At 66.7% G+C, this 56954-nt stretch carries 47 protein-coding genes (2 of these 47 running past the window's edge); 21 read left to right on the forward strand and 26 right to left on the reverse strand.

All coding sequences use genetic code 11. The features are described 5' to 3' along the window. From ehuD to AC1RHV_RS07390, 4 genes are all read right to left on the reverse strand, one after another. Positions 1-50, reverse strand: the start of a protein-coding gene (gene ehuD / locus AC1RHV_RS07375; protein ID WP_054455981.1) for an ectoine/hydroxyectoine ABC transporter permease subunit EhuD. It extends 622 nt beyond the left edge of the window; the window shows 50 of its 672 coding nt (coding positions 1-50); its start codon is at positions 48-50; its stop codon lies beyond the left edge, outside the window. Continuing rightward, on the reverse strand, positions 47-700 hold the full coding sequence (ehuC, locus tag AC1RHV_RS07380; RefSeq protein ID WP_054455979.1) for an ectoine/hydroxyectoine ABC transporter permease subunit EhuC: 654 nt from the start codon (positions 698-700) through the stop codon (positions 47-49). The genes ehuD and ehuC overlap by 4 nt, the downstream gene beginning before the upstream one ends. Before the next feature lie 10 nt (positions 701-710). Beyond that, complete coding sequence (gene ehuB / locus AC1RHV_RS07385; protein WP_492300294.1) at positions 711-1619, reverse strand: ectoine/hydroxyectoine ABC transporter substrate-binding protein EhuB; 909 nt, start codon at positions 1617-1619, stop codon at positions 711-713. A 175-nt stretch (positions 1620-1794) separates the two neighbouring features. Then, on the reverse strand, positions 1795-2949 hold the full coding sequence (locus tag AC1RHV_RS07390; protein WP_119449321.1) for an ABC transporter substrate-binding protein: 1155 nt from the start codon (positions 2947-2949) through the stop codon (positions 1795-1797). Between the two features lie 264 nt (positions 2950-3213). On the opposite strand from AC1RHV_RS07390, the gene AC1RHV_RS07395 reads away from it, so the two are divergent. Both AC1RHV_RS07395 and AC1RHV_RS07400 read left to right on the forward strand, forming a co-directional pair. After that, the gene (locus AC1RHV_RS07395) at positions 3214-3639 is read left to right on the forward strand and encodes an OsmC family protein (protein WP_054455974.1); all 426 of its coding nucleotides are present in this window, start codon (positions 3214-3216) and stop codon (positions 3637-3639) included. A 130-nt stretch (positions 3640-3769) separates the two neighbouring features. Then, complete coding sequence (locus tag AC1RHV_RS07400) at positions 3770-5059, forward strand: Nramp family divalent metal transporter (protein WP_175162986.1); 1290 nt, start codon at positions 3770-3772, stop codon at positions 5057-5059. 69 nt (positions 5060-5128) lie between these two features. Here AC1RHV_RS07400 and AC1RHV_RS07405 read toward each other — a convergent pair whose 3' ends face one another. Together AC1RHV_RS07405 and AC1RHV_RS07410 are read right to left on the reverse strand one after the other, a co-directional pair. Then, complete coding sequence (locus AC1RHV_RS07405; RefSeq protein WP_054455972.1) at positions 5129-5350, reverse strand: hypothetical protein; 222 nt, start codon at positions 5348-5350, stop codon at positions 5129-5131. A 184-nt stretch (positions 5351-5534) separates the two neighbouring features. Next, a complete protein-coding gene (locus AC1RHV_RS07410; RefSeq protein WP_054455971.1) occupies positions 5535-6143 on the reverse strand; it encodes a TetR/AcrR family transcriptional regulator in 609 nt (202 codons plus the stop codon). Between the two features lie 102 nt (positions 6144-6245). On the opposite strand from AC1RHV_RS07410, the gene AC1RHV_RS07415 reads away from it, so the two are divergent. Then, positions 6246-7529 carry an MFS transporter gene (locus AC1RHV_RS07415; protein ID WP_192328571.1) on the forward strand — a complete coding sequence of 428 codons (1284 nt, stop codon included), beginning with the start codon at positions 6246-6248 and terminating at the stop codon, positions 7527-7529. A gap of 58 nt (positions 7530-7587) precedes the next feature. Here AC1RHV_RS07415 and AC1RHV_RS07420 read toward each other — a convergent pair whose 3' ends face one another. Further along, positions 7588-8286, reverse strand: coding sequence for a GntR family transcriptional regulator (locus AC1RHV_RS07420; RefSeq protein ID WP_225588757.1), 699 nt, complete (start codon positions 8284-8286; stop codon positions 7588-7590). A gap of 129 nt (positions 8287-8415) precedes the next feature. Here AC1RHV_RS07420 and AC1RHV_RS07425 point away from each other — a divergent pair, with 129 nt between their 5' ends. Genes AC1RHV_RS07425 through AC1RHV_RS07435 form a run of 3 tightly spaced genes read left to right on the forward strand, consistent with a single transcriptional unit; the run spans position 8416 to position 11522 of the window. After that, on the forward strand, positions 8416-9411 hold the full coding sequence (locus AC1RHV_RS07425; RefSeq protein ID WP_054455963.1) for a Bug family tripartite tricarboxylate transporter substrate binding protein: 996 nt from the start codon (positions 8416-8418) through the stop codon (positions 9409-9411). Between the two features lie 51 nt (positions 9412-9462). Beyond that, positions 9463-10263: an enoyl-CoA hydratase/isomerase family protein gene (locus AC1RHV_RS07430; RefSeq protein WP_125470024.1), complete on the forward strand. Its 801-nt coding sequence runs from the start codon at positions 9463-9465 to the stop codon at positions 10261-10263. Positions 10264-10283: 20 nt separating this feature from the next. Further along, positions 10284-11522: a CaiB/BaiF CoA transferase family protein gene (locus AC1RHV_RS07435; protein ID WP_175213711.1), complete on the forward strand. Its 1239-nt coding sequence runs from the start codon at positions 10284-10286 to the stop codon at positions 11520-11522. Between the two features lie 625 nt (positions 11523-12147). Here the strand turns inward: AC1RHV_RS07435 and AC1RHV_RS07440 are convergent. The 13 genes from AC1RHV_RS07440 to clpS form a co-directional block, all read right to left on the reverse strand. Beyond that, complete coding sequence (locus AC1RHV_RS07440; protein ID WP_054452351.1) at positions 12148-12879, reverse strand: ABC transporter ATP-binding protein; 732 nt, start codon at positions 12877-12879, stop codon at positions 12148-12150. Then, positions 12876-13676: an ABC transporter ATP-binding protein gene (locus AC1RHV_RS07445; protein WP_054452353.1), complete on the reverse strand. Its 801-nt coding sequence runs from the start codon at positions 13674-13676 to the stop codon at positions 12876-12878. Before AC1RHV_RS07445 ends, AC1RHV_RS07440 begins: the two co-directional genes overlap by 4 nt. Continuing rightward, positions 13673-14761 (reverse strand): ABC transporter permease subunit, encoded by a 1089-nt coding sequence (locus AC1RHV_RS07450; protein WP_054452355.1) that lies wholly within the window; start codon positions 14759-14761, stop codon positions 13673-13675. The genes AC1RHV_RS07445 and AC1RHV_RS07450 overlap by 4 nt, the downstream gene beginning before the upstream one ends. Further along, a complete protein-coding gene (locus AC1RHV_RS07455; protein ID WP_013394754.1) occupies positions 14758-15687 on the reverse strand; it encodes a branched-chain amino acid ABC transporter permease in 930 nt (309 codons plus the stop codon). The genes AC1RHV_RS07450 and AC1RHV_RS07455 overlap by 4 nt, the downstream gene beginning before the upstream one ends. 158 nt (positions 15688-15845) lie before the next feature. Continuing rightward, positions 15846-16991 carry a branched-chain amino acid ABC transporter substrate-binding protein gene (locus tag AC1RHV_RS07460; protein WP_013394755.1) on the reverse strand — a complete coding sequence of 382 codons (1146 nt, stop codon included), beginning with the start codon at positions 16989-16991 and terminating at the stop codon, positions 15846-15848. A gap of 238 nt (positions 16992-17229) precedes the next feature. Beyond that, on the reverse strand, positions 17230-21051 hold the full coding sequence (putA, locus tag AC1RHV_RS07465) for a trifunctional transcriptional regulator/proline dehydrogenase/L-glutamate gamma-semialdehyde dehydrogenase (protein WP_492300300.1): 3822 nt from the start codon (positions 21049-21051) through the stop codon (positions 17230-17232). A gap of 157 nt (positions 21052-21208) precedes the next feature. Next, positions 21209-21925 (reverse strand): PqiC family protein, encoded by a 717-nt coding sequence (locus AC1RHV_RS07470; protein WP_492300804.1) that lies wholly within the window; start codon positions 21923-21925, stop codon positions 21209-21211. A gap of 8 nt (positions 21926-21933) precedes the next feature. Continuing rightward, positions 21934-23598, reverse strand: a complete 1665-nt coding sequence (locus AC1RHV_RS07475) for a PqiB family protein (protein ID WP_054452359.1) — start codon at positions 23596-23598, stop codon at positions 21934-21936. Between the two features lie 39 nt (positions 23599-23637). After that, positions 23638-24954, reverse strand: a complete 1317-nt coding sequence (locus AC1RHV_RS07480; RefSeq protein ID WP_054452361.1) for a paraquat-inducible protein A — start codon at positions 24952-24954, stop codon at positions 23638-23640. Positions 24955-24962: 8 nt separating this feature from the next. Next, positions 24963-27275: an ATP-dependent Clp protease ATP-binding subunit ClpA gene (gene clpA, locus AC1RHV_RS07485; RefSeq protein ID WP_054453626.1), complete on the reverse strand. Its 2313-nt coding sequence runs from the start codon at positions 27273-27275 to the stop codon at positions 24963-24965. Between the two features lie 55 nt (positions 27276-27330). Further along, the gene (pbpC, locus tag AC1RHV_RS07490; RefSeq protein ID WP_119449311.1) at positions 27331-29553 is read right to left on the reverse strand and encodes a penicillin-binding protein 1C; all 2223 of its coding nucleotides are present in this window, start codon (positions 29551-29553) and stop codon (positions 27331-27333) included. Further along, positions 29550-34745, reverse strand: a complete 5196-nt coding sequence (locus AC1RHV_RS07495; RefSeq protein ID WP_492300303.1) for an alpha-2-macroglobulin family protein — start codon at positions 34743-34745, stop codon at positions 29550-29552. The genes pbpC and AC1RHV_RS07495 overlap by 4 nt, the downstream gene beginning before the upstream one ends. A gap of 164 nt (positions 34746-34909) precedes the next feature. Beyond that, positions 34910-35224 (reverse strand): ATP-dependent Clp protease adapter ClpS, encoded by a 315-nt coding sequence (clpS, locus tag AC1RHV_RS07500; RefSeq protein WP_006383989.1) that lies wholly within the window; start codon positions 35222-35224, stop codon positions 34910-34912. A 225-nt stretch (positions 35225-35449) separates the two neighbouring features. Here clpS and AC1RHV_RS07505 point away from each other — a divergent pair, with 225 nt between their 5' ends. Together AC1RHV_RS07505 and AC1RHV_RS07510 are read left to right on the forward strand one after the other, a co-directional pair. After that, a complete protein-coding gene (locus AC1RHV_RS07505) occupies positions 35450-35695 on the forward strand; it encodes a cold-shock protein (RefSeq protein ID WP_006220277.1) in 246 nt (81 codons plus the stop codon). A 188-nt stretch (positions 35696-35883) separates the two neighbouring features. Then, positions 35884-36291 carry a DUF192 domain-containing protein gene (locus tag AC1RHV_RS07510; protein WP_119449368.1) on the forward strand — a complete coding sequence of 136 codons (408 nt, stop codon included), beginning with the start codon at positions 35884-35886 and terminating at the stop codon, positions 36289-36291. Between the two features lie 85 nt (positions 36292-36376). Here AC1RHV_RS07510 and pcaF read toward each other — a convergent pair whose 3' ends face one another. The 5 genes from pcaF to xseA form a co-directional block, all read right to left on the reverse strand. Continuing rightward, positions 36377-37582 carry a 3-oxoadipyl-CoA thiolase gene (gene pcaF / locus AC1RHV_RS07515; RefSeq protein WP_492300305.1) on the reverse strand — a complete coding sequence of 402 codons (1206 nt, stop codon included), beginning with the start codon at positions 37580-37582 and terminating at the stop codon, positions 36377-36379. A gap of 174 nt (positions 37583-37756) precedes the next feature. Further along, a complete protein-coding gene (locus AC1RHV_RS07520) occupies positions 37757-39148 on the reverse strand; it encodes a chloride channel protein (protein WP_054452367.1) in 1392 nt (463 codons plus the stop codon). A 72-nt stretch (positions 39149-39220) separates the two neighbouring features. Next, on the reverse strand, positions 39221-40912 hold the full coding sequence (locus AC1RHV_RS07525; protein ID WP_175162969.1) for a methyl-accepting chemotaxis protein: 1692 nt from the start codon (positions 40910-40912) through the stop codon (positions 39221-39223). A 282-nt stretch (positions 40913-41194) separates the two neighbouring features. Further along, positions 41195-41773 (reverse strand): superoxide dismutase [Fe], encoded by a 579-nt coding sequence (sodB, locus tag AC1RHV_RS07530; protein ID WP_013394768.1) that lies wholly within the window; start codon positions 41771-41773, stop codon positions 41195-41197. Between the two features lie 166 nt (positions 41774-41939). Then, positions 41940-43307 carry an exodeoxyribonuclease VII large subunit gene (gene xseA / locus AC1RHV_RS07535; protein WP_492300308.1) on the reverse strand — a complete coding sequence of 456 codons (1368 nt, stop codon included), beginning with the start codon at positions 43305-43307 and terminating at the stop codon, positions 41940-41942. A gap of 349 nt (positions 43308-43656) precedes the next feature. Between xseA and AC1RHV_RS07540 the strand changes: the two genes are divergently transcribed. The 10 genes from AC1RHV_RS07540 to rpsT all read left to right on the forward strand — a co-directional run bounded on the left by AC1RHV_RS07540 (position 43657) and on the right by rpsT (position 51814). Continuing rightward, a complete protein-coding gene (locus AC1RHV_RS07540) occupies positions 43657-44280 on the forward strand; it encodes a MotA/TolQ/ExbB proton channel family protein (RefSeq protein ID WP_054452372.1) in 624 nt (207 codons plus the stop codon). After that, on the forward strand, positions 44277-44690 hold the full coding sequence (locus AC1RHV_RS07545) for an ExbD/TolR family protein (protein WP_054452373.1): 414 nt from the start codon (positions 44277-44279) through the stop codon (positions 44688-44690). The genes AC1RHV_RS07540 and AC1RHV_RS07545 overlap by 4 nt, the downstream gene beginning before the upstream one ends. After that, positions 44687-45727: a tetraacyldisaccharide 4'-kinase gene (gene lpxK, locus AC1RHV_RS07550; RefSeq protein ID WP_054452375.1), complete on the forward strand. Its 1041-nt coding sequence runs from the start codon at positions 44687-44689 to the stop codon at positions 45725-45727. The genes AC1RHV_RS07545 and lpxK overlap by 4 nt, the downstream gene beginning before the upstream one ends. Positions 45728-45791: 64 nt before the next feature. Further along, positions 45792-45974 carry a Trm112 family protein gene (locus tag AC1RHV_RS07555; RefSeq protein ID WP_054452377.1) on the forward strand — a complete coding sequence of 61 codons (183 nt, stop codon included), beginning with the start codon at positions 45792-45794 and terminating at the stop codon, positions 45972-45974. A gap of 10 nt (positions 45975-45984) precedes the next feature. Then, entirely contained in the window at positions 45985-46749 is a 765-nt protein-coding gene (gene kdsB, locus AC1RHV_RS07560) for a 3-deoxy-manno-octulosonate cytidylyltransferase (RefSeq protein WP_054452378.1), read from the forward strand. Positions 46750-46840: 91 nt separating this feature from the next. Beyond that, entirely contained in the window at positions 46841-47497 is a 657-nt protein-coding gene (gene adk, locus AC1RHV_RS07565) for an adenylate kinase (protein ID WP_054452380.1), read from the forward strand. A 132-nt stretch (positions 47498-47629) separates the two neighbouring features. Then, entirely contained in the window at positions 47630-48388 is a 759-nt protein-coding gene (locus AC1RHV_RS07570; protein WP_054452382.1) for a 3-hydroxyacyl-CoA dehydrogenase, read from the forward strand. A 182-nt stretch (positions 48389-48570) separates the two neighbouring features. Then, positions 48571-50130, forward strand: coding sequence for a murein biosynthesis integral membrane protein MurJ (murJ, locus tag AC1RHV_RS07575; RefSeq protein ID WP_054452384.1), 1560 nt, complete (start codon positions 48571-48573; stop codon positions 50128-50130). Positions 50131-50322: 192 nt separating this feature from the next. Next, the gene (locus tag AC1RHV_RS07580; protein ID WP_175163563.1) at positions 50323-51291 is read left to right on the forward strand and encodes a FecR domain-containing protein; all 969 of its coding nucleotides are present in this window, start codon (positions 50323-50325) and stop codon (positions 51289-51291) included. A gap of 259 nt (positions 51292-51550) precedes the next feature. Then, entirely contained in the window at positions 51551-51814 is a 264-nt protein-coding gene (gene rpsT / locus AC1RHV_RS07585) for a 30S ribosomal protein S20 (RefSeq protein ID WP_006396042.1), read from the forward strand. Between the two features lie 150 nt (positions 51815-51964). On the opposite strand, the gene AC1RHV_RS07590 is transcribed toward rpsT, so the two are convergent. Further along, the gene (locus AC1RHV_RS07590; protein WP_192354915.1) at positions 51965-52873 is read right to left on the reverse strand and encodes a LysR family transcriptional regulator; all 909 of its coding nucleotides are present in this window, start codon (positions 52871-52873) and stop codon (positions 51965-51967) included. Positions 52874-53044: 171 nt separating this feature from the next. Between AC1RHV_RS07590 and AC1RHV_RS07595 the strand changes: the two genes are divergently transcribed. The 3 genes in view from AC1RHV_RS07595 to AC1RHV_RS07605 are tightly spaced (at most 42 nt apart) and all read left to right on the forward strand, a layout consistent with a single transcriptional unit that may run on beyond the window. Next, positions 53045-54616 (forward strand): GMC family oxidoreductase, encoded by a 1572-nt coding sequence (locus AC1RHV_RS07595; RefSeq protein WP_492300312.1) that lies wholly within the window; start codon positions 53045-53047, stop codon positions 54614-54616. Beyond that, positions 54613-56085 (forward strand): aldehyde dehydrogenase family protein, encoded by a 1473-nt coding sequence (locus tag AC1RHV_RS07600; RefSeq protein ID WP_492300314.1) that lies wholly within the window; start codon positions 54613-54615, stop codon positions 56083-56085. The genes AC1RHV_RS07595 and AC1RHV_RS07600 overlap by 4 nt, the downstream gene beginning before the upstream one ends. A 42-nt stretch (positions 56086-56127) precedes the next feature. Next, positions 56128-56954: the 5' portion of a catalase gene (locus tag AC1RHV_RS07605; protein WP_492300316.1), read on the forward strand. Its footprint extends 73 nt past the window's final position; the window shows 827 of its 900 coding nt (coding positions 1-827); it begins with the start codon at positions 56128-56130; its stop codon lies beyond the right edge, outside the window.

Raw genomic sequence — 56954 nt, forward strand, 5'->3', positions numbered from 1 at the left:
AGCGTGGGCAGGATCTCCAGGGCGAAGGACCAATCGAATACCGGCTTCATCGCACGCGCACCTTGCGTTCCAGCAGACGCACGCCGGCCGTGATCAGCAGCGCCACGGCGAAGTACATCAGCAGCATCAGGGTGAAGATCTCGGTGGTGCGCAGGGTCTCGCTGCGCAGCAGCTGGCCGCGGAAGGTCAGGTCCGTGATGGTGATGAGGGACACCAGCGCGGTGTTCTTCAACAGCTCGATCAACAGGTTGCCCGCAGGCGGCAGCATCGCCGGCACGGCCTGCGGCACCACGATGCGGCGCATGATCTGGCCGCGCGTCAGGTTCAGCGCGATGCCGGCTTCGCGCTGGCCCGGCGGCACCGCGCGGATGGCGCCGCGCACCACTTCCGCGCCATAGGCGCCGGCGTTCAGCGCCAGCACCACGATGCCCACCAGCATGGCCGGCAGTTGCACGCCGAACAGCGGCAGCACGAAGTAGAACCAGAAGAGCTGCACCAGGGCCGAAGTGCCGCGAAACACCTCGACGTAGACCGCCGCGATCCAACGCAGCGGGCGCACGGACGACAGGCGCCCGATGCCCGCAGCCAGTGCCAGCGGAACTGCCAGCACCACGGCGCCTGCCATGATCTCCAGGGTCACCGCCAGCCCCTGCAGGAGCGGCGGCGCCAGCTCGGCGAAATGCTCGGATATCAGCCGCATGCGCGCCCCCTTACTGGCCGGCGCACAGCTTGGCGGCCGTGACCCCCTTGGGCAGTTCCTCTGCTGTGAAGCCAAAAGGCGCCACGAGTTTCTGGTGTTCTTCGGTGCCGATGAACTTTCCCAGCTCAGCGTTGAAGGCGTCGGCAAAGGCCTTGTCGTCGCTGCGGAAGGCATAGGCGCCGTAGCCGCGCACGTCCTTGCCGTCGATGACGGGATCCTTGAACGGATCGGCCTTCTCCAGGCCGCTGGCCGCGCTGGTCTTGCCCATCAGGTCGTTGACCGTGAGCGCCGTGGCCGCATAGGCGTCGGCACGGCCCGCCTGCACGCCGGACAGCGCGCTGACCGCATCCGGGAACACCACCACCTGGGCAGGCGGCACCTTGATCTTGGAGGCGTACTCCGCTTCGATCGCGCCGACCACCACGCCGAGCTTGGCGTCGGGATTCTTCATCACGTCTTCATAGCTGTGCAGATTCTTGGGATTGCCTTGCTTGACCAGGAAGGACTGGCCCACCCCATAAGTGGGGTCCGAGAACGCCACCTGCTGGCAGCGTTCGGGCGTGACGTACATGCCCGCGGCGATGATGTCGAAGCGCTTGGCCTGCAGGCCCGGAATGAGCGAGCCGAACTCGGTCAGGACACCCTCCACTTCGTTGATGCCCATGCGTTTGAGCACCACCCGGGCGATCTCCACGGATTCGCCCGTGACCTTGGCTTCCTTGCTGTCCATGAAGGCGAACGGCGCTTCGTTGGCGTAGCCGATGCGTATCTTGCCGGCGGCCTTGGCGGCTTCCAGGGTGGACGCCGCGGCGGGCGCATTCGCTGCCGGAGCAGCCTTGTCGGATCCCGAGTCGGAACATGCCGCCAGCACCCCCAGGCTCAAGGCGGCCAGCATACGTCTGGATCGGATCAGGCTCATGGCAGTTTCTCCTGTATTTATTTCGAGGTATATGGATTCACTAAAAATAATACGCTATTAAATGATTTCGACACGAATCATATGCCCGAAAAAAAGCAGGCCGCAGCCTGCTTTTTGCTTCGCCGCCCTATGGGCGTCAGGACAAGTTACGAATCGTAGACTTATATGTCCCCACTTATTCCGCGTAGGAAAAACGGCCGTTCCGGACGATGCCCATGACGCGGGCGCGCTCGTCGAAACCCTGGTGGTTGTCCTTGGTGATGTTGAGCACGCCATTGGGCACGACCAGGTCGCGCGTGTTTTCCAGGGCATCCCGCAGCGCCGCGCGGAATTCCGGCGTGCCGGGCTTGGCCCCGGTCTTGAGCGCCCGCGCCACCGCCGAGTCCAGCAGCATCCAGGCGCCATAGGCGTCGCCCGCGAACTGGGTCAGCGTGTTGGCGCCGTAGCGCGCTTCGTACTTGTCGGCAAAGGCCACCGCCACCTTCTTGACCGGGTTGTCGTCGGGCAGCTCGCGCGCCACCACGCCAGGGCCGGTGGGGAACAGGGTTCCCTCCACGTCCGCGCCGCCGACCTGCAGGAATTCCAGCGTGCCTATGCCGTGCGTCTGGTAGATGGCGCCGGTGTAGCCGCGCTCCAGCAGCGTCTTCTGCGGCAAGGCAGACGGGGTGCCGGCGCCGGCGATCAGCACGGCGTCCGGCTTGGCGGCGATGACCTTCAGCACTTGTCCGACCACCGACGCGTCGGTGCGCTGGAAGCGCTCCTGCGCCACGATCTTCAGGTCGGTCCCGGCAGCGGCGGTGAACTCCTTCCACCAGCTGTCGCCGTAGGAGTCCGCGAAGCCGATGAAAGCCACGTTCTTCAGACCCTTCTTCTTCATGTCCGCGACCAGCGCGGTGGCCATCAACGAATCGTTCTGCGGCATCTTGAAGGCCCAGGCGCGCTTCGGATCGGACAGCGGCTCGACGATGACGCTGGAGGCGGCCAGCGCAATCATGGGCGTGCCGGTTTCGGCCAGCACGTCCAGGCCGGCCAGCGCGGCGGCCGTGGTGTTGGGGCCGACGATGGCGTCGACCTTGTCTTCCGAGGTCAGCTTGCGCATGTTCTTCACCGCGCGGCTGACGTCGGTACCGTCGTCCAGCACCACGTAGCGGGCCGGCTCGCCGCCCAGCGTGGCCGGCCACAAGCGGATCGCGTTATTGGTCTGGATGCCGATGGCCGCGGCCGGACCGGTGGTGGACACGTCCACGCCGATGACGATTTCAGCCTGGGCGGACAAGGCGGGGACGGCCAGCGCAATGGCGCAGGCGTAGCGGACGAGCTTGTAAGACATGACAGCAGTTCTCGGCGAGGTGTGAGCAGATGCCTGTATTTTGCCTGATGGCCGCGTGCCGCCTTGCGACGCGCATCAAGAAAGCCGGTCTGCGGTTACATAGGCTTGCCGTTGCGCGCAGACGCTTTCCGCGCCTGGCGCCCGCAGCCGCCTTATCATCGTTCATGCCATTCCAGGCAGCGCGCCCCGCCCCCAGCGGGCGGCCCGCGCCCTCCCACACCGGCCGCGCGCGCGACGGGCGCGGTCCTTCTACAGGAGTCACGCATGAAGAAAACCGCAACCGCCCACTGGTCGGGCGACCTGAAGACCGGCAAGGGCACGATCTCCACGCAGAGCGGCGCGCTCAAGGAACAGGCCTACGGCTTCAACACCCGCTTCGGCGACACCCCGGGCACCAATCCCGAGGAATTGCTGGGCGCGGCTCACGCCGGCTGCTTCACCATGGCCCTGTCCAACATCCTGTCCGAAGCAGGCATGGTCGCGCAAAGCCTGGACACCAAGGCCGAGGTCACGCTGGACAAGGTGGATGACGGCTTTGCCATCACCGCTGTCCATCTGACGGTGGAAGCCGTCATCCCCGGCGCCAGCGCCCAGGCCTTCGAGGACGCGGCCCGCAAGGCGGAAAAAGGATGCCCCGTGTCCAAGGTGCTGAACGCCAAGATCTCCATGGACGCCAAGCTCAAGTCCTGATCCCCGGTGCAGCCCATGGCCCGTCCGCGAAGGATGGCGCCATTGGGCCGCCCTATCCCCTGCTTGCCAAAAATCAATTTGACGATGCCGTCCCTCAAGAGGATGATGAGAATCATTCTCAGGAGCGAGCATGGGCCAATTCATCTACGCGATATCCGGCGGCAGGACCGCGCTGGCGCAGGACGTCCAAGTATCGGCGGGCCTGCGCCGCATCGCCGGCCCTGGCATCCTGGTGGCCGTGGGCTATATCGATCCGGGCAACTGGGCCACCGACATCGCGGGCGGCAGCGGCTTCGGCTACGGGTTGCTGCTGGTCGTCATCACCTCGGCGCTGCTGGCGCTGGGCTTCCAGATCCTGGTGTCGCGCCTGGCGCTGGCAACGGGGCAGGACCTGGCCACGCTGACGGCCCGCCACCTGTCGCCGCGCCTGGCCAAGGCCGCCTGGCTCGCGGGCGAGGCGGCGATCCTGGCGACTGCCCTGGCCGAACTCATCGGCGGCGCAATCGCCCTGCGCCTGCTCTTCGGGCTGCCGCTGATCGCGGGCGTTGCGGTGACCGGCGTCGGCACGTTTGCCGTGCTGGCGCTGACGCGCGGCAACGCCGACAAGCACGAGCGCTTCATTGCCCTGCTGCTGTCGGTGGTCGCCATGTCCTTCGTGTTCCTGCTGTTCAAGGCCAACCCGGCCTGGACGGAAGTGGCGCACGGCGTCACGCAGACCGGCCGCGCGCTGCGCGACCCGCAGGGCTTCCTGATCGCGCTGGGGATACTTGGCGCGACCCTGATGCCGCACAACCTGTACCTGCATTCCGGATCGCTCGCGCAGCGTGCGCAGCAATTGCCGCCCAGCGCCCGCGACCTGGCCATGCGCGTGGCGCGCAACGACACCGTCGTGTCGCTGGGCCTGGCCATGCTGATCAACGCCGCCATCATGATCGTCGCCGCCGCCTCGCTGTCGGGCTCGGGCATCATCGTGTCCAGCCTGGACGACGCGCATGCCGTGATCGGCCAGACCCTGGGCATCGGCGCGGCCATCGTGTTCGCCGTGGCGCTGTATGCCGCGGGCCAAAGCTCCACCATCACTGGCGTGCTGGCCGGACGCATCCTGTCCCAGGGCTTCCAGGTGGGCAGCGGCTGGTCGGACCGCCGCCGCGCGCTGGCGACGCGGCTGGTGGCGGGCGCCGCGGCGGTCGGCCTGCTGGCCTTCACCGGCGGCCAGGATCCGGACGGCCTGCTGGTGCTGAGCCAGGTCATCCTGAGCCTGGCCCTGCCCTTCGCGCTGGGGCCGCTGGTGCTGCTGGCTTGCCGCAAGAGCCTGATGGGCAAGTACGTGTTGCGCGGCGCCTGGGCCTGGGCCGCGGTTGCGGCCACGGTCGGCATCCTGCTGCTGGATGGCTATCTGGTGGCGGACATGCTGGTCTGAGCCCCAGGGATAGCCTGGAATAAAAAAACGCCAGCGATGCTGGCGTTTTTCTCGTACCCGCTATCGGGCTCAGTGGTAGGCGGAGACCACGGGGTGCTGGCGGCGGCCGGCGTCCATGTCATGCAACACCTCGCCCACGGCGCCGCCGAAGGCGGCCAGGCGCACTTTCAGGCGCAGCCAGCGCGAGCCGGAAGCGTGGCCGGACAGGCTTTCCGCGATGATCGCGTCATGGATCAGGGTACGTTCCAGCTCATCCGACATGCGGGCATTCTTCAGCGCGGTATCGCTCATGGTTCTCTCCTTGAGAAAGCGATGTGGAACAACACGAGTCCATCTTAGACCTGTGCTTGCTGCGCCGCAATAAATTTCTTAACCATTTTTTTGTGCGTTGCGCAATGGGTACAAACACCAAAAATGGTGCACATGTGCACTGCTGCCTGCACCTTTCTTGTGCTGCCCCTTCCGAAGACGCCCGTCAGGGCTGTGCGAGATGCGCCTGGATCAGCATGTCCGCCATCTGCGCGACCCGGCCGGCTGGCCCGCCTTCGCCAAATAGCTGGCTGGAGACGAAGGCCCCTTCGAACAACAGCAACAGGCCATCGCCCAGCGCGTCGGGATCGGCCGCCCCCATTTCCGCCGCCATGGCGGCCAGGCGCCGCCGCAGCTCGGCCTTGTGTTCCACCGCCACGGCGCGGGCGGGATGACCGGCCTCGGGGTATTCCACCGCCGCGTTCGTCAGTCCGCAGCCCCGGTAGCCGCTCTGCACCGCGCGCACGCCCAGGCCGGTCAGGTAGGCCAGGATCTGGGCCCGGGGATCGCCCGGATGCGCCGCGCAGGCCGCGTCGAAACGCGCCCAGAATTCAGCGTCATAGTCGCGCAGATAGGCCGCCGCAAGCTCGTCCTTGGACGAAAAGCTGCGGTACAGGCTGGGTTTGGTCACGCCCGCTTCGCTGACGATGGCGTCCACGCCCACCGCCCGGATGCCGTCCCGGTAGAACATTTCGCGCGCGGTCTTGCGGATGCGCTCGGCCGCCAGCGGCGGCTTGGATGCGGGCCGATCGGCGCTCGAGGTTTTACTGGCCATGGATGGGCTCCTTTCCGGATGACGGATCGACTAAAAATCGCTTGACGATGTTACTGACCGGTACGTACTATTCGCAAACCCCAATACGTACCGGTCAGTAACATGAGTATAGCCCACCCTCCCGTCCCTTTCCGGCGCGCCGGCCAGAAGTACGCTTTTGTCGTCGTCGCGGTGATTTTCCTGTCCCTGCTGGTATCCGCCGGCCTGCGTTCCTCGCCCAGCGTGTTGCTGGTGCCTCTGGAAGAAACCTTTGGCTGGAGCCGCAGCACCATCTCGCTGGCCGCCGCGGTCGGCATCTTCCTGTATGGCATGGTGGGACCGTTCGCGGCCGCCGCGATGGAGCGCTTTGGCTTGCGGCGCGTGCTGATCGGCGCGCTGATGCTGATGGCTGCGTCCAGCGCAGCCAGCGCCTTCATGACCCAGTCCTGGCATCTGCTGCTGACCTGGGGGGTGTTCTCGGGCCTGGGGTCCGGCGCGGTCGCCGTGGTGCTGGGCGCCACCGTCGTCAACCGCTGGTTCACCAAGCACCGCGGCGTGATGATGGGCCTGCTGACCGCCAGTTCCGCCACCGGCACGCTGGTGTTCCTGCCGGTGCTGGCCGCGCTGGCCTCGTCGGGCGACTGGACGCGCGTGGTGTGGACGGTCGCGGCTGCTGCTGCGGCGCTGGTACCGCTGGCCTGGTGGCTGGTGCCGGACCGGCCTGCCAGCGTCGGGCTGGTCCCCTATGGCAGCGATCCGCATGCCCCGCCCCCGCCCGCCGCGCCGCGCACCGGCATGCTGGCGGCCACCTTCGGCGCGCTGGCCCGGGCCTCGCGCACCCGCACGTTCTGGTTCCTGTTCGCGACCTTCTTCGTGTGCGGATTCACCACCAACGGCCTGGTCGGCACGCACCTGATCGCGCTTTGCGGCGACCACGGCATGCCCGAGGTGCAGGCCGCGGGCCTCCTGGCGTTGATGGGCATCTTCGACCTGATCGGCACCACGGCGTCCGGCTGGCTCACCGACCGCTACGACCCACGCAAGCTGCTGTTCGTCTACTACGGCCTGCGCGGACTGTCGCTGATCTACCTGCCCTATTCCGACTTCTCGTTCTACAGCCTGTCGATCTTCGCCATCTTCTTCGGCCTGGACTGGATCGCCACGGTGCCGCCCACGCTGCGCCTGACGACCGAAGCCTTCGGCGAGCGCGACGCGTCCATCGTGTTCGGCTGGATCGTCGCCGGCCACCAACTGGGCGCCGCCAGCGCCGCCTGGATGGCGGGCGCCGTGCGCGAAGCCCAGGGCAGCTATCTGATGGCCTTCGTCATCTCCGGCATGACGGGCCTGATCGCCGCCGTCATTGCGCTGATGATAGGCAGGAAGCGCGTGGTGGCGCAGCCGGCCTGAGCGCGCCAGCGGGCGGACGGCCGAGCCCTGGGCCCGCGCCGTCCGCGCCGATGACAGCTCACTTCAAGCCTTGGGCCCCGCGCCCGCGCAGGTTGTAGGTCTTCTTGCTGCCCACATGCCTGCGGATGAGCGACTCCGCAAGCTCGCCGTCGCGCTGCATCAGCGCCTGCACGAAGGCCTCGTGGTCGGCCACCGCCGCCGTCCATTCGTCGATATCGAAGTTCGACTTGTAGCGCAACGCCTGCACCTGCAGGTTCAAGCGGTCATACGAATGCGTCAGCGCCGGGTTGTGGGCCGCCCGGTTGATGGCGATATGCGTGCCCATGCTGGCCGCGAAATACGCGCGGATGTCGCGCTGTTCATACCCTTGCAGCATCTGCGCGTGCAATTGTGCGATATGCGCCAGTTCCGCGTCCGTGGCGCGTTCGGCGGCACTGCGCACCGCCAGCCCCTCCAGCACCGACAGCACATCGAAGATGTTCTCGACATCGTCGGCCGACAACTCGATCACCATCGCGCCGCGCTTGGGCTGCAGAGTCACCAGGCCGTCGGAAGCCAGCATGCGATAGGCCTCGCGCAGCGGCGTGCGTGAAATCTTCAACTGGTCGCACAGGTCCCGCTCGTTCAGCCAGGTGCCCGGCTTGAAGGTGCCGTCGATGATGAGCTGCCGCAATTTTTCCGCCACCACGGCCGGCAGCGTGGGGTGATGAATGGCCAAATCGGGGACGGACTGGTCCATAACTTCAGGGTTAGCCATGAGTTGTTGCCACTCGCTATTTCGACTATTTTTGTATCTGGTATACCAAACACCAAAGGCATACCAACCTGACCCCATCATAGATCAAGCAACACGCGGGCAGGCTGACAACCACCAAAGGAGACCCACATGCACAAGCACGCTCGCGCCTGGGCCGGCGCCCTGGCGTTGACCGCCGGCCTGGCCGCCGCCAGTCCCGCCCTGGCGCAGGACGCATCCAAATGGCCGGAACGGCCGGTACGCCTGATCGTCGGTTTCGTGCCCGGCGGCGGCACCGACGTATCGGCGCGCATCCTGTCCGCGCGCCTGTCGGCGCTGCTCGGCCAGCAGGTCGTGGTCGAGAACAAGCCCGGCGCTTCCGGCCTGATCGCGGCCGACTTCGTGGCCAAGGCCGATCCGGACGGCTACACGCTGCTGCTGGCCAATATGCAGTCCACCGTCGCCGCGCCCTATGTGGTGCAGTCCAGCGTCGACCCGATCAAGGACTTCACGCCGGTGCGCTACATCGGGTCGGTGCCCAACGTGCTGGTGGTCAATCCGGCCAAGCACAGCTACGCCAGCGTGCAGAACCTGGTGGACGACGCCCGCGCCAAACCCAAGCAGCTGACCTACGCCTCCTCCGGCATGGGCAGCCCGCAACACCTGAGCGCCGCGCGCTTCTCTCAGATCGCGGGCGTCAGCATGGAGCACGTGCCGTACAAGGGCAGCGGCCAGGCCATGACCGACCTGCTGGGCGGCAGCGTGGACATGAACTTCGACACCCTGCCCGGCGCCATCAACCAGATCCAGGCCGGCAAGTTGCGGCCGCTGGCTGTGACCAGCACCGAACGCAGCAAGCGCCTGCCCGACGTGCCGACGCTGGCCGAGTCCGGCATCAAGGGTCTGGACATCGTGCAGTGGTATGCGGTGCTGGCCCCGGCCAAGCTGCCCAAGCCGGTGCTGGACAAGCTCGACCAAGCGCTCAGCCAGACGCTGGCCGATCCCGAGATCAAGGCCAAGCTGGCCGACCAGGGCATGGAACTGGGCGGCGGTCCGGCCACCCCCGCGGCCTTCGCCAGCTACGTCCAGGACGAATGGAGCAAGTACGGCAAGCTCACCGCCAGCCTGGGCCTCACCAAGCAGTAAGCCGGCAGCAACCCGGCGGGGGGTGCGCCCCCGCCCACGCAAAGGAACACCATGAGCGCTACCCCCACTTCCGACACCTCCCCCATCCTGTGCCAGCGCGACGGCGACATCGCGACCGTGGTGCTGAACCGCCCGGAAAAGCTCAACGCCTTCACCATAGACAGCTGGCGGCTGCTGGGCGACGCCTTCCTGGAGCTGGACGCCGACGACAGCGTGCGCTGCGTGCTGCTGCGCGGCGCGGGCGAAAAGGCCTTCTCCCCGGGCAATGACATCAGCGAATTCGAGACCGCGCGCAGCAACAAGCGCCAGGCCATCGAGTACGGCGCCGTGATGCGCCGGACCATAGAAGCCATCGGCAACTGCCGCCATCCGGTGGTAGCGCAGATACACGGCATCTGCGTGGGCGGCGGGCTGGAGATCGCCAGCCTGGCCGACATCCGCATCTGCGGCCAGAGTTCGCGCTTCGGCGTGCCCATCAAGAACCTGGGGCTGGTGATGTCGTACTCGGAACTGGCGCCGCTGGTGCGCCTGGTGGGCCCGACCGCCGCGCTGCAGGTGCTGCTGGAAGGCACCATCTTCGACGCGCAGGAAGCGCTGCGCCTGGGCGTGGTCACGCGCGTGGCGCCCGACGATCAGGTCGCCTCCGAAGCCCAGGCCGCCGCCCGCCGCATCGCCGACGGCGCGCCGCTGGTCGCGCGCTGGCACAAGAAGTTCATCCGCAATCTGGTGCAGGGCAAAGCCCTGACCGACGCCGACCGCGACGAAGCCTTCGACTGCTTCGACACCGAGGATTTCCGCACGGGCTACCAGGCCTTCCTGGCCAAGGCCAAGCCGCAATTCAACGCCCGCTGAACCCCATGCAAGGAGGACTCATGCATAACGATACCCAGCGCCCCGCCGGCGCCCTTTCCGGCATGCGCGTGATCGAGCTGTCGCAGATCATGGCCGGCCCGACCTGCGGCATGATGCTGGCCGACATGGGCGCCGACGTCATCAAGGTCGAGAAGATCGACGGCGGCGACGATTCGCGCCAGTACCGGGACCCGCAGATCAACGGCATCTCGGCGCCCTATCTCATGCTCAACCGCAACAAGCGCGCCATCGCGCTGGACTTGAAGCATCCGGAGGGCAAGAAGGTCCTGCTGCGCATGATCCGCGACGCCGACGTGGTGACCGAGAACTTCCGCAAGGGCACGATGGAAAAGCTGGGCCTGGGCTACGACCGGCTGCGCCAGGAAAACCCGGGCCTGATCTATTGCGCGGTGTCGGGCTATGGCACCACCGGCCCCTATGCCGACAAGGGCGGCTTCGACCTGGTGGCGCAGGGCTTCTCCGGCCTGATGGCGATCACCGGGGAACCTGGCGGGCCGCCGCTGCGCACCGGCAACTCCGTCGCGGACATCAACGCCGGCTTGCTGGCGGCTTTCGGCGTGCTGGCGGCCTACCAGCACAAGCAGCGCACGGGCGAAGGCCAGATCGTGGAAACGTCATTGCTGGAAGCCAGCCTGCAGCAGCTGTACTGGCACGCCGCCATCTACTTCGGCAGCGGCGTGTCCCCCGGCCCCACGGGTTCGGCGCACGTGCTGAGCGCGCCCTACCAGGCCTTCCCCACCGCGACCGACTGGATCATCATCGGCGGCGCCAACGAGAAGAACTGGCAGCGCATCACCCAGGCGCTGGGCAAGCCGGAATGGGCCGAGGATGCCCGCTACGCCCGCAATCGCGACCGCATGCAGAACCGCGATCAACTGGTAGAGGATATGTCCGCCATCCTCAAGACGCGCAGCGCGGAGGAGTGGCTGGACGTATTCGACACGGCCGGCGTGCCTGCGGGCCCTGTGCACTCCATCGCCCAGGCGCTATCGCATCCGCAGACGCTGGCGCGCGGCATGGTGGTGGAACAGGAGCACCCGGTCGCGGGCACGGTGCGCACGGTAGGCATGCCGGTGAAGCTGTCGGCCACGCCCGCGCAATACCACCGCGCGGCGCCGCGGCTGGGCGAGGACAGCATCGCGATTCTGGGAGAGTTCGGCTACGACGCCAAGGAAATCGAAGCGCTGATCGATGCGGGCGTGGTCGCGGCCGTGGACCGTGAACGCGCGCCGGCTTAGGACGTTTTTGGCTGAATTGCTGACGTTCGGTTTTGTACGGCTGGGGTTCTTGAGCCGCCGGCGTCCGGACTGCGGGATTCCGATGCTCGCCCCGGTGGGGCTGCGCTTCGGATCCCTCCGTCCGGTCACCGGCTCACGGCATCTGCCCACGAACGGGTCCGAAACCAACGCATTAGGCGACTGCCAGCCGAGGCGGCCCGGAGCCATCCGAAGCGCAGCCCCATTGGGGCGAGCATCGGAATGGCGCAGGGCAGCCTCGGCGGCTAAAGAACCCTGACATCCGCAAGCTCGAAGCCCTGCCGCTTCGGCTTTGTGAGGCTGGGTTCTTTTGTGCGGCAGGGTTCTTGAGCCGCCGGCGTCCGGACTGCGGGATTCCGATGCTCGCCCCGGTGGGGCTGCGCTTCGGATCCCTCCGTCCGGCCACCGGCTCACGATGTCTGCCCATGAACGGGGTCCAAAGCCAGCGCATTAAGCGACTGCCAGCCGAGGACCCCGGAGTCATCCGAAGCGCAGCCCCGCCGGGGCGAGCATCGGAATGACGCAGGGCAGCCTCGGCGGCTCAAGAACCCTGGCGTCGGCAAGCTCGAAGCCCTGCCGCGCCCGCTCCAAAGATCCCGGCCGCGCCCTACTCGGACTCGCCCAGATAGGCCGCCCGCACCTTGGGATCGTGCAACATGTCGCCGGCCGGACCAGACAGGATGATCTCGCCCGATTCCATCACGTAGCCGCGATGGCTGTTTTCCAGCGCCAGGCGCGCATTCTGCTCGATCAGCAGGATGGTGACGCCTTCGCTGGCGATGGTGCGTACCACCTCGAAGACCTTCTCCACCATCAGCGGCGCCAAGCCCATCGAAGGCTCGTCCAGCAACAGCAGCTTCGGGCGCGCGATCATCGCGCGGCCCATCGCCACCATCTGCTGCTCGCCCCCGGACAGCGTGCCGGCCGCCTGCTTGCGGCGCTCCGCCAGGCGCGGGAACAGCGTGAAGACGCGGTCGGTGTCCTGGCGGATCTGGGCCGCATCGCGACGGATATAGGCCCCCATCGCCAGGTTTTCCTCGATCGTGAGCTGGCCGAAGATGCCGCGCCCTTCCGGCACCATCACCAGACCGCGGCGCACCAGCTCATGCGACTTCTGGCCGCCGACGGACTGGCCGCCGTAGACCACTTCACCGCCCGCCAGCGGCACCAGTCCGCAGATGGCGCGCAGCGTCGTGCTCTTGCCGGCGCCATTGGCGCCGATCAGGCAAACCAGTTCGCCCTGATCCACGCGCAGGTCGATGCCGCGCACCGCGCGGATGCCGCCATAAGAGACCTGCAGGCCCCGCAATTCCAGTAGGGGTTGGGATGCTGCCGTCATGCCGGGCGCTCCTGATGAATCTGCGGATCCTGCGCGGCGCCTGCGCCCAGATACGCTTCAATGACCTTGGGATCGCGCTGCACCTGGGCGGGTTTGCCCATGGCCAGCACCTTGCCGTATTCGAGCACCAGCACGCGGTCGCACAGGCCCATGACGAGCTTCATGTCGTGCTCGATCAGCAGCACGGTGATGCCGTCGGCGCGGATCTTCTCGACCAATTTGCGCAGCACCACGGTTTCCGATGCGTTCATGCCGGCCGCCGGTTCGTCCAGCGCCAGCAGCTTGGGATCGGTGGCCAGCGCCCGCGCGATCTCCAGGCGCCGCTGGTCGCCGTAGGGCAAGGAACGCGCCACGTCGTTGGCGCGATGGCCGATGCCTACGTAGTCCAGCAGTTCCTGCGCCCGCGCTTCGGTGGCGGCCTCTTCGGCCCGCGTGCCGCGCGTGCGCAACACGGCGCCCAATACGCCCGACTTGGTGCGCATGTGGCGGCCGATCATCACGTTCTCGATCGCGCTCAGGTTGGCGAACAGGCGGATGTTCTGGAAGGTGCGCGCCAGGCCCGCATAGGCGACTTCATGCGGCTTCTTGCCGGACATGGACTCGCCGTTGAACGTGCAGCTGCCCTCTTCCGGGATGTACAGGCCGGTGAGCACATTGAACAGCGTGGTCTTGCCCGCGCCGTTCGGGCCGATCAGGCCGTAGATCTCGCCTTGCTCGATGTCGAAGCTGACGTCCGACAGCGCCTGCAGGCCGCCGAAGCGCTTGCCCAGTCCCTGGGCTTGCAGCAGTTTGCTCATGCTCCGCCTCCCTGGGTCTTGGTTGCAAGTTCACGCTTGCGCACCGCCGACGGCCACAGGCCGGCCGGACGGAACAGCATCACGCACACCATGGCCAGGCCGAACAGCAGCATGCGTATGCCCTCGGGGTCCAGCACCACGGCGCCGAACAGCATGTGCTGCACCGGTTCGACCACCGCGCGCAGGAACTCGGGCAGCGCGGCCAGGATCAACGCGCCCAGGATCACGCCCGGGATGTGGCCCATGCCGCCCAGCACCACCATGCACAGGATCGAGATGGATTCCATCAGCGAAAAGCTCTCGGGGCTGACGAAGCCCTGCATCGAGGCGAACAAGGCGCCCGCCACGCCGCCGAAGGACGCGCCCATCGCGAACGCCAGCAGCTTGATGTTGCGGGTATTGATGCCCATGGCCTTGGCCGCGATCTCGTCTTCGCGGATCGCTTCCCAGGCGCGGCCGATGCGCGAATTCTGCAGGCGCACGCAGACCACGATGATGATCAGCGTCACCGCGAGCAGCAGGTAGTAATACTTTTCGGGTCCCGTCACGCGCAGGCCCAGCAGGCTTTCCGTGCGGCCGAAGGCGAACTCGCCGACCTTGAAGGTGTCGATGCGGTTGATGCCCTGCGGTCCGTTGGTGATGTTGACCGGCGCGTTCAGGTTGTTCAGGAAGATGCGGATGATCTCGCCGAAGCCCAGCGTCACGATGGCCAGATAGTCCCCTCGAAGCTTGAGCGTGGGCGCGCCCAGCAGCACGCCGAACAGGCAGGCCACCGCCAGCGCGATCGGCAGGATCGCCCAGAACGGCAGGTGCAGGCCGAAATGCGGCGATGCCAGCAACGCCCAGGTGTAGGCGCCCACCGCGTAGAACGCGATGTAGCCCAGGTCCAGCAGGCCCGCGAAGCCCACCACGATGTTCAGGCCCAGCGACAGCATCACATACAGCAGCGCGAAGTTCAGGATGCGGACCCAGCTCTGGCCGGCCATGCCGATCACGAAGGGCAGCACCGCCAGCACCACGCCGATCAGCGCGATGCCGATCAGGTTGCGGGTGGAGAACCCGCTGCTTTTCAGGGTTGCGTTCATGCCCGGTCTCCCACGCGCTCGCCCAGCAGGCCGGACGGACGGAAGATCAGCACCAGCACCAGCACGAAGAACGCGAACACGTCCTGATAGTGACTGCCGAGGAAGCCCCCGGTCAGGTCCCCGATGTACCCGGCGCCCAGCGATTCGATGATGCCCAGCAACAGGCCGCCCGCCATGGCGCCTACCAGATTGCCGATGCCGCCCAGCACCGCGGCCGTGAAGGCCTTCAGGCCCAGCATGAAGCCCATGGTGTATTGCGACACGCCGTAGTAGGTGGCGACCATCATGCCGGCCACCGCGGCCAGCGCCGAGCCGATCAGGAACGCCGCCGAAATGACCGTGTTGATATTCACGCCCATCAGCCCGGCCACTTCGCGGTTCTGCGCGGTGGCGCGCATCGCCGTGCCCAGGCGGGTCTTGTGCACCACGGCCAGCAGTCCGCCCATGATCAGCGCCGCGATCACCACGATGGCAATCTGCAGCGAGCTCATGCGCGCGCCAGCAATCTCGAATACCTGCGGCGACAGCACCTGCGGGAAGTTCAGGTAGTTGCGGCCCCAGCCCATCATCGCCACGTTCTGCAGGATGATGGACACGCCGATCGCGGTGATCAGGGCAGCCAGGCGCGGCGCGCGCCGCAACGGCCGGTAGGCCACGCGCTCGGCGGTCCAGCCCACGGCCATGCACAGCGGCACGGACACCAGCAGGCCGACGCCCAGCACCACGAAGGCGGACGTGGAAGGATCGCCGCCCACCAGCGAGATGGCGATGGTGGTCGCCGCCATCGCGCCGATCATGACGACGTCGCCATGGGCGAAGTTGATCAGCCCGATGATGCCGTACACCATGGTGTAGCCCAGGGCGACCAGGGCGTACACGCTGCCTAGCGTGACGCCGTTAATCAGTTGTTGAATGAAGATATCCATAGGGGCCGCTGAATAAGCCTGGAAAAATCGCGCGGACCTTGCGGTGACGGCCCTCGGGCCTGCCACGGCGCCGCGCGTGGCGCGCGCCTGACGGCGCGCACGCTGCAATACAGGCGGGACGCGGCGCTCAGCCGCCTCCCCGCCCCGGTCCAGCCGCCTTAGTTGGCTTGGCTGACCATCGTCTCAACCATCTCCCACTTGCCGTTCTTGACTTCGTAGATGGTGACCGAGATTTCCTTCAGGTCGCCCTTGGCGTCGTAGGAAATGTGCTCGCTGGTGGCGCCCTTGCGGTTCAGCTTGGCCAGGGCCGGCAGGTACTTCTCGGGCTTGGCCGAGCCGGCCTGCTCGATGGCGGCGATCATGTTCCAGGCGCCGTCATAGGCGTAGGGAGCGTAGACGCCGGGGGCCTTCTTGAAGCGGGCCTGGTAGCGCTGCTCGAAGTCCTTGCCCGCGGCCATCTTGTCCAGCGGCACGCCGGCCAGCGAGGCGTAGGTGCCGTCGGCGGCGTCGCCGGCCAGCTTGATGAAGGTGTCGCTGCGCGTCATTTCGCCCGAAACCAGCGGCGCCTTCAGGCCCAGGGTAGCCAGTTGGCGCTTCATCGGACCGGATTGCGCGTCCAGGCCGCCGTAGAAGATGGCGTCGGGCGCCGACCCCTTGATGTTGGTCAGGATGGCGGTGAAGTCGTTGGCCTTGTCGGTGGTGTACTCGCGGCGCACGACCTGGCCGCCAGCGGCCTTGACCGCCTTCTCGACCTCGTCGGCCAGGCCCTGGCCGTAGGCGGTGCGGTCGTCGATGATGGCGACCTTCTTGGCCTTCAGGCTTTCCACCATGAACTTGCCGACCGCGGCGCCCTGCTGGGTGTCGCTGGTCATCATGCGGAAGGTGGTTTCGTAGCCTTGCTTGGTGTACTCCGGCGAGGTCGCCATGGCGATCTGGGGCAGACCGGCTTCATGGTAGACGCGCGAAGCGGGGATGGTCGTACCCGAGTTGAAGTGGCCCAGGATGCCGACCACGTCCTGGTCGACCAGCTGCTGGGCAACCTGCACGCCGACGCGCGGATCGGCCTGGTCATCGCGCGACACCAGCACGAACTTGGCGGTTTCGCCGTCGACCTTGATGCCCTTCTTGTTGGCTTCTTCCAGGGCCAGGTTCAGGCCGTTCTGCATGTCCTCGCCATAGTGCGATTGCGGACCGGTGAGCGGCGCGGCAAAACCGAACTTGACGTCGGCAGCCTGCGCGGAGGCGGCCATGCCGGCGGCGGCGATGCTGGCGGCGAGAAGCTTCAAAGTGGTGCGGAACTTCATGGGTATCCTCCGAGTGTCGGACTTAAGACCTTGTTATACCTGAGCTTTTAACCAGGCTTTTGGTTTTTCACTACTAGCAAGTCCGATATGGCGGAAGCTTGCGTGTGCATGTTCTGCAAAATCCGGAAGCCGGGTTGCGACTTCCGGATTTGAGGTGCGACCGAATTTTCGTGCCAGTGCAACCTTTGCCGATATTGGAGATAACCCTTGGATACCCAAGGGTTGTCCTATACCAGGCTCAACCTATGGTCATGAGGCTGGCGTTGCCGCCCGCCGCCGCCGTATTGACGCTGACGGAGCGCTCCGCCAACAGGCGCTCCGGCACGTAGCCGGCGCCCGCCGCGATCGCGTCGGGGGTCAGCCCATGGACCGACAGGATGGCGCCCGGACGCTGCGCGATGCGCTGGTTCAGCGCCTGCAGCGCGTCGCCATCACCCTCGAACAGCACGGCCTGGTAGTCCGCCTGGTCGACCTCGCCGTCGGCCAGGATGCCCGCCTGTTCCTGCTGGCCGGCGTCCAGCGAGGCCAGCAGCGCCTGCGCCGCGGGCGTGTCCGCGAACCAGGCGTGGTTGCCGGTCAGCTTGGCGACGGACCACTGCGCCCGCGCCCCGGCCTCGGTGGCGGCCACGCAATATACGGCGCCGCGCGGCTCGACCACATAGGTATTGGTCTCGCCGGTCGGCCCCGGCAGCGCAATGCGCTGCGGCAGCGCCGCCGCCGCGTCCAGCGCCGGCGGCAGGCCCGCCGGACGCGTGCCCAGCAGGCGATACATGTAGAGCGGACCGCCGGCCTTGGGGCCGGTACCGGACAAGCCTTCGCCGCCGAAGGGCTGCACGCCCACCACCGCACCCACGATATTGCGGTTGACGTAGACGTTGCCCGCATGGACCTGGCCGGTCACGTGCGCGATGGTCTCGTCGATGCGGGTATGCACGCCGAAAGTCAGGCCGTAGCCGGTGCCGTTGATGGCATCCAGCAAGGCGTCCAGTTCGTCGCGCTGGTAGCGCACCACGTGCAGCACGGGCCCGAACACTTCGCGCGTCAGCTCGCTGACGTTGTCGATTTCGATGATGGTCGGCGGCACGAAGGTGCCGTGGCGGCATTCGCCGTTGAGTTCCACCTGGTCCACGCGATGGCCCGCCGTGCGCATCGTTTCGATGTGCCGCTGGATGCCGTTGCGCGCTTCCGTATCGATCACCGGGCCCACGTCCACCGACAGGCGGTCGGGGTTGCCCACGCTCAGTTCGCGCATCGCGCCGCGCAGCATGGTCAGCACGTGGTCGGCATTGTCTTCCTGCACGCACAGCACGCGCAGCGCCGAACAGCGCTGGCCCGCCGAGTCGAAGGCGGAGGTCAGCACGTCGAACACGACCTGTTCGGACAGGGCCGAGGAATCCACCACCATGGCGTTCTGGCCGCCCGTCTCGGCGATCAGCGGAATGGTGTGGCCGGCGTCATCCAGGCGATCCGCCAGCGTGCGCGCGATGATGCGTGCCACGTCGGTGGAGCCGGTGAACATCACGCCGCGCACGCCAGGGCTTGCGACCAGTTGCGCGCCCACGGTTTCGCCGCGGCCCGGCAGCAGCTGTACGGCGCCGGCAGGCACGCCGGCAGCGCGCAGGATGGCCACGGCTTGCGCGGCGATCAGCGGCGTCTGTTCGGCGGGCTTGGCCACCACCGTGTTGCCGGCGGCCAGCGCGGCCGCGACCTGCCCGGTGAAGATGGCCAGCGGGAAGTTCCAGGGGCTGATGCACAGCACCGTGCCCAACGGACGATGCGTGTCGTTGCTGAATTCCGATTCGGCCTGGTCCGCGTAATAGCGCAGGAAGTCCACGGCCTCGCGCACCTCGGCGATGGCGTTGGGCAGCGACTTGCCGGCTTCGCGCACGATCAGGCCCAGCAGGGTCTGCATCTGCTCTTCCAGCAGTTGCGCGGCGCGGCGCAGGCACTGCGCGCGTTCGGCCACCGGCGTGGATTGCCAGATGGGAGCGGCATTGGCGGCGGCGCGCAGCGCGGTCTCGGCCTCGTCTGCCTGCGCTTCGACCACGTGGCCCACCACGTCGCGCAGATTGGCGGGGTTGCGGACTTCCATGGCGCGCGAGGCGTCCCAGGCGCCGTCGCCCTCGCCCAGCATGGGGCCGGCGCGCCACGGCATGGCGGCGCTGGCCAGCAGGGCCGCGGACAGCGAACCCAGCCGATGTTCGTTGCTCAGGTCCAGGCCCGCCGAGTTGGCGCGGGCGCCCTCCTGCGGGTCGCCATAAAGTTCACGCGGCAGCGGAATCTTCTCGTGCGGCGCGCCCAGCGGCGTGATGCGCGCAGCGGCTTCCACCGGGTCGGCCACCAGTTGCTCGACCGGAATGCTGTCGTCGCCGATCAGGTTCACGAACGAGGTGTTGGCGCCGTTTTCCAGCAGGCGGCGCACCAGGTAGGCCAGCAGCGTCTCATGCGTGCCGACCGGCGCGTAGATGCGGCACGGACGGTTGAGCTTGCCCTGCGACAGCGCGCCCACGACTTCGTCGTACAGCGGCTCGCCCATGCCGTGCAGGCATTGGAATTCGTACTGGCCCGGGTAGTAGTTCTGGCCCGCCAGCTGGTAGATCGCGGACAGGGTGTAGGCATTGTGCGTGGCAAACTGCGGGAACACCGCTTCCGGCGCGCCCAGCAGCTTGCGGGCGCAGGCCAGGTAGGCCACGTCCGTGTAGACCTTGCGGGTATAGACCGGATAGCCTTCCAGGCCGTCGACCTGGGCGCGCTTGATCTCGCTGTCCCAGTACGCGCCCTTGACCAGGCGCACCATCACGCGATGGCGGCTGCGGCGGGCCAGGTCGATCACGTAGTCGATCACGAAGGGAGCCCGCTTCTGGTACGCCTGGATGACGAAGCCGATGCCGTTCCAGCCGTCCAGCTCGGGCTCGAAACAGAGCGCTTCCAGCAAATCCAGCGAAATTTCCAGGCGGTCGGCTTCCTCGGCGTCGATGTTCAGGCCGATGTCGTAGCTGCGCGCCAGCACGGTCAGCGCCTTCACGCGCGGCAGCAGCTCGGCCATGACGCGTTCGCGCTGGGCGCGCGAATAACGCGGATGCAGCGCCGACAGCTTGATCGAGATGCCCGGTCCCTCATAGATGCCGCGGCCGGCCGCGGCCTTGCCGATGGCGTGGATGGCCTGCTCGTACGAGGCGTAATAGCGGTCGGCGTCCTCGGCCGTGGTCGCGGCCTCGCCCAGCATGTCGTAGGAATAGCGGAAGCCCCGTGCTTCCATCTTGCGGTTGTTGGCCAGAGCTTCGGAAATGGTCTGGCCCGACACGAACTGTTCGCCCATCATGCGCATGGCCATGTTCACGCCCTTGCGCACCAAAGGTTCGCCGCCCTTGCCGATCAGGCGGGTCAGCGCCTTGGACAGCGACTGCTCGCTGCTCACGGCCACCAGCTTGCCGGTGATCATCAGCCCCCAGGTGGCGGCGTTGACGAACAGGGATTGCGAGCCGCCCATGTGCGACTTCCAGTCGCCGCGGGCCACCTTGTCGCGGATCAGCGCGTCGCGCGTGGCGCGGTCGGGAATGCGCAGCAGCGCTTCGGCCAGGCACATCAGCGCCACGCCTTCCTGGCTGGACAGCGAGAACTCCTGGATCAGCCCTTCCACCCCGCCGCCGCTGCGCTTGCCGCGCAGCTTCCGGACCAGGTCGGCGGCCATGGCGTGGATCTTTTCCAGATTGGGCATGCGGGCCTGGCCCAGCAGCAGCGGCACGCACTCGGGCTCGGGGCGGCGGTAGGCGGCGGTAATGGCCGCGCGCAACACCGACTGCGGCTGCACGTCCTGACCGAACTCGTAGAACGGCGGCGTCGGCGCGGAATGGCCTTCGCCCGCCTCGTCCTCGCCGCCCGCGTCCATGCCCAGGTGCGACATCTCGGCGGGCAGGTGGCCGCGCTCGATCTTGTCCAGGTAGGAAAGGATCGCTTGCTTGTGCAGCCAGTGCGGCGTGCAGTTGAGCTTTTGCGCGGCGGCCTTCAGCCGGTCGCGGAGCGCGTCGTCGACTTTAACGCCTAGGGTCGTGCTGGCCATAAGAGATTGCTTCCTGTCGCATGGCAAAGGTAGTACCGGGCCCCGACGGGACCCGGCATGGGTAGGACCGTATGCTAGACAGGTTGCAACTTGGTTTGCACTATGGTTAACCCTAGGTTAACCATTTGAGATCAGGCGGAATTTTGGCCCAGGGCTATCAATCCTTGAGCGCCGCGCAGCCCAGCATCTGCACCGAGGCCGATCCCGCCGGGGTCTGCCCCCGTATGGCCGAGGCCATGGCGCCGGCCAGACTGACCACTGCGCGCTGCTGGGCAGCGATCATGGCGGGCACGCCCTCTTCCGCCACCGGTTCCGTCACCACGCTGCGGCACAGCAGGCCGGAACCCTTCATGTTGACCGGCCGCACGCGCCAGGTCGCATCCAGCTGGGCCATGCGGCCCGGCTCCAGCTCGAAACGCTGTACGTCGGTCTGCACCCGCCAGACCGCAGCGCCGGGGCCTGGCTTGACCAGTTGCACATCCAGCGCGCCCAGTTCCCGCTTCAGCGCGTCCGACAGCGCGCCCCGCAACTCGTCGCCCAGCGGTGAGCTCCAACGCTCGGAATACAACGCGGACAGACTGCCTTCGCCGGTGCGCACCATCAGTTGGGGCTGATCCGCCTGCGTCGAGATATTGACCGGTTGCACCTCGATCAGGAAGCTGGCCGGCGCCACCGCACCGCCCGGAGCCTGGGCCGCCGGCGACTGCAAGGTGTGATAGTGCACGGGCGAGGACGCCCCGCAGCCGGCCAGCGCCGCCGACAAGGCCAGCAAGGACAGGACCGGGCGCAGACGGGGCGTCAGCCTGCCCGCGGACCGGGGCTGCTCGGAACTCGGGGCCGCCTGGCGGGCGTGGGGGGACGGGCGTCTATTCATCATGGGATTCAGTTCCTGACAGGACCGGCGCCGGGGATCGGGTCTGGGCCGCGGCCGCGCAACAAGGCCTCGGGATTGGCTTGCAGGAAATCGGCCAGGGCGCGCAGCGAACGGGCCGCGCGGCCCAGCTCTTGCATCGCCTTTTCCGTATTGACCGGCAAGGAAGCATCGGATGCCAGCAGCGCGTTGACCTGCGCCATGGACTCCTTGGCCTGCTTGAGCATGTTCTGCGCTTCAGGCGCGACCTGCTTGTCCAGGCGGTTCATCAGCTTGGAGGTGCTGGCCAAGGTGGTGCGCAGGTCCTCGCCGATCTTGTCGAACGGAATCTTCTCGATCTTGGCGACGATGTTGCTGATCTGCTGCTGCAACTGATCCAGGTTGCCTGGCACCGTCGGGATCAGCGCCGGATCCGAGGGTTTGAATTCAACCGGCTTGGCGTTCGGGAAGTCGTCCAGCGCCACGTACAGCTGGCCGGTCAGCAGGTTGGCGGTGCGCAGCTGCGCGCGCAGGCCGTGCTTGATCATGCCGCCCAACAAGCGGTTGCCGGCAACGTCGCCGTCCTTGGTGGCGCGATCGCGCACTTCGTCGAACACGCGGCCCAGGCGTTCCGGATACAGGGTTGCATCCACCATCGAGTAGAAACGCTTGGCGACCGGATCGAAGTCCATGTTGATCTGCGTGACGTTGCCCAGCGTGATGCCGCTGAAGTCGATCGGCGCGCCCACCGTCAGGCCGCGGATCGACTGGTCAAAGCGCATGCGGATCGGGAAGGCCTCGCCGTCCGGATTGGCCTTGGCTGCGGCCTCGGTCGCGTACAGGTCAAATTGCGCGTCGGCCTGCGCCTGCTTGCCGGCATCGCGCGCGCTGATGACCGGCTCGAAGGCCACGCCGCCCACCGCCATCGACACCAGCGATTGCGTGCGCACCTTGAGGCCGTCCGCATTGACGCTGAAGTCGACGCCGCTGGCATTCCAGAAGCGCGTGCCCTGGGTCACGAACTTGTCGTTGGGCGCGTCCACGAACACCTCGACGTTCACGGCCTTGCCGGTTTCATCCAGCGCGTAGCCGATCACGCGGCCCACGTTGATGCGGCGGAAGTACACGGGAGAACCGATATCCAGGGAACCCAGGTCGGACGCCTTGAGCTTGAAGCGCTTGCCGGCGCGGTCATGCGTGACCGCGGGCGGCACTTCCAGCCCTTCGAAATGCAGTTTGGTGGCCTTCTTGGAACTGTCCTTGCCTTCGGCCGCGTCCACGCCGATATAGGCGCCCGACAACAGCGTGCCCAGGCCGGACACGCCGCTCACGTCCAGACGCGGGCGCACCACCCAGAAGTTGGTGCCTTCGCGCGCCAGATCGGAAACATCCTTGGACAGTTCGGCCTGCACCACCACCTTGGTGCGGTCTTCGTTGAAGCCGATCGACTTCACGGTGCCGATGTTGACGTCCTTGTAGCGCAGCTGGGTCTTGCCGACTTCCAGCCCTTCTGCGGTATTGAACGAAATGGAGATGTCGGGCCCCGCCTGCATCCAGGTTCGCACGACCAGCGACAAGCCCATCAGGGCCGCCACGATGGGCACCAGCCAGATCCATGAAATCCGGCTCTTCTTCTTGCGCGAGATCGCGGGTGACGCAAACTTCTCTTCACCGGATCCGGGTGCTTGCTCGGACATCTACTCTTCCTTGTTCGTGGACGGAAGCCGCGGCGCTTCCTAGCCCATTTCCTTGCCGGCGAGAGACGCCGGCTGGCGCCCGCCTCCCACTGGCGGCGATTCTATTTCACTTTGTCCTTCCAGATCCCAACTGCGGCGCAGGTCGAAACTCATGGCCGACAACATGGTCAGGATCACTGTCAGCCCGAACGCCGCCGCACCCGCGCCGGCGCTGATTTCCATCAAGCCCTGGAAATCCGCCAACGCCGCCAGCAATATAACGACAAAAACATCCAGCATCGACCATTGGCCGATGAACTCGACCATTTGATACAGGCGCGTGCGCGGACGCAGGTTGGTGGTGCTGCGCCATTGTTCGGTCAACAGCAACAGCATGAGCGCCAGCAGCTTGGTCAACGGCACCGCCACGCTGGCAATGAAGACGATCAGCGCGATATCCCAGGAACCCATTTCCCAGAGTTCGACCACGCCGCCCAGAATGGTGTGGGCGCTGTCCCCCAGCACCGACCTGACCTGCATCACTGGTAGCACGTTGGCGGGGATGTAGAACACCACGGCCGCCAGCAACAGCGCCCAGGTGCGCGCCAGATGATCGGGCTTGCGGAAATGCACCAGGGCGTCGCAACGCACACAGTGGTGGTGCTCTTCCGGATCGGCCGCGCGGGGCAACGCCTGCACCTGCCCACAGACATGGCATCCGGTCAGAACCGTGTCCGGCGCAGCCTGGGGGATATGCACCGGCACCACGCCCACGCTCTCGGCGTAGCGCCACAGCACATGCGGCGACAGCCGCCCCAGCATCGTCAACAGGATGGTCAGGATGCCGAATGCCGCCAACCCGATACCCGGAGTCACGGCGGCCATGCCCGCCAGCTTCACCACCGCCACCAGCACGCCCAGGAGGAACACCGGAACCATGCACCAGGGCCGCAGAATGCCCAACAAACGCATCGCAGTACGAAAGCCCAGGGGTTCCCGGCCGCGCGACAGCGGCCCCAACACCCACAGCAACACCGACAGCTGCAGCATCGGCAGCGCAAAGCCGGCCATGCCGGTCATGATGGCGACGACCCAATGGTCCTGGCGCCAGGTGATGGCAATAGCGTCCAGCAAGGATGCCTGCTGCACCATGCCCTGCACGGACATGGAAGCGACGGGATAGGCATTGGCCACCCCGAACACGATCAGGGCGGAAATGGCGAGCGCCAGCCAATTGGACAAAGTAAGCCCGCTGTAACGCCACAGAGTGGCGCCGCAGCGGGCGCAATTGGCGGTCTCTCCAGGTTCAAGCTGATGCCGGCGATAGATGCTCGCGCAGTGTTCGCACTCGATCAGCGGCTGGCGGTCCGCGGTCATTGAGAGCCTTAATCGACCAGTTCGACTTCCTGCTTGTCAGGCGCATCCGACGAGGGCGGCTTGCCGTTGTCGTCGAAGTCCAGCTTGACCTTGCCCTCCTCGTCCAGGTCGACCGTAACCGTGCCGCCATCGACCAGCTTGCCGAACAGCAGCTCGTCGGCCAGCGCGCGGCGGATGGTGTCCTGGATGAGACGCTGCATGGGGCGTGCGCCCATGAGCGGATCGAACCCTTCCTTGGCGAGATGCTCGCGCAGCCCCGTGGTGAAGATGGCTTCCACGCGACGCTCGTGCAGTTGGTCTTCCAGCTGCATGAGGAACTTGTCCACCACGCGCAGGATGATTTCGCGGTCCAGCGGCGCGAACGGGATGATCGCGTCCAGGCGGTTGCGGAACTCGGGCGTGAACATGCGGCGGATTTCCGCCATTTCGTCGCCCACCACGCGCGAATTCGCGAAACCGATCGACGGACGGTTCAAGGTTTCAGCGCCCGCGTTGGTCGTCATGATGAGGATGACGTTGCGGAAGTCCGCCTTGCGGCCGTTGTTGTCGGTCAGCGTGCCGTGGTCCATGACCTGCAGCAGGATGTTGAACACATCCGGGTGCGCCTTTTCGATTTCATCGAGCAGCAGCACGCAGTGCGGCTGCTTGGTGATGGCCTCGGTCAGCAGGCCGCCCTGGTCGAAACCGACGTAGCCCGGAGGCGCGCCGATCAGGCGCGACACCGCATGCCGCTCCATGTATTCGGACATGTCGAAACGCAGCAGCTCCACGCCCAGCGTGAACGCCAACTGGCGCGCGACCTCGGTCTTGCCCACGCCGGTGGGGCCGGAGAACAGGAAGGCGCCGATCGGCTTTTCCGGCTTGCCCAGGCCCGAGCGCGCCATCTTGATGGCGGCGGACAAGGCTTCGATGGCGTTGTCCTGGCCGAAGACCACGGTCTTCAGGTCGCGGTCCAGCGTCGCGAGCTTGCTGCGGTCGTCGTTGGAGACGGACTGCGGCGGGATGCGCGCGATCTTGGACACGATGTTCTCGATGTCCACCTTGCCGATCACCTTCTTTTGGCGCGAACGCGGCAACAGGCGCTGCGCGGCGCCGGCCTCGTCGATCACGTCGATGGCCTTGTCCGGCAAATGGCGGTCATTGATGAAACGCGCCGACAGTTCGGCCGCGGCCGACAAGGCGGCGGACGAGTAGCGCACGCTGTGATGCTCTTCGAAGCGGCTCTTCAGGCCGCGCAGGATCTGCACGGTCTGTTCGACGCTGGGCTCGGCCACGTCGATCTTCTGGAAGCGGCGCGACAGCGCGTGGTCTTTTTCAAAGACGCCGCGGTATTCGGTGTAGGTGGTCGCGCCGATGCACTTGAGCTGCCCGGAAGACAAGGCGGGCTTCAAGAGGTTGGACGCGTCCAGCGTGCCGCCCGAAGCCGAACCGGCGCCGATCAGCGTATGGATTTCGTCGATGAACAGGATCGCGTCGGGGTTGCCGCGGATCTGCTTGAGCACGCCCTTCAGGCGCTGCTCGAAATCGCCCCGGTACTTGGTGCCCGCCAGCAAGGCGCCCATGTCCAGCGAAAAGACCTGGGCGGCCTGCAGGATTTCGGGCACTTCGCCGCGCGTGATGCGCCAGGCCAGGCCTTCGGCGATCGCGGTCTTGCCCACGCCGGCCTCGCCGACCAGCAGCGGGTTGTTCTTGCGGCGGCGGCACAGCACCTGGATCACGCGTTCGACTTCGTGCTCGCGCCCGATGAGGGGATCGATGCGACCCGCCAGCGCGGCGGCGTTCAGGTCGGTGGCGTACTGGTCCAGCGGCGACTGACGCGATTCGCCCTGCTCTTCACCATTGGTCTGCTGCTCTTTCTGCACGGCGGCGGACTCCACCTGGGGCTGTTTGGTAATGCCATGCGACAGAAAATTGACGACGTCCAGCCGCGTCACGCCCTGCTGTTGCAGGTAGTACACAGCGTGCGAATCCTTTTCACCGAAAATGGCCACGAGCACATTGGCGCCGGTAACCGGCTTCTTGCCGGTGCCTCCCGCGGATACGTGCATGATGGCGCGCTGGATCACGCGCTGGAATCCCAGCGTGGGCTGCGTGTCGACCTCGGCGCCGCTCGGGATCACCGGGGTGTTCTCCGAGACGAACTGGCGCAGATTGCGGCGCAGGTCGTCCAGGTTCGCGGCGCAGGCGCGCAGCACTTCAACGGCCGAAGCGTTGTCGAGCAACGCGAGCAGCAGATGCTCGACGGTAATAAATTCATGCCGGGCCGAACGGGCCTCGACGAAAGCCATATGCAGGCTGACTTCAAGCTCTTGAGAAATCACGCTTCCTCCGTAACGCATCGAAGCGGGCAAATACACGATTCATATTCTATGCCGATCATGGCGTAACGCCAGAGATTTCAAAAACCACTCTGTCGTGGCGGCCTTGCGCATCCATGACGGTAAGCGTATACCGGCCGTCCATGGCCAACACTAATTTAAACGGATGACCCGACGCGCCATGGCCAACCACGCGCCCGTCCAGCATCCACCATACTTCGCCTTCAGTTCCCTGCACATCCACATCCAGCGCCACTTCGCGCCCGCCCGGCACGGGCCGCAGCACCGAGCCGCTGGCCACGCCGCCCAGACGCAACGGTCCGCGCGAGGCGTCGGCGTAGCCGGCAAAGGACGGCGGCGCCGTTTCATTCAGCACCCAGGCCGCGCGCTGCTCCGGACATTCGCCGGACGGCACGCTGCCGAGCTTGTAACCCAGGGGCCAGCATGTCACCGCGGCCTGCACCGTTTCGGGCCTGACGCGGACCTGCTGAGCGCCTTCGGGCAAGGCCGCCACGATATCCTGCAGTAGCGGCGCCGCCACGTTGGCCCCGAAAAATCCGGGGTTGGGCGTCCCGTCCGGACGGCCGACCCAAACGCCCATCGTCCACCTGTCGGTCACTCCAACGGCCCAGGCGTCCCGGAATCCGAAACTCGTCCCGGTTTTCCAGGCCAGCTGCCGCGCCGGACTGCCCGACTGGTAGAACGGCCGGTCGGGATGGCCGCCGCTCTCCAGAATGTCACGGACGATCCAGGCCGCCCCAGGGCTCATCATACGGGACTCGACCCGCGGCTGCTCCGGCCGCAGCCGGGGCCGCCCTGAGACGCCGCCGCGGGCCAGGGCCCGGTAAGCGCCCACCAGTTCTTCCAATGTGGTGCCGCCCCCGCCCAAAATCAAGCTCAAATTCGGTTCCGCGCCCGCGGGCAAACGTAACCGTACCCCGCCGGCCAGCATGACCGAGGCGAAACTGCTGGGCCCGACGCGGTCCAGCAGATCCACCGCCGGCACGTTGAGCGAACGCTGCAGAGCCTGGGCGACGCTGATCGGGCCGGCGAACGCGGCCTGGAAGTTGCCCGGCGCGTAGCCGCCAAACGACATCGGCGCGTCGATCAGCAGGCTTTCGGAGTGGATCAGGCCTTCGTCGAGCGCCTGCGCATACAGAAAAGGCTTGAGCGTGGAGCCCGGCGAACGCACGCCGCGCACCATGTCCACGTGGGCCGCCCGGCTTTCGTCGGAGAAATCGGCGGAGCCGGCATAGGCCTTGACCTCCAGCGTATCGTTGTCCATCACCAACACGGCCATCGACACTTTAGGCGGCAGGCCGTCCACCCGATCCTGCAGCATGCGCTCCACCGCCGCCTGCATGTCCGCGTCCAGGGTGGACGTGACCACCGCGGGCCGCTCGCCAGGACGCCGGCCCGCCTTGCGCTGGCTGCCCGCCTCCTGCAGCAACCGCTGCGCGGCCAGGGGCGCCAGCCAGCGCGCGCGCAGCGGCGGCGCAACCACGTTCTCGATCTTGGCGTCGGCCACCTCGGCCGGGGTCCAGCGGCCCAGTTCGACCATGCGGTCCAGCACCTTGTCGCGCGCGGCCTGCGCGGCCTCGGGGTGACGGTCCGGCCGCAGCCGCGATGGCGCCTGCGGCAAGGCGGTCAGCATCGCCGCTTCGGCCGGGCTCAGATCGCGGGCGGGCTTGCCCAGCCACAGGCGCGAGCCCATCTCCACGCCCTCGACGATGCCGCCCATGGGTGCGTGGGTCAGATACAGCGACAGGATCTCGTCCTTGCTGTAGTGCATTTCCAGCTGGATGGCGCGCCAGGCCTGCCGCAGCTTCGCCGACATCGAGCGCGAGGGCTTGCCGGCCAGTTCCGGATCGATCAGCCGCGCGACCTGCATGGTCAGGGTGGACCCGCCCGACACGATGCGGCGGTTGGTGGCCCACTGCCAGCCGGCGCGCGCCATCGCCACCGGGTTGACGCCCGGGTGCCAGTAGAACCAGCGGTCCTCGTAGGTCAGCAACGTTTCCAGATAGCGCTCGGACACCTGGTCGGGCTTGACCGGATAGCGCCAGATGCCGTCGCGGCTGGGATAGTTGCGCAGCGGCGTACCATCGGCGGCCACGACGACGGCGGCGCCGCCCGAATCCACGGGCGGCAAGGGATAGAGGCGGTCGAGCGTGAATAACAACGCGGCCAGCGCAAACAACGCGCTGGCCGCGAAGATTCCTCGCCGCCGCCAGCGGCGGGCGCGCGAGGCGCCCGCCACCGGGGTGGCGGCGGGGTTCAAGGACGCTTGGCGCCGCGGTCGCGGATCTCTACCGTGCTCCATTGCTCGCCTACGCCCCGGATTTCAGGCCGGTACATGTCTTCGGCCACCGTCGACGGCACCGCATAGCGGCCCGGCGTCACCACGCGCACCAGATAGAACACGTCCACCTTGCCGCGACCCAGCGACACCGCGGCCACATAGCGGTCGTCGCGGAACTCGCGGTGCTTGATGTTGGGATCGGACATGGCTTCGGCCACGCGGCGTCCGCCGATCGTCCATTCCTGCATCTCGGGGCTTTGCGACAGGTTCAGGTTTTCGACTTCAAAACCCGCCGGCACGCGGTCCACCAGCAAGCCATCCGGAATGTTCTGGTTGGCGCTGGCCTGCACCCACACTACCAGCATGTCGCCGGTCTGCAGGCTGCCGCCATCCCACGGGCGGCCGTCCGGACGGTACCAGCCGCGCTTGAGCTGGATCACGTCATTGCGCGGCGCAGGCGTGGTGGTCGGACTGCCCTGGATGTCGTATTCGACGAACAGGGACTGGTTGCCGGTGTTCAGCAACTGCACGCCGGCCAGGTCGGCCGCCGACAGCGACACGGTCTGGTCGCTGGTGCCGCCAGCGAGAGCCTTGGTGGAACCGTTGACGGTCAACGTGGCGGACCAGGGCGTGGCCTTGTCGCCGCCCATAGCGCGGGCGGCCAGCAACAGCGACATCTGTTCCTGCGTCGACAGGTACGAACGGTTGCCCAGACGGCTGGCCAGCTGCGTCAGCAGGTTGTCCAGGCGCTCATGGCGCAGCTCGTACTTTTCCGCGATCGCAAAGGCCAGCGCATAGTCGCGCACGCCGCTGCCGTAGTCGCCCAGCCATTCGTCGTAATAGCCGGAGTTGCGACGATTGTTGAGACCGTACTCGCGCGCCACGGCCTGGTCGAGCGCGCTCTTCATGCGCCCTTCGTCGCCCATGAGCTTGAACGCGGCCGCCAGCTGGATCAGCGGCAACGGCGAGCGCGCGCGCTCCTGGTAGTTGTCGTACAGCTGACGCACCGTGGACAGCGGCGCCTTCTTGTCGCGCGCCAGCGCCAAGGCGGCAGTGGCCAGGCCGGCGAAGCGACGATGGTCCTCACGCAGGATGTTGGCGTCGCTGGAGTCGTAGCGACCGGATTCGACGCCGCGCTTCAGGTTGGCCGACCAGGTGCCGAACGCGCCCGAACTCTGCTGCACCTGCTCCAGCAGCCACTGGCGCGAACGGTCCAGCGATGCCTCGGGCACTTCGAAGCCGTTGTCGCGGGCGTCCTGCATGAAGCCGACGGCGTAGGCCGTCAGCCACACATCGCGCGAGGACGAGCTGCTCCACAGGTTGTACGAACCGACGGCGTTGCGCATGCCCGCCAGGCGGCCGATCGCGCCGGCCACCTTGGCGTCGCGCTCGGCCTTGGTGCGCGGCTTGAGGCCGAACTGCTTGGCCGCGGCCTCATCCAGCATGACCCACGGCAGGGTCGCGCTGATGGTCTGCTCGGTGCAGCCGTAGGGATAGTTGAGCAGCCCTTCGACCAGGCGATTGACGTTGATCGGCGGACGGTTCGATACCGTCATGCTGACCGTGGTCGAGTCCGGGTAGTAGGACGCCACCCACGACGCCTGCGGCGCGTTGGCTTCGCCCGGATTCAGGCGCAGGCGGCGCACCTGGCGCTCGGCCGCGTAGGCCGGTTGCACCTGCAGCACCGATTCGCGCACGATGCGCAAGGGCTTGCCGCCGCCCTGCCCGTCGACGGTCAGGCGCATCAGGCCCAGGCCGTACGAACCGGTGGTGGTGGCGGTGAAGCGCAGCGTGGTGCGCTGCTTGTCCTTCAGAGTCACGGTCTTGACGCCGTCGACGATGGCCAGCGGGTCCAGCGCTTCCAGCTTGACCGTCACCTTCTGCTCGGCGCCGCTCAGGTTGGTCACGTCCAGCGCAATCGCGGCCTGGTCGCCCGGGGTGATGAAGCGCGGCGTGTTCAGCTCGGCCACGATGGGCGCCGCCACCACCATTTCGGTGTCGGTGCTGCCGTAGTTGTCGGGCGTGAAGGCCACGGCCATCAGGCGCAGCGTGCCGTTGAAATCAGGCAGGTCCAGCGGGATGTCCGCCTCGCCCTGCTCGTTCAGCTTGACCGGACCGGAGAACAGGTCCACCAGCTTGACCTTCTTGGGCAGGCTCTTGCTGTCGCCGCGCATGGCGGCGTCGCCGCCCCACTTCAGCTTGCCCTTCGTGCCGTCCATTTTCTCGATCAGCTTGCCGTACATGTCCAGCAATTCGGGCGCGTAGCGGTGCTTGCCGAAGAAGTAGTCCAGCGGATCGGGGGTCTTGTACTGGTTGATGTTGAGGATGCCCACGTCGACCGCCGACAGGGTCACGGTGGCCTGCTTGCCCTGGGCGCCGTCCACCTTGACGCGCACGGTCGCCTTGGTCTCTGGCACCGCCTTGGGCGGCGCCGTCAGTTTCACGTCCAGCTTGCGGTCAGCGCTGGCGATGGGCAGGAAGGTCAGGCCCAGCGCGCGCGCCGGCGTCACGCGGTCGCCTTCGCTGCCGGGACGGAACACTGCGGCGGCGATGTACAGGTCGTGTCGCTTCCAGCTCTTGTCGACCGGGATCTCGACCTGCGTGCCCGTCGCTTTCACGGCCACCCAGGTGGACCACAGCATGCGGTCGCCTTCCACGGTGATGAGCGCCTGGCCGTCATGCGGCGGCGTCAGGGTCAGCTTGACCGTGTCGCCCGGCTTGGCCGGCACGCCTTCAAGCTTCATCTGCACGCGGTCGGGACGATTGCCCATGGCGTCGGAGTCCTGCGCGTTCCAGCCCGCGTAGAAGCGGTAGCGCAGGGTCTGGCCGGTTTCGGGATCGGCGATTTCCAGGCGGTAGCGGCCCCACTTCACGGGCACGGTCAGCTGGGAGCGGTCGTTCAGCGCGATCTCGCGCGAATCCAGCAATTCCTCGGTTTCGGTGTAGCCGCTGTTCCAGCCGCGCTGGTCGTCGAAACGCCAGTAGTACTGGCGATCTTCGCGGTACAGGCGCATCTGCGCCTGCGCCAGCGGCGCAATCTTGCCCTGCGCATCCACGCGCAGCACTTCAAACCCGGCGGGCGCGCCTTCGCGGGCCACGTCGCCGTCGAATTGCGGACGCACGGCGATCAGGCGGTCGGCGGGCCAGACGCTGCGCTCGATCGAGCGCACCACCGGACGGCCGCCGGACTCCAGCAGGCTGGCCGACACCCGCACCTTCATCGGCGAACGCGTGCCGCCGGTGCGCGGATCGACCTCGAGCTGGCCGCGGCCCTTGTCGTCCAGGGCCGTTTCGGGCAGCTCTTCGAAATGGCGGCGGGCATCGTCGGCAACGTCGCCGAAGATGAAGCCGGGCCATTGCTGGGGCAGCGCAAAACGGTCGCGCTTGACCTGGAAGCTGGACAGCAGGCGGTTGCCAGCGGCGGGCGCGCCGTAGAGATAGTCGCCCTGCACGTCGACAGTCAGCGTTTCCTCCGGCGACAGCACCTCCTGGTCGGAGGTCAGCGCCATCTTCATGCGTTCAGGCAGGAATTCCTCGACCTGGAACTTCCAGGACGCGTCCGGCGCGCGCGACGCGGGGTCCACGCGCAGTTCCAGCAGCCACGTGCCGGTCTGCGCATCCAGCGGCAGGTCGATGCTGCGCTCGATATAGCCGGGCAGATCCTTCTGGGGCTGCCACAGGGTGCTCAGCACCGTGCGGCCGTCGGGGCGCTTGATGGTCGCGGTCAGGGGCGACGGCGCCAGCATGCGGCCGTCCAGATCGCGCGGCAGGACCGAGACGTTGAAGGTTTCGCCGGGGCGGTACAGATTGCGGCCAGCGTAGACGAACAGGTTGTTGGGGCGGGAAACATGGCCGCCCGTGTCGAATTCAGACAGGTCCAGGGCGGGTTCGCCCAGGGCCAGCACCGTCATTTCCTTGTCGCGCGAGGCGCGGATGACGCGCGCATTGGCGAAGCTGCCGTCAAAGCGGACATGGCCCTGGCCATCGGCCGCGGCCTTGGCCAGCGACTTGCCGGCGCCGTCCACCAGTTCGAACACGGCGCCCGAGATGGCGGTGCCGCTCTTCAGGGATACCGAATAGGCTTCGATGCGGTCGCTGTAGCGGCGCGCGTGCAGGCCGATGTCGCTGACGTAGAAATACGTCACCTGGTATTCGTAGCGGAAACGGCCGGGCTGGCTCATCACCGCGATGTAGATGCCGGGTTCCTGCAATTCCTTGATGCCTTCGACCGGCAGGAACGTGACATGGCGGCGGTTGGGCTTGTCGTCGGTGACGAAGCGGCCTTGATAGACGCTGGTCGTCAGCGAGTTCAGGCGGTCCAGGTCCCAGTTGCTGACCGAGCCCTTCAGGCTGCGGTTGTCGGAATAGCGCCAGTTGTCATCTTCGTCGCTGCTGTCTTCTTCTTCGCCGGAGCCGGTGCTGCGGCCGATGCCCAGCACGGTGTCGAACAGTTCAGGCACGCGCTCAGGCGATACGCGCAGGAACTGCACGTCCACTTCTGGCACGTTCACCGTGGCCACGGGCAGGCCACCATTCTGGCCGGCCGGCAGCACCACGCCGCGGCTGGCGAAATAGAACGACGGCGGCATGGCCTGCGTGTTCACCTCGCAATTCGACGCTTCCGCCAGCTTGATGCCGCCCGCGCCGGGCAGCCCGGCACGCACGGAGATCGCGTAGGAACGCTGCGGTTGCACGTAGGGGAAATAAACCATGCGGGGGTTGTCGCCCACCACCCAGTTGCCCTTCAGGATCTTGCCCTTGGGCGCCGAGTCGCCCGGCCGGACCGAGGCGGGCTGGTCACCGTTGCTGGCGGCCGATTCGCTGTCCTTGTCGGAGGCCGAACCCGTGTCCGTCACCTGCAGAAAGCTGTCCAGGTCGGACTTGGCATCCACCGGCTGCGTGAAGGTCACGGCCAGCGCCAGCGTATCGTTGTACTGGCGCGGCTGGCAGGAAAGCGCGGCAAACGGGTCGGCCGCGCCGACCACCGCGCTGGCGGGCAATGCCGGCTTGGCATCTCCGCCACCCGCCGGGGCAGCAGGCTGCGACACGACGGCTGGCGCCGGATTGGCGGGCTGACGTTCCTTGCCCATCCACCAGCCCACGCCGATGGCGCCGGCCAATACAACGACCCCGGCTGTCGCCAGCCAGGCCTTGCTTATCTTTCCACTCACGGTAAATCTCCCGCTTACTCAAATGCAGACGCACCGCTCCTAAGCGGCGGAGCTGCCGACCTGATCATTCCGCGCGCTTCTCGGGTACGCGGATACTGCTTGTCAAAACAAAATAACCGGACAACACAACGCCGCCATGACAGGCGGCGCATTGATTCTGGGGTTCAGACGGGTTCCATCACGCATTGCAGGGGGTGCTGGCGCGCCCGTGCGTATTGGGCCACTTGCGCGATGCGCGTGGCGGCGAGGTCCCGGGGATAAACCCCGCATACACCACGCCCTTCGTGATGCACCTGCAACATGATCCTCGTAGCCTCTTCGTGATTCTTATTGAAGAACTTTTGCAGTACTTTCACGACGAACTCCATCGGGGTGTAGTCGTCGTTCAGCAGCAGGACCTGGTACATCGGAGGCGGCGCGGCGCGCGCCGGAGCCTTCTCGACGGCCAAATCATGCTGGGTATCCAAGGTAGAACTCATAGGGCCGCTATTCTATTTAAACGGGGGACGGCTAGCGTGTAACTTACGGAAAATTACACGTAGAAATGCGTAGTTTCCATACTTGACGCCGCAAAGAAAAGCGGCGCATTATCCACGCATTCTGGGGTTTTCAAAGCACCGAAAATCTGCCAGGAAGCCGGAGGGGGGACAGGGGTCTAGGCCGCGATGCCCTTCGTCAACATACGATTCAATGAGGCAGTCCGCATGTCTGATACGACCGCAACCGCCGTCCAAGGGGACAATCCCAAATCGACGGGCACCGTCAAATGGTTCAACGATGCAAAGGGGTTCGGCTTCATTACGCCCGACGACGGCGGTGAAGATCTGTTCGCCCATTTTTCGTCCATCCAGATGAATGGTTTTAAAACCCTGAAGGAAGGCCAGAAAGTGGCCTTCGAGATTATCCAGGGGCCCAAAGGCAAACAGGCGCTTAATATCACAGCTGCCTGAGTTACCCTTAAAGCGCAACGGTAAGGTTGCGCCATTATTCAGGCGGGGCTTTCGAGCCCCGCCTTGTTATTTTTCATTCATTGCGCCAGGTCATGCCCAAGAACGCCGTTTTAAATCCTGTCAGCCTCACGTTGTTCAAGACAGCGTTCTTCAGAAACTTCCTGCCGAAAGCCCTGGCAGCCATCGCCATGGCCCTGCCTCTGGCGGCCAGCGCACAGCAAACCGGACCGCAAGCCCCGCTGCCCACCACCCAGCTTTCGGCCGGCATCCATATTATCCGCGCAGAAGTCGCGAACACGGAAGCGACCCGCCGCGACGGCCTGATGTTCCGCAAGGAGCTGCCCGGCAACGACGGCATGCTGTTCGTCTTCGAACAGCCCGACGTGCAGTGCTTCTGGATGCGCAACACCATCCTTCCGCTCTCGATTGCCTTTATCGCCGACGATGGCACGATCGTCAACATTGAAGACATGGCGCCGCAGACCGAAGACCCGCACTGCGCCAAGAAGCCGGTGCGCTACGCGCTGGAAATGGCCCAGGGCTGGTTCGAACAGCACGGCATCAAGGCCGGCAAGAAGCTGGACGGCCTGCCCTGAGGCGAACCGCCGGCGGATATGAAAAGGGAGCCTGCAGGCTCCCTTTTCGTTCCTGCGCGCAGCAAGCCGCTGCGCGCCAGCCCGATTACACGCGTTCGATGATCAGCGCGATGCCCTGGCCCACGCCGATGCACATGGTGCACAGCGCGTAACGGCCGCGGGTGCGGTGCAACTGATTGATCGCGGTGGTGGCCAGGCGTGCGCCGCTGGCGCCCAGCGGATGGCCCAGGGCGATCGCGCCGCCGTTGGGGTTCACGCGCGGGTCGTTGTCGGCGATGCCCAACTGGCGCAGCACGGCCAGGCCCTGGGCGGCAAACGCCTCGTTCAGTTCGATGACGTCCATCTGCGCAAGCGTAAGGCCGGTCTGGGCCAGCACCTTCAGCGTGGCGGGCGCCGGGCCGATGCCCATGATGCGCGGCGCGACGCCGGCCGTGGCCATGCCGACCACGCGGGCGCGCGGGGTCAGGCCATGGCGGGCGGCGCCCTTTTCGTCGGCCAGCAGCAGCGCAGCCGCGCCGTCGTTGACGCCCGAGGCGTTGCCGGCGGTGACGGTGCCGCCTTCGCGGACCACGCCCTTCAGCTTGGCCAGCGCTTCCAGCGTGGTTTCACGCGGGTGCTCGTCCTTGCCGACGATGATCGGGTCGCCCTTTTTCTGGGCGATCGACACCGGCACGATCTCGGTGTCGAAGAAGCCTTCCTTCTGCGCGCGCGCGGTCTTCTGCTGGCTGGCCAGCGCGAACAGATCCTGGTCTTCGCGGTTGATCTTGAAATCGTCGGCGACGTTCTCGGCCGTTTCGGGCATCGAGTCCACGCCGTATTGCGCCTTCATCAGCTTGTTGATGAAGCGCCAGCCGATGGTGGTGTCGTAAATCGCGGCATTGCGCGAGAACGCGCTGTCGGCCTTGCCCATGACAAAGGGCGCGCGGCTCATGCTTTCCACGCCGCCGGCCAGCATCAGGCCGGCTTCGCCAGCGCGGATGGCGCGGGCAGCGCCGCCGATGGCGTCCAGGCCCGAACCGCACAGGCGGTTGACGGTGGCGCCGGGCACTTCGATCGGCAGGCCGGCCAGCAGCGTGGCCATGCGGGCCACGTTGCGATTGTCTTCGCCCGCCTGGTTGGCGCAGCCCATGATGGCGTCGTCCAGTTCTTCCCAGCGCACGCCAGGATTGCGCGCCACCAGCGCCTTGATGGCTACGGCAGCGAGATCGTCGGGGCGCACGGAAGCCAGCGCGCCGCCGTAGCGGCCGAAGGGAGTGCGGATCGCATCACAAATAAAAGCATGCACGGTCATGGGAGGCTCGAAGTCAGTGAGAAAAAATCCGGATCGGGCGATCTTAACGCAGCGCTTTCGCGCCAAGTTGGTGCGCCTGCGGGATGTCCGCTGCACGGACAGTGTCCAATGGCTGTTCACCCTGCCTGTGCGCGCCCCGTGCACCGCGCCGGGGCGCGGGCGCGGCTTATGGACTCACGCCGGCGGCTTGGCGGCGCGTCCGGCATCGACGATGGCTTGCCGGCGGAAACGCCCCGCAGCCAGGTGGTAGAAGGGTTGCGGGCAGAATTGGCGCGACACGCCGGAAGCCAGCAGAGAGCCGACCAGCAGCCAGAACAGCATGGGCTGGCTGCCCGTCATTTCCATCACCACCACGCTGGCGGTCAGCGGCGCCTGGGTCGCGGCGGCCAGGAATGCGGCCATCGAGATCAGCACCAGCACGCGATGGTCGACGCCCTCTCCCGCCAGTTGCCAGATGTGATGACCGATGCCGGCACCGGTGGTCAGGGCCGGCGTGAAGATGCCGCCCGGTATGCCCGCCCAATAGGAGGCGACCGTCGCGGCCAGCTTGGCCAGCCCGAAGCTCGCGGGTGCAGTGTCCTTGCCCGACAGCAGGTCCGCGGCCACGCCATATCCCGTGCCGTAGACGCTGCCGGCGGTAGCCAGTCCGATCATGGCCAGGATCAGGCCCATGATGAAGGCGGTCCAGATTGGATGGGCGCGGATCCAGGCGCGCCAGGACTGTGGCGCGCTGCCAGCAGCCCCCTTGCCGAGCAGGCGGGCGAATATGCCGCCCAATGCGCCATTGAGCGCCGCGCAGATGGCCACCCACATCACCATGCCATGCGTCAGCGGCGCGCCGCCGAACACGCCGAAATAGGGATTGTTGCCGACCACGGCCACGACCAGGAAGCCCGAGGCCAGCACGCCGATCAACACCAGCCGCTGCCAGCGCAGCACCGTGCCGCGCCCAAGCTCCTCGATGGCGAAGATGACGCCGGCCAACGGCGCGTTGAAGGCGGCCGCCAGGCCGCCCGCGGCGCCGGCGGCAATCAGTTCGTTGGCGTGAAAGCCGCGCAGCTGCACGCCGCGACGTTTCCAGAAGTCGCCCCAGGCCAGCATCAAGGCCGCGCCCACCTGCACGGACGGCCCTTCGCGGCCGATCGAGGCGCCGGCCAGCATGCCGCCGAACGCAAGAGGAATTTTCCAGAGGGTCTGCCCCAGCGCCACCAGGCTGTTCTGGCTGGCGCCCGGCGGCAGCGACAAGGCGCCGATGACCTGCGGAATGCCACTGCCGGACGCATTGGGCGCGAAGCGCAAAGTCAGCCAGCGCAAGGCCGCCAGGCTCAGCGGCAGGACCAGCAAGGCCAGCCAGCCGTTGTAGGCGACCCACTCGCGGTTCCATTCCAGCGCCTTGTCGGCCAGATAGGCAAAGCCCAGCGACATCAGCGCCACCAGGCCGGCGCCCCCCAGCAACAGCCCCATCTGCACGCTCTTGCGCGACAGGCGGTTGATCTGGCGCACCTTGCGATGCGCCCATCGGCGCGGGCCGGCCAGCAGCCGGCGTAGAGGGTCGGGCAGGTTCATGGGCAGAAGCCGGCGCGGTTGAAAGTGGCTAACCTTACCACTCCCACCTGACCGCCAGCCCACAGCGCAGGATCAGAACGTCGACCAGTCGTCGTCAGAGGCCTGCGCCAGCGCGGGACGCGCCACCGGCGCGGCCGGCTTGCGCGGCGCCGCAGGCACCGCCTGCACCAGACGGACCTGGGCTTCACGGGCCGATCCGCTGCCGGCTTCGACCTTGAAGCGGCGCACTTCCTGCGCCAGGCGCGTGGCCTGTTCCTGCATGCTGGCCGCCGCCGCAGCCGCCTCTTCCACCAGCGCGGCGTTCTGCTGCGTCACGGTGTCCATCTGCGCCACGGCCTGGTTGACCTGGCCGATGCCGGCGGACTGCTCTTCCGAAGCGCTGGCGATTTCGCGCACCAGCGTGGCGACCTGGCGCACGCTGTCCACCACTTCGCGCATGGTGCGGCCAGCTTCGTCGACCTGGCGCGTGCCGCCCTCGACGCGCGTGACCGACTCGTCGATCAAGGCCTTGATCTCCTTCGCGGCCACTGCGGAGCGCTGCGCCAGCGTGCGCACCTCGCCCGCCACCACGGCGAAGCCGCGGCCCTGCTCGCCGGCGCGCGCCGCTTCCACGGCGGCGTTGAGCGCCAGGATGTTGGTCTGGAAGGCGATGCCGTCGATCACGCCCGTGATGTCGGCAATGCGGCGCGAGCTGTCGGAGATCGCGCTCATGGTCTGGACCACGCCCTCCACCACTTCGCCGCCGCGCACGGCCACGCTGGAAGCCTGGTTGACCAGCCGGTCGGCTTCGCTGGCGTTGTTGGCGTTCTGCTGCACGGTGCTGGTCAGCTGCTCCATCGACGCCGCGGTTTCCTCCAGCGACGAGGCCTGTTCCTCGGTGCGTTGCGACAGGTCTGCGTTGCCCTGCGCGATCTGCGAGGACGCCGAGGCGATGCTCTCACAGCCGTCGCGCACGTCCTTGACGATGCGCGCCAGGCTTTCGTTCATGGTCTTGAGCGCGCCCATCAGGTCGCCGGTTTCGTCGCGCGTGGCGACCTGGATGTCGGTCGTCAGGTCGCCGGCCGCAACCTGGCGCGCCGCCGTCACGGCCTGTTCCAGCGGACGCACGATGCCGCGTGTCACCAGCCAGCCCAGCAACATGCCGACCGCCACGCCGATCACGGCCAGGGCGACCATGACGGCGCGCAACGTTTCATACAGATCCGTGCCGCTCTGCACGGTCTGGGCGGCGGCGTTTTCCTTGGTCTTCGCCAAGGTCGTCATGAGGTCATCCAGCTTCTGCGACGAAGCGATCACACGCGCCTCGATTTCGGCAACGCGCGGATCGGCCTGGGTCAGCGGCCGCGCCTGGGCGGCGGCGAAGAAGGCCGCGGACTCGCGCTTCCAGACCTGCTCGGTCTCGGTGAACTGCGCCAGCGCGCGCTTGCCTTCTTCGGAATAGAAGTTGGCCGCAGCCTTTTCACGCAGCGCGTCCATGTTGGCGACGGCGTCGTCGAACTGCTTGCGCAAGGCCTGGCGTTCCTGGTCGGTGGACGCGGCCAGGTAGCCGTTGCGGGCGCGGCCCGCATAGATCAGATTGATGTTGGCTTCCTTGACGTCCGAGATGCCGCGCAGCTCGGTGTCGTAAAGCCGGTCGTTCATTTCATTGATGCGCGCCAGGCCCCAGACCCCGAAGCCGCCAATCGCACCGCCTATCACCGCCACCAGCAAAAACGCGCCCGACAGGCGCGCGCCGATGCGCAAACCCGAAAATAACCGCAACATGCTTCCCTTCCCTGTAAGTACCACGGTTTATGGCGGGCATGCCGCGGCCGTGGACCCCGTGGTTCAGTCGCCGACCGGGGCCAACGATAGTGGCTGGCAAACCTAGGGATTACCCGGAAGAAAAGCCGGTTTGTTCTTCATTTCCCCGCAATGAATTCGACAATCGACAGGGATTTCGCAGGCTGAATTTTTCCTGAACAAAAAAGAAAACCCCACGCTTGCGCGAGGGGTTGATCAGCAGGAGCCGCGACGCTGACGCCGCGGCGGGCCTGGCTTTGCCTATCAGGCGAAGTTCTTGGCCGCGAATTCCCAGTTCACCAGCGCCCAGAAGTTTTCCAGGTACTTGGGACGGGCGTTGCGGTAGTCGATGTAGTAGGCGTGTTCCCACACATCACAGGTGAGCAGCGGCTTGTCGGCCGTGGTCAGCGGGGTGGCGGCGTTGCTGGTGTTGACGATGTCGACCGAGCCGTCGGCCTTCTTGACCAGCCAGGTCCAGCCCGAACCGAAGTTGCCGGCGGCCGACTTGTTGAAAGCTTCCTTGAAAGCGTCGAAGCTGCCCCACTTGGCGTTGATGGCGTCAGCCAGCTTGCCGGTCGGCGCACCGCCGGCCTTGGGAGCCAGGCTGTTCCAGTAGAACGTGTGGTTCCAGATCTGGGCGGCGTTGTTGAAAATGCCACCCGAGGACTTCTTGACGATGTCTTCCAGCGACAGCGTTTCGAATTCCGTGCCCGGGATCAGGTTGTTCAGGTTCGTGACGTAGGTCTGGTGATGCTTGCCGTAGTGGAACTCCAGCGTTTCCTTGGAGATGTGCGGAGCCAGCGCGTCCAGTTCGTAAGGCAGGGGGGGAAGAGTATGTGCCATGTGAGGTTCCTTCTGTTGAGTGCACGATCAAGCCGTTCAATTGTATCGGCAACTACTGAGGATACCGCGTTAACCCCCCGCCCGCGCGGGGTTAAGGGACGCATCTGCTTATGACTGGAAGCATGTGTTCATGACAGCGGCCCCAAGCGCGCGCGACCGCCCTCTTTCAGGAAGCCTCGCGCGTCTCGCGGCTGCGCGTGACCGCGACTTCGGCTCCGCCCTGCGCGAAGCTCAGGTCCAGCGCCTGCCCCGCCGTCAGCGCGGTCCCGTCCCGCACGATGCGGCCCTGTTCGTCGCGCGCGATGGCGTAGCCGCGGGCCAGTGTGTTGCCCGGATCCAGCGCGCGCAATTGCGCCGTGGCGGCGGCCAGCCGGTTGCGCCGCTGCACCAGCAGCCGCGCATGCGCCTGGCCGAGCTGGCGCGCCGCGCCGGCCAGCCGGTCGGCCGCGCGGCCCGTGTCGGGTACGCGATGCGCCAGACGCTGCGTCAGCAGATTGACGCGCGCGGAGCGGCGCTCCTGGGGACCGGACCAGGCGGTGGCCAGGCGGAAACGCAGGCTGTTCAGGCGCTCCCGCTGATGTTCGAGCCGTTGGGCCGGAGACACCAGTTGCGCGGCGGCGCGGTCCAGCCGCTGGGCAGCGCGTTCCAGGCGGCGCTGCTGACCGCGCGTCATGGCCTCTGCCGCCTGCATGACCCGGCCCAGCAATTCCGAACGCGGCACGCAGGCCAGTTCGGCGGCTGCGGTCGGCGTCGGCGCGCGCACGTCGGCCACGAAATCGACGATGGTGAAATCCGTCTCGTGCCCCACCCCGCTGATGACGGGGATTGCGCTGGCCGCAACCTCGCGGGCCAAGGCTTCGTCGTTGAAGCTCCAAAGATCCTCGATGCTGCCCCCGCCGCGCACCAGCAGCAGCGTATCGACCTCGGCGCGCTGGTTGGCCATGCGCACCTGGGCGGCCAGCCGCCCGGCGGCGTCCGCCCCCTGGACCGGCGCGGGGTAGATGAACACGGGCACCTGGGGTGCGCGGCGCGCCAGCGCTGACAGCACGTCCCGCAACGCCGCGGCATGCAGGGACGTCACCACGCCGATCGCCCGCGGCAGGCGCACGGGTTCGCGCTTGGCGGCGGGATCGAACAGGCCTTCGGAAGCCAGTTGCTCCTTCAGGCGCAGAAACGCCTCGTACAGATTGCCTAGTCCGGCCCACCTCATGGCGTCAGCCTGCAGCTGATAGTCGCCACGGGGCTCGTAGAGCGACACGCGGGCCCGGATTTCGACCTGATCACCGGCCCGCGGCGTGAAACCCACCGCACTGGCGCGGCTTCTGAACATGACTGCCCGCACGGAGGCCCGGCTGTCCTTGAGCGTGAAGTACCAATGCCCGGAAGCCGCCGCCGTGAAGTTGGAAATCTCTCCACGCACCCATAGCGCCGGGATGCTGCGCTCCAACAACTGCCCCACAGCTTGATTCAGCTGGGCAACCGTCAGGATATCCCGCGCAAATACGTTGTTTGTGACTGTAGATTCAATTGTCATGGGGCTTTCCGATGCGTACCTGTCCACAGGAGCCGCGTAGCGGGCCGCAATCATACCGCGTCCCAGCAGATTTTCCCCAACCGGCCCGAAAGCCAGCAAATTCGAACTAAATCATTGATTTTTATATAACTTTATTGAAAACAAAGCTGCTCGAAATTGAAGCAAACAAGTGCAAGCCCTGTGCCCACAAGCACTTCCGGGAAGTTTTGCACAGAATTATCCACAAGATCTGTGGATAGATTGGGGGTCGTACCGACTTGCCACACCCCCGCCGCACCGTTACAGTTTCGGCTTGATCAGATGCCGGTTCGCGCCGCTTTGCGCACCGGTCCCCCGGGAGTTGAACGCTTTGCTTTCCATACTGCGCGAGGCCGGCTGGCCGATATGGCCCCTGCTGGCGACATCCGTCCTGGGCCTGGCGCTGATCTTCGAGCGCTTCCTCTCCCTGCGCCGCGGCCTGGTCATGCCGCGCGGCCTGAGCGACCAAGTGGCTGAAATGCTGCGCAACCGCCAGGACACTCCCGACGCGATCAACCGCCTGGAGCGCAACTCGCCGCTGGGCCGGATCCTGGCCGAGGTAATGCGTCACCGCCACCTGCCGCGCGAGGAACTGCGCAACGTGGTCGAGGATACCGGCCGCGCCGTCGCCCACGACCTCAGCCGCTACATCTCCGCCATCGGCACCATCGCCGTGGTCGCGCCCCTGATGGGCCTGTTCGGCACCGTGGTCGGCATGATCGAGATCTTCGGCTCCTACACCCCCGGCGGCGGCGATCCCGCGCAACTGGCGCGCGGCATCTCGATGGCGCTGTACAACACCGGCTTCGGCATCCTCATCGCCATTCCCGCCATGATCGCGCACCGCTATCTGCGCGGCCGCGTGGACGGCTACCTCAGCGCCATGGAACAGACCGCGTCGCGCCTGGTCCGCGCCGTCTCCCCCGGGTCCGCCATGCGCGAGGGCCGTTCATGAATTTCCGCGGCCCCCGCGGCGAGCGCGATGAGCTGGATATCAACCTGATTCCGCTCATCGACGTGCTGCTGGTCATCCTGATCTTCCTGGCGGCAACCACATCCTTCGCGCGCTTCACCCAGCTGAAGGTGACGCTGCCCCAGGCCTCGATGGAACAGGACACGCCTCCGGCGCTGGAAGTCGCGGTCAGCCAGGACGGGCGCTACGCGCTCAACGGCACGCTCATCGACGTCTCCACGCCGCCCGAAATCGCCGAGGCCTTGCGCCAGGCCGCCGCCGGCAAGACCGAACCGCTGGTCGTCATCAACGCCGACGCCCAGGCCACCCACCAGTCCGTGATCAACATCATGGAAGCCGCCCGGCTGGCTGGCATCGGCCGCGTCAACTTCGCCGCGCAGACCACCCGGTGACCGCCAAGCGCGCCTCGACGCTGCTGGCGCGCCAATGGCAGCACGGCGGCTGGCTCTCCAATCTGCTGCTGCCGCTGTCCAGGCTGACCGCCTGGGAAGTGGCGCGCAAGCGCCAGCGCTACCTGGACGGCACCCGCCGCTCGTACCGCGCCCCCGTTCCCGTCGTGGTGATCGGCAATGTCTACGTCGGCGGCACGGGCAAGACCCCCATGGTCATCGCCACCGTCGAGGCGTTGCGGGCCCGCGGCTACACCCCCGGGGTCGTCAGCCGCGGCTACGGCGTCAAGGTCGGGCCGCACGCCCGCGTCGGGCTGGGCCAACTCGAAGCCGCCCGCTTTGGCGATGAACCCGCGCTGATCGCCCGCGCCACCGGAGCGCCGGTTTCCGTGCACCCGAAGCGCGCCCTGGCGGCCCAGGCCCTGCTGCAGGCGCACCCCAAGGTGGACGTGATCGTGTCGGACGACGGCCTGCAGCATCTGGCGCTGGCGCGCGACATCGAAATCGTGGTGCAGGACGAGCGCGGCGTGGGCAATGGCCGCCTGCTGCCGGCGGGCCCCCTGCGCGAGCCCGCCGAACGGCTCCGGGAGGTCGACGTGGTCGTGACGAACATCGGCACCCCCGACGGCCAGCCCCAAACCGGGGGCAGCGTCCGGCCGCGGCAAGTCCGCATGTGGCTGGAACCGGGCGATACGCGCCAGGTCTCGGGCCGCGGCGCGCGCCCCCTGGCCGCCTTTGCCGGCCAGCCGCGCATCGCGGCGGCGGCCGGCATCGGCAATCCGGAACGCTTTTTCACCACCCTGCGCGGCGCCGGCATCCAGCTGGAAACCGCGCTCGCCCTGCCCGATCATCACGATTACGCCGAGTCGCCCTTCCAGGCGCTGACAGCCGAGGCCATCCTGATCACCTCCAAGGACGCGATCAAATGCGCCGCCCTGGACGATCCGCGGCTGTGGGAAGTGCCCGTGCGCGCCGGCTTCTCCGATCCGCAACTGTTCGACTGGCTGGCGCAGGCGCTGCGCCAGCCAGTCCGGGCCTAGCAAACCGTCCGCCTGGCAGCGCCGCGCGGCCCGGCCCTCGGCAAACTGCTTTAGAATTCCGGTCATGGAATCCCGCCTACTCGACATCCTCGTCTGCCCGCTGTGCAAGGGCCGCCTCGAACACGACCGGCAGCAAGCCGAACTGGTTTGCCGCGCCGACCGCCTGGCCTTCCCTGTGCGCGACGGCATCCCCGTCATGCTGGAATCGGAAGCCCGCGCGCTGGACGACGCCCCCGCTTCCCACTGAACCGCCGAGCATGAGCTTCATCGCCCTGATCCCGGCGCGCACCGCCTCGACCCGGTTGCCCGACAAGCCGCTGGCCGACATCGCCGGCAAGCCCATGGTCGTGCGCACCGCCGAACGCGCGGCGCTGTCCGGCGCTTCCCGCGTCTATGTGGCCACGGACGACGTCCGCGTGCAACAGGCGGCGCAGGCGCACGGGCTGCAGGCGCTGATGACCCGCGCCGACCACCCGACGGGCACCGACCGCCTGGCCGAAGCCGTGGAGCAACTGGGCCTGCCTGACGACGCCATCGTGGTCAATGTGCAGGGCGACGAGCCCCTGATCGAACCCGAACTCATCGACGCGGTCGCGGCCAAGCTGCAAGCCAGCCCCGAGGCCGACATCGCGACCTGCGCCTGTCCCCTGGCCAACGCCGAGGCCCTGTTCAACCCCAACGTGGTGAAGCTGGTCTGCGCCGCGAACGACCGCGCGCTGTATTTTTCACGCGCCCCGATCCCCTGGGCCCGCGATGCGCTGGCCTCGGGCGAACGCGTGCTGGCCGACGGCCTGCCGGCCTGGCACCACATCGGCCTGTACGCGTACCGGGTGTCGTTCCTGCGCCGCTATCCGTCCCTGCCGCAGGGCGCGCTGGAACGTTTCGAATCTCTGGAGCAGCTGCGCGCCATGGAACACGGCCACGTCATCGTCGTCCATCGGGCGTCCAACCCTCCTGCCGCAGGCGTAGATACCCCGGCAGATCTGGAACGCGTCCGACTGGTCTACAGCAAGCAGATATAAGGGTTATTTCCTATGGCGCGGCTCCGCATCGGCTGCTGCATTGCGGCATAATTCCCCGGATCACAAAAAATACACCCCTTCAGGAGCACTCATGCGTCTCATCTTGCTCGGACCTCCCGGCGCCGGCAAAGGCACCCAGGCCGCGTTTCTCACCCAACACTTCGGCATTCCCCAGATTTCCACCGGCGACATGCTGCGCGCCGCGGTCAAAGCGGGCACGCCGTTGGGCATTGAAGCCAAAAAGGTCATGGATGCCGGCGGTCTGGTTTCCGACGAGATCATCATCGGCCTGGTACAGGACCGTCTGAAGCAGCCCGACTGCGCCAACGGCTACCTGTTCGACGGTTTCCCCCGCACCATCCCGCAGGCGGACGCGCTCAAGAGCGCCGGCGTCAAGCTGGACTACGTGGTGGAAATCGAAGTCCCCGAAGAAGACATCATCGAACGCATGAGCGGCCGCCGCGTGCACCAGCCCAGCGGCCGCAGCTACCACGTGCGCTTCAACCCGCCCAAGGTCGAAGGCCGTGACGACGTCACTGGCGAAGAGCTGATCCAGCGCGACGACGACCGCGAGGAAACCGTGCGCAACCGCCTGGCCGTGTACCGCGACCAGACCCGCCCCCTGGTCGACTACTACTCGTCCTGGGCGCAGCAGAATCCCGCCGACGCGCCGAAGTACCGCAAGATCTCCGGCGTCGGCGCGGTCGAAGAAATCAAGGCGCGCCTGTTCGAAGCCGTCCAAGGCTGATCGGCGCCTCGATGGCTCACAGGCCTTCGGCGCTGGCACCGGAACGCAACGCGTCCGGCCGGCCCCGAAGGCCTAGTCATATCCGGCGCCTGCCGCGCCGCTTTCATCCCTAGAACTACTGGTGGTAGACACATGGAAATCGCGAACAAGGTATTCATCGTCACGGGCGGCGCGTCCGGACTGGGCGCCGGCACGGTGCGCATGCTGGTCGAAAACGGCGCCAAGGTCGTCATCGCCGACGTGCAGGACGAGCCGGGCTCGGCCCTGGCCAAGGAACTGGGCCAGCGCTACGTCCACTGCGACGTGACCCAGGAAGCCGACGGCAAGAACGCCGTAGCTGCCGCGCTCGAGCTGGGCTCGCTCTTTGGCCTGGTGAACTGCGCCGGCGTCGCGCCCGCCGCCAAGATCGTGGGCAAGAACGGCGCGCATCCGCTGGAACTGTTCCAGAAGGTCGTGTCGATCAACCTGATCGGCAGCTTCAACATGATGCGCCTGGCCGCCGAGGCCATGAGCGCCAACGCGCCCGAACCCACCGGCGAACGCGGCGTGATGATCAACACCGCCTCCGTCGCGGCCTTCGACGGCCAGATCGGCCAGGCCGCCTACGCCGCCTCCAAGGCCGGCGTGGCCGGCATGACCCTGCCCATTGCGCGCGACCTGTCCAAGACCGGCATCCGCTGCATGACCATCGCCCCGGGCATCTTCGGCACGCCCATGATCTTCGGCATGCCGCAGGAAGTGCAGGACTCGCTGGCCGCCAGCATTCCCTTCCCCGCCCGCCTGGGCCGCCCGGAAGACTACGCCAAGCTGGTCCACAGCATCATCACCAACGACATGCTCAATGGCGAAACCATCCGCCTCGACGGCGCCATCCGCATGCCGCCGAAATAATGCCCCCACGCTTCGCCCGCTGCGCGGGCTCTCTGCCCCCCGAGGGGGCTCTTTTTCCCTTGGGGCGGCCCAAGGGAAAAAGGCGCTCCGGCGTAGAGAAAAAACGTAGGGCGAAGTGTTGCCCCATTCAAGGGGCAATGTTGGTTATGGGGCCTGCCGGCCCCCTTTTTACGTAGTCCTCCATGAGCCTGTTTCGTTCGGCGGCCACGGTCAGCAGCTTCACCCTGCTGTCCCGCATTTCCGGCCTGATCCGCGACATCCTGGTGGCCCGCGCTTTCGGCGCCGGCCCCATCACCGACGCCTTCTGGGTCGCTTTCCGCATTCCCAACCTGCTGCGCCGCCTGTTCGCCGAAGGAGCCTTCGCCCAGGCCTTCGTGCCCATCCTGGGCGCCGCGCGCAACAACCGTTCCGAAGCCGAAGTCCGCACCCTGCTGGACCGCGTGGCGCTGCTGCTGACCGCGGCGCTGATGCTCATCACCCTCATCGGCATCGTCGCCGCGCCCTGGGTGGTATCGGCCATGGCCAGCGGCCTGCGAGGAGCCGCCCGCGACACCGAATTCGGCGCCGCGGTATGGATGACGCGGGTGATGTTCCCCTATATCTTCTGCATGTCGCTGATCGCGTTCGCCTCGGGCGTGCTCAATACCTGGCGGCGCTTTGCCGTGCCGGCTTTCACGCCGGTGCTGCTCAACCTGGCGATGATCGCGGCCTGCATCTGGCTCGCGCCGCGCATGGACGTGCCGGTCTACGCGCTGGCCATCGGCGTCATGATCGGCGGCGTCGCGCAACTGGCTGTGCAATGGATCGCCCTGGCCCGGCTCGGCCTGACGCCACGCTTCACCCTGCGGTTCCGCGAGGCCTGGGGCGACCCCACGGTGCAGCGCATCCTCAAGCAGATGGCGCCCGCCACCCTGGGCGTCTCGGTCGCGCAGATCTCGCTCTTGATCAACACCAACATCGCCACCTGGCTCACGCCGGGCAGCGTTACCTGGCTGTCATTCGCCGATCGCCTGATGGAATTCCCCACGGCGCTGCTGGGCGTGGCGCTGGGCACGGTGCTGCTGCCCAGCCTGTCGGCCGCCCATGCCCGCGACGACCACGGCGGTTACAGCGGACTGCTGGACTGGGGCCTGCGCCTGGTGCTGCTGCTGGGCCTGCCGGCGGCGGTGGGCATGGCGCTGCTGTCCGACGGCCTGGTCGCCACCCTGTTCCACTACGGCGCCTTCGCCGCCCAGGACGTAAGCCAGACCCGGCTGGCGGTCATTTCCTATTCCGCCGGACTGATCGGTCTGCTGGCAGTGAAGATCCTGGCGCCCGGCTTCTACGCCAAGCAGGACATCCGCACGCCGGTGAAGATCGCCATCGGGGTGCTGATCATGACGCAGTTGATGAACCTGGTGCTGGTGCCTCTGATGGCGCATGCCGGGCTGGCCCTGGCAATCGGCCTGGGCGCCTGCCTGAATGCGCTGGCGCTGCTGATCGGCCTGCGCCGCCGCGGCGTCTACCAGCCCGGGCCCGGCTGGGCGGCGTTCGCGCTGCGCCTTTTGCCCGCCTTGGCGGCGCTGGCGGCCTTGCTCTGGTATGCGGACGGACGCATCGACTGGATCGCCCTGCAGGCCCACTCCGGTCAGCGGGTGGCCTGGCTGGCTGGCGTGCTGGCGGCCAGCGGCGCGGTCTACTTCGGAATGTTGTTACTGTTTGGCTTCCGCCCTAGGGACTTCGGCCGACGTCCGGCGCGCTAAGTTCGGACAATCTGCCTATATACACGTCAAAAGCCGGTCTAGTACCGGCTTTTTTTGCATTAGATTCGTCAAGAATTGACAATCAGCCGGTAATCTTTGGTAAAAAACCTTTATTATTTACAAATTGCCATCGAAAGGATCCCCCTTGAAGCACTGCGGGGACATGAAGTGAAGTACGCCCAAGGACAACCCATGGCGGACCAGGTAATCAATTGGCTGCTGTTATTGCGCTCCGGCAAGGCGACCGCCCAGGACTATAACGACTTCCTGGCGTGGCGCGCTGCCGACCCAGCCCACGAGAACGCCTGGCAGCAGCTGACCGGCTCGCTGGAAGGATCGACGTTTGGCCGGCTTGGCGACGCCTATCCCGCCGGCTACGCGACCACCGGCCCGGCCATCCCGCATCTCGCGGCCCCTCCCGGCCCCGCCATTGCGCCCCCTCGCCGCCGTTTTCTGGCCGGCGCGCTGGCGCTCGCCGGTACCGGCGCCTGCGCCGCCTACGTGGGCAATGCCTTCTATCCCCTGGGCAATGTCGCGGCGGATGCCGCCACGGCCACGGGCGAGCGTCGCCGCTACGTGCTGTCCGACGGCAGCCAACTGCTGCTGGACGCGCGCAGCCGCGTCAACCTGGACTTCACTCCCGCGTATCGCCAGGTCCGCCTGCTGGACGGCGCCGTGACGGTGTCGGTGGCTCCTGACGCGCGCCGCCCTTTCCTGGTCCAGACGGCAGAAGGCACGGTCCGCGCGCTGGGCACCCGTTACATGGTGCGCCAGCAAGCCCAGCGCACCCTGGTGGTGGTGCATGAGCACGAGGTCGAGGTCGAAACCATGTCCGGGGCCCACGGCACCGTCCGCGCCGGCACCGGCGCCCGGTTCGACGCGGCCCGCATGGACACCCCGCGCGCCGAACTCATGGCCGAAGCCGCCTGGGAAGCCGGCTGGGTCGAAGCCCGCGGCCGCCCCCTGGCCGAAGTGATCGCCGCCCTGCGCCCCTACCGCAGCGGCACGCTGCGCGTGTCCATGGCCGCTGGCGGCCTGCCGGTATCCGGCCACTTCCCGCTGGACGACACCGACGCAGCGCTCGATACGCTGCGCGACATCATGCCCATCCACGTCCGCCGTTTCACGCCCTGGTTCGTCTCCATCAGCGTCGCCACCTGACAACGCCGGCATTCGCCCCGTGCCGCCGGAGCGGCTTCGTTGTATACTAAGCACGGTGTTTTTATCCAGTAGGCGCCACGGGTTTTCCTCAAACGCATGAGGACCATCCGCAAGGGCTCTCCAGCCCAGGGAATTCCTCCCGCAGCGCCCCCCGCCCGGTTGACGGGCGCTCCATCGGCTGATCAAACATTAAAAGCTTGCATTCCCGTAGGGACTTGCTACAATGTTCGACTTTGCCGAATTCAACTTATATAGCAACATGGCCAATACCGCCCAAGCCCGCAAGCGCGCTCGCCAATCCGTTGAGCGCAACAAGCACAATTCCAGCCTGCGCTCGATGCTGCGCACCGCCATCAAGCGCGTTCGCCAATCCATCGCCGCTGGCGACAAGGCTGCGGCTGGCGAAGTGTTCCAGAAGGCCTCCAGCGTGATCGATCGCGTGGCCGACAAGAACATCATCCACAAGAACAAGGCCGCTCGCCACAAGAGCCGCCTGGCTGCCGCCATCAAGGCGCTGGCCTAAGCCATTCTGCCGCCCTGTTTTCAGGGCGTCACGAATACGGCAAATGAAAAAGGATGCCCATGGGCATCCTTTTTTGCGTTTCGGGCCGCCGCAAAGCCTCTATTTTTCGGCGTCCATATACTCCCCTTTGCCCCCTTGCGCCCGCCGCGGCTATAACTGCGCCGCGATCCGCTCGGCGAAGAAATCGATGAACGCGCGCACCCGGGCAACCTCCGCCGATCGGGGCGGCCATAGCAGCGAAACGCTGCCCCGGTTTTCCGTGTAGTCCTCGAGCACCGGCCGCAGCCGCCCCGCTGCCACGTCTTCCTTTACCAGGTAGCTGGGCGCCTGCACGATCCCCAAGCCGCCGATCGCCGCGGACGCCAGGGCCTCGCCATCATTCAATATGCTGGAGGGCTTGAATACCCTGCCCGACGGCTCTCCCTTGAAAGCCCAGGTTTCCGTCCTGCCAGTCGTTGGAAACCGATAGTAGATACAGCAATGCTCACCGAGATCCGCAGGCGTGCGCGGCGTGCCGCGCTGGGCCAGATAAGCGGGCGAGGCGCAAGTCGTGAACGCGTGCGGGCCGATGTTGCGGGCCTGCAGCCCTGAATCCTCCAGTTCGCCCAGGCGCAATACGAGGTCGTATCCGTCCTCGATCACGTCGACGATCAGGTCGTCCAGGTTGATGTCGACCATCACCTCGGGAAAGCGCGCGTGGAAGTCGCTGAGCGCCGGCAACACGATCCTGCGGCCCATCACCGTGGGAACACTGATCTTGAGCCGGCCGCGGGGCGCGTTCTGCACCAGCTGCAACTCGCGCTCCGCCTCCTGGAGATCCTTCAGGATCTTGCTGACATAGCGGTACAGGACCTCGCCTTCACCGGTCGGCCCCAGAGAGCGCGTACTGCGATGCAGCAGCCGTACGCCCAGCTTGAGCTCCAGCCTTTCAACCGCCTTGCCCGCCGCGGACGCGGACAGGCCCAGCTTGCGCCCGGCCGCAGCGAAACTGCCGGACTCCACCGTGGCCGCGAAGGCCACCATTCCACTGAACGATTCGATCGAAAAGGTTCCGGACATATGTTCGCGACTCTAAAGACCGCCACCCGTCTTCTGTCGGAGGCGGTACCGATGAATGATGCATCCCAATGGGATGCCGGGCTGAACGCTGGCTACAGCTGATCCGATCAGCCGTCGATGCGCTTGAACCTCCGATCCTGACACAAGGCTGGATTTTTAGAGGAGACCACAATGAATACAGGACTACGCCACCCTTCGGCGTCAGAAAATTCAGACTTTCAGCACGCTGCCTTCGACATCATCGTGGTGGGAGGCGGTTCGGCGGGCGCCGTGCTGGCCAGCCGCCTGAGCGAGGATCCCGCCCGCCGGGTACTGCTGCTCGAGGCCGGCCAGGCCTATCCGCCCCACGCCTACCCGGACGCCGTCCGCGCCCAGAACATCATCGGCGGCGACGCCAAACACGACTGGGGATACGTGTCCCAGCCAGGCTGGGGCGGAAAGTCCTTCCTGGTTCCGCGGGGCAAGGTGCTGGGCGGCTCCTCGGCCGTGAATGCCGGCGTCTGGATGCGCGCGCCCGCAGCCGACTTCGAGCGCTGGACCCGAGCAGGACTGCCGCATTGGTCCATCACCGACGCGCTGCCATTCTTCCGCGGCAGTGAATGGACCGCCTCGGGCGCGGACCAATGCCATGGCCGCACCGGCCCGGAGCCGGTGCACCAGTTGCAGGACGACGAAATCTCCGACATGCAGCGCGCGTTCCTGGTTTCGGCCCAGATGGCGGGCCATGCCCGCGTGCAGGACTTCAACAGCGACGCGCCTTTCGGCGTCGGCCCCTACCCGATGAACAACCGCATGGGCCAACGGCTGAACACGGGTATGACCTACCTGTCGGACGTCGTGCGCGCCCGACCCAACCTGACGATCTACAGCGAGACGCTGGCGGACCGCGTCGAGATTGAAAATGGCCGGGCGCAGGCCGTGATCCTGGCCGATGGCGAGCGGATCGCAGCCGGCGAAGTCGTACTCGCGGCTGGGACGTATGGATCGGCGGCCATCCTGCTTCGTTCCGGCATCGGGCCGGCGGCGGGCCTCAAGGCACTGGACATCCCCCTGGTCGCCGATCTTCCGGTCGGCCTGCGACTGCAGGAGCATCCCTTCTACTTCACGGTCTGGGCCGCGCACCCCGACCGGCTGGGGCTGCCCATCCCGCCGGTTGGCGCCATCCTGTGGACCCGGTCATCCCGGGCCGGGCCCGGCGACGGCGACCTGCATGTCAGCGCAGTGCATTATGGCGACCCCGCCGACTCGCCCACCGGCGCAATCTTCATGCTGGCCCTGGCGCTGACTCGCCCCAGCTCCATCGGCAGCCTCAAGCTGCAAGACCGCGATCCCCGCACTGCGCCGCTCATCGACCTCAACATCCTGGGGACTGCGCGCGATCGGAAACTGATGGTCGAAGGCATTCAATTGATCCGCCGGATCGCGAGCCAGGGCCCGCTGTCCGAGATCATCGCTCAGGAGCTCGTGCCGGGCCCCGCCGCAGCGGACGCTGCGGCGCTGGAAGCGGCCCTGCCGACAGCGTTGGACATCTATCACCACCCCACCTCGACCGCCCCCATGGGCGGCGACGGCGATCCTGGCGCGGTAACGGACTATCAGGGACGCGTGCGCGGCATCGCCAGACTGCGAGTCGCGGACGCATCCTGTTTCCCGGACGTCCCCTCCGTCGCCACCAATCCCACCGTAGTCATGCTGGCCGAACGCGTCAGCCACTGGATCAGGAACACGGAGGCCAGATCATGAAAGATGCCGCAAACACCGCCTGGACCCGCAAGGCCTACAACTGGATCGGCGGCGTCCAGCGCTCCGAAGGCGCCCTGAGGGAATCGATCGACCCTGCCACCTACAACATCATCGGCCACTACCCCGACAACGGCTTGGCGGCGGCAAAGTCGGCCGTCACGGCAGCCGTACGCGCCTTCCGCACGACGCCTTGGGCCCATGACCACGAACTGCGCGCCCGCGTGCTGGAGCAGTTGGCGCGGGCATTCGAGCGCAACCGCGACCGGCTGCTGGACATCCTCTCCCTCGAAAACGGCAAGATCAAGGGCGAAGCGGGCTTCGAGCTCGACATGATTCCAAGCAAGCTGCGCTACGCGGCCGCCGCCGCCCTGCTCGAAAGCGGCCGGGCGCTGACGCCCAGGCCCGGCAGCATTTCCATGGTCCTGCGCCAACCCATGGGCGTAGCGGCGGTGATCGCGCCCTGGAATTCACCGGCCGTGCTGACGATACGGTCGCTGGCGCCGGCGCTAGCGGCCGGCTGCACGGCGGTCGTCAAGCTGCCAGGCCAGGTGGCGCAAACAGCCAGCTTCATGGCCGAGATCATGGCCGAGGCGGAGGACCTTCCGGACGGCGTGATCAATCTGTTCTTCGAAAGCGGACCCGATGGCTCCGCCTATCTGGTGGACTCGCCCGAGGTTCCCGTCGTCAGCTTCACCGGCTCCACCCGCACGGGCCGCGCGATCAGCGCCGCCGGCGCCAGGCACTTGAAGCGTTTCGGCATGGAACTCGGCGGCAAGACTCCCATGATCCTGTTCGATGACGCGGACGTGGACGCGGCGCTGCCCGTGCTTGAAAAGGCCTTGACTGTCTTCAGCGGCCAGTTCTGCATGACCGGCTCCCGCTTGCTGGTCCAGGACGGCATCTACGCCGAGGTTCGCGACGGACTGGCCTGCCGGCTGCGCAAGGTCAAGGTCGGCCCGGCTGCCGATCCGGACAGCGACATGGGGCCGCTGATCGACCGCGCCAGCGTAGAACGCGTCGACCATGCCGTCGTCCTTGCGATCGCGGCGGGCGCCACCGCAGTCGAGCGCGGCGGGCCGGTGGACACAGGCCCGCTGGTCGGCGGCGCCTTCTACCGCCCCACGCTCCTGGAGGTGACCGAAAACAGCCTGGCCATCGTCCAGCAAGAAACTTTCGGCCCGGTGTTGACGATCCAGCGCTTTGCCGACGAGGCCGAAGCCATACGCCTGGCCAACGACAGCGAATACGGCCTGGCCGCCAGCGTCTGGACCCGCGACGTCGAGCGGTCGCTGCGTGTCGCGCAAGCCATCGACGCAGGTTCGGTATGGATCAACGACTGGGCCAAAGTCTACGACAGCACCGAGGAAGGCGGCTTCAAGCAATCCGGGCTGGGACGCCTGAATGGCGTGGCCGCGCTGGAGGACTTCATCGAATACAAGCACATCGCGCTCAAATCCGGCCTCGGGTAATGCCGACCAGCCAGAACATCCATTAGAAAAAAGGAGGCTCCCATGCCGGATTCCATCGCCGCAAAGCTGATTGACGCGCTCCATGCGGGCGCGGACGTCCCGCCAGGCTGCCGCGTCAATCACGCGCGCGGACTGCTTGTGGAAGGCAGATTCCTTGGCGTGCCCCGGGCAGCGCAATTCTGCGCTTCGCCCATGTTCAACGACGCTGAGCAGCCGCTCCTCGCCCGATTCTCGGACTCCGGCCCCGACCCGCGGATTCGCCAGGACAGTCCGCAAGCCGAACCGCGCGGCCTGGCCGTGCGTATCGGACAGGGTTCGCAGTTGGTGCTCGTAGGCCACTCGATCGAAGGTTTTCCCGCACAAGACCCGCAGACGTTTCTTGCATTCATACAGGCCCTGAACACGCAGCACACCGCCCCCGAGGCGTTGCAAGCCCATCTGGCGACCAATGCGCCGGCGCAACGCTTCGGCCAACTGCAGCAAGACGCCCTGCCCACGGGCTACGCCTCCCGCAGCTATCACATGCTTCATTCCTACCGCCTGACCGCCGCGGATGGCGGAACGCGAACTGGCAGGTTGACGATCCGGGGCAGGAACGCCGATGGCGCTCACAAGGCCCTGACCGGTCGGAACTGTATGGACGAGGCCTTGCGCCATGCAATGGCGGCGGGCCCGGTGGCACTGGAACTGGCGTTTACCCCGGAGCCGGAACGAGGCACGACGGACGACCCGTCCACGGGCTGGCCAGGGCATGGCGGCTCGCTGCTCCTGGGATATCTGATGCTGGAACGCCTTGCGCCAGATCAGGACGCACAGCGCACCCTGGTATTCGACCCTTCCATCCTGCCTGCCGGCATCGAGTTCGCGGG

Source organism: Achromobacter sp. GW823-FHT04E03 (assembly GCF_058796095.1).

What these genes read in the sequence shown, in the direction of transcription:
- ehuC (WP_054455979.1), bottom strand. Translation starts at nt 700, where the DNA reads ATGCGGCTGATATCCGAGCATTTCGCCGAGCTGGCGCCGCCGCTCCTG.
- ehuB (WP_492300294.1), bottom strand. Translation starts at nt 1,619, where the DNA reads ATGAGCCTGATCCGATCCAGACGTATGCTGGCCGCCTTGAGCCTGGGG.
- AC1RHV_RS07390 (WP_119449321.1), bottom strand. Translation starts at nt 2,949, where the DNA reads ATGTCTTACAAGCTCGTCCGCTACGCCTGCGCCATTGCGCTGGCCGTC.
- AC1RHV_RS07395 (WP_054455974.1), top strand. Translation starts at nt 3,214, where the DNA reads ATGAAGAAAACCGCAACCGCCCACTGGTCGGGCGACCTGAAGACCGGC.
- AC1RHV_RS07400 (WP_175162986.1), top strand. Translation starts at nt 3,770, where the DNA reads ATGGGCCAATTCATCTACGCGATATCCGGCGGCAGGACCGCGCTGGCG.
- AC1RHV_RS07405 (WP_054455972.1), bottom strand. Translation starts at nt 5,350, where the DNA reads ATGAGCGATACCGCGCTGAAGAATGCCCGCATGTCGGATGAGCTGGAA.
- AC1RHV_RS07410 (WP_054455971.1), bottom strand. Translation starts at nt 6,143, where the DNA reads ATGGCCAGTAAAACCTCGAGCGCCGATCGGCCCGCATCCAAGCCGCCG.
- AC1RHV_RS07415 (WP_192328571.1), top strand. Translation starts at nt 6,246, where the DNA reads ATGAGTATAGCCCACCCTCCCGTCCCTTTCCGGCGCGCCGGCCAGAAG.
- AC1RHV_RS07420 (WP_225588757.1), bottom strand. Translation starts at nt 8,286, where the DNA reads ATGGCTAACCCTGAAGTTATGGACCAGTCCGTCCCCGATTTGGCCATT.
- AC1RHV_RS07425 (WP_054455963.1), top strand. Translation starts at nt 8,416, where the DNA reads ATGCACAAGCACGCTCGCGCCTGGGCCGGCGCCCTGGCGTTGACCGCC.
- AC1RHV_RS07430 (WP_125470024.1), top strand. Translation starts at nt 9,463, where the DNA reads ATGAGCGCTACCCCCACTTCCGACACCTCCCCCATCCTGTGCCAGCGC.
- AC1RHV_RS07435 (WP_175213711.1), top strand. Translation starts at nt 10,284, where the DNA reads ATGCATAACGATACCCAGCGCCCCGCCGGCGCCCTTTCCGGCATGCGC.
- AC1RHV_RS07440 (WP_054452351.1), bottom strand. Translation starts at nt 12,879, where the DNA reads ATGACGGCAGCATCCCAACCCCTACTGGAATTGCGGGGCCTGCAGGTC.
- AC1RHV_RS07445 (WP_054452353.1), bottom strand. Translation starts at nt 13,676, where the DNA reads ATGAGCAAACTGCTGCAAGCCCAGGGACTGGGCAAGCGCTTCGGCGGC.
- AC1RHV_RS07450 (WP_054452355.1), bottom strand. Translation starts at nt 14,761, where the DNA reads ATGAACGCAACCCTGAAAAGCAGCGGGTTCTCCACCCGCAACCTGATC.
- AC1RHV_RS07455 (WP_013394754.1), bottom strand. Translation starts at nt 15,687, where the DNA reads ATGGATATCTTCATTCAACAACTGATTAACGGCGTCACGCTAGGCAGC.
- AC1RHV_RS07460 (WP_013394755.1), bottom strand. Translation starts at nt 16,991, where the DNA reads ATGAAGTTCCGCACCACTTTGAAGCTTCTCGCCGCCAGCATCGCCGCC.
- putA (WP_492300300.1), bottom strand. Translation starts at nt 21,051, where the DNA reads ATGGCCAGCACGACCCTAGGCGTTAAAGTCGACGACGCGCTCCGCGAC.
- AC1RHV_RS07470 (WP_492300804.1), bottom strand. Translation starts at nt 21,925, where the DNA reads ATGAATAGACGCCCGTCCCCCCACGCCCGCCAGGCGGCCCCGAGTTCC.
- AC1RHV_RS07475 (WP_054452359.1), bottom strand. Translation starts at nt 23,598, where the DNA reads ATGTCCGAGCAAGCACCCGGATCCGGTGAAGAGAAGTTTGCGTCACCC.
- AC1RHV_RS07480 (WP_054452361.1), bottom strand. Translation starts at nt 24,954, where the DNA reads ATGACCGCGGACCGCCAGCCGCTGATCGAGTGCGAACACTGCGCGAGC.
- clpS (WP_006383989.1), bottom strand. Translation starts at nt 35,224, where the DNA reads ATGAGTTCTACCTTGGATACCCAGCATGATTTGGCCGTCGAGAAGGCT.
- AC1RHV_RS07505 (WP_006220277.1), top strand. Translation starts at nt 35,450, where the DNA reads ATGTCTGATACGACCGCAACCGCCGTCCAAGGGGACAATCCCAAATCG.
- AC1RHV_RS07510 (WP_119449368.1), top strand. Translation starts at nt 35,884, where the DNA reads ATGGCCCTGCCTCTGGCGGCCAGCGCACAGCAAACCGGACCGCAAGCC.
- pcaF (WP_492300305.1), bottom strand. Translation starts at nt 37,582, where the DNA reads ATGACCGTGCATGCTTTTATTTGTGATGCGATCCGCACTCCCTTCGGC.
- AC1RHV_RS07520 (WP_054452367.1), bottom strand. Translation starts at nt 39,148, where the DNA reads ATGAACCTGCCCGACCCTCTACGCCGGCTGCTGGCCGGCCCGCGCCGA.
- AC1RHV_RS07525 (WP_175162969.1), bottom strand. Translation starts at nt 40,912, where the DNA reads ATGTTGCGGTTATTTTCGGGTTTGCGCATCGGCGCGCGCCTGTCGGGC.
- sodB (WP_013394768.1), bottom strand. Translation starts at nt 41,773, where the DNA reads ATGGCACATACTCTTCCCCCCCTGCCTTACGAACTGGACGCGCTGGCT.
- xseA (WP_492300308.1), bottom strand. Translation starts at nt 43,307, where the DNA reads ATGACAATTGAATCTACAGTCACAAACAACGTATTTGCGCGGGATATC.
- AC1RHV_RS07545 (WP_054452373.1), top strand. Translation starts at nt 44,277, where the DNA reads ATGAATTTCCGCGGCCCCCGCGGCGAGCGCGATGAGCTGGATATCAAC.
- AC1RHV_RS07555 (WP_054452377.1), top strand. Translation starts at nt 45,792, where the DNA reads ATGGAATCCCGCCTACTCGACATCCTCGTCTGCCCGCTGTGCAAGGGC.
- kdsB (WP_054452378.1), top strand. Translation starts at nt 45,985, where the DNA reads ATGAGCTTCATCGCCCTGATCCCGGCGCGCACCGCCTCGACCCGGTTG.
- adk (WP_054452380.1), top strand. Translation starts at nt 46,841, where the DNA reads ATGCGTCTCATCTTGCTCGGACCTCCCGGCGCCGGCAAAGGCACCCAG.
- AC1RHV_RS07570 (WP_054452382.1), top strand. Translation starts at nt 47,630, where the DNA reads ATGGAAATCGCGAACAAGGTATTCATCGTCACGGGCGGCGCGTCCGGA.
- murJ (WP_054452384.1), top strand. Translation starts at nt 48,571, where the DNA reads ATGAGCCTGTTTCGTTCGGCGGCCACGGTCAGCAGCTTCACCCTGCTG.
- AC1RHV_RS07580 (WP_175163563.1), top strand. Translation starts at nt 50,323, where the DNA reads ATGGCGGACCAGGTAATCAATTGGCTGCTGTTATTGCGCTCCGGCAAG.
- rpsT (WP_006396042.1), top strand. Translation starts at nt 51,551, where the DNA reads ATGGCCAATACCGCCCAAGCCCGCAAGCGCGCTCGCCAATCCGTTGAG.
- AC1RHV_RS07590 (WP_192354915.1), bottom strand. Translation starts at nt 52,873, where the DNA reads ATGTCCGGAACCTTTTCGATCGAATCGTTCAGTGGAATGGTGGCCTTC.
- AC1RHV_RS07595 (WP_492300312.1), top strand. Translation starts at nt 53,045, where the DNA reads ATGAATACAGGACTACGCCACCCTTCGGCGTCAGAAAATTCAGACTTT.
- AC1RHV_RS07600 (WP_492300314.1), top strand. Translation starts at nt 54,613, where the DNA reads ATGAAAGATGCCGCAAACACCGCCTGGACCCGCAAGGCCTACAACTGG.